This is a genomic window from Polynucleobacter sp. AP-Reno-20A-A9 (assembly GCF_018882085.1).
In the GTDB taxonomy this organism is placed as follows: Bacteria; Pseudomonadota; Gammaproteobacteria; order Burkholderiales; family Burkholderiaceae; genus Polynucleobacter.
Genome location: NZ_JACVPB010000002.1, coordinates 1 through 57,671, shown reverse-complemented (window position 1 = coordinate 57,671; position 57,671 = coordinate 1). Strand labels below are relative to the sequence as shown.

Below are 57,671 nucleotides of genomic sequence, written 5' to 3'. Positions count from 1 at the left end.
GTGCGTGGTGCAGCCTCTAATGAAAATGCAGTTACACCTTGCGCAGCCATCGCTGCAATCATGTCGTTATCAAATGGATCGAGCATGCCCAAAAGCACGGTACCGGATTTAATTTGTTTGAGTTCGGCTGCTTCAGGCGCGCGTACTTTGAGAACAATCTCTGCGCCGAACGCATCTGCAGCGCTACCAATGCTGGCGCCCACAGCTTCGTAAGCGGAGTCAGGTTGACTGGCTTTTACTCCGGCGTCTTTTTGAATAACGACGGTATGACCTTGACCAATTAATTTTTTAACGGTTTCTGGTGTGGCGGCTACTCGAGTTTCCCCGGGCCTTGTTTCCAGTGGCACTCCTATGCGCATGGCATGTCTCCAAAAGCAAAATTTATAAAAAATCTATTTTAGTTAAATAGGGCTAATTGCACCCATTTACTTACTCCTCAGCCATTTTGTTTGGTTTTTGCCTGGAATTCTGTGAAATCAGGCTAAGACTTCTACAATATGGTCTGTAAGCTTATATTGAATTTTCGCATTTTTTGATGATCCCGCTCAATTCTTCCTCAATCCCGTCCTCTCAGCCCAAGAAAGTCGTTATTGGCATGTCTGGAGGGGTAGATTCGTCGGTTGCTGCCTGGATGCTCAAGGAGCAAGGCTTTGAAGTTATTGGCCTTTTTATGAAAAATTGGGAAGATGACGATAACGATGAGTACTGTTCTGCTCGTCAGGACTGGCTCGATGTGGTTTCAGTCGCCGATATGATCGGAATCGACGTCGAAGCAGTCAATTTTGCCGCCGAATATCGTGAGCGTGTATTTGCTGATTTCTTGCGTGAGTACGCTGCAGGGAGAACACCTAATCCCGATGTTTTATGTAACGCCGAAATTAAGTTCAAAGCTTTCCTAGATCACGCCATGTGTTTGGGTGCTGATGCAATTGCAACAGGCCACTATGCGCGTGTTCGTCATGAGGGTGGCAAAGTGCAATTGTTAAAAGCTGTCGATGCCAGTAAAGACCAAAGTTATTTCTTGCATCGCCTAACGCAGCAACAATTAGCAAACGTGATGTTCCCGCTTGGAGAGATTCCAAAAACGGAAGTCAGAAAAATTGCCGAGCAAATTGGTTTGCACAATGCCAAAAAGAAAGATTCCACCGGAATTTGCTTTATTGGCGAACGTCCTTTTAGAGAATTCTTAAATCGCTATTTACCGCGCGTACCTGGCCCGATTAAAACGCCAGAAGGTAAGACGGTTGGTGAGCATATGGGCTTGGCCTTCTTCACCTTAGGTCAACGCAAGGGCATTGGTTTAGGCGGTAGTCAGGACGGTAATGGTGATGCTTGGTATGTGGCTCGTAAGGACGTTCCTAACAACACCTTGTATGTAGCGCAAGGCCACGAACACCCGTGGCTATTGGCTAACAAGCTTTCTGCTATGGATGCCAGCTGGGTTTCTGGCGTGGCACCAACGCCTGGAAATTATTCTGCTAAGACGCGTTATCGACAAACAGACGCTGCTTGCGCTTTGAGTGCTGGTGATGATGCGCTAAGTTTTGACTTGAGTTTTCCAGAGGCACAGTGGGCTGTTACACCTGGACAATCCGCTGTCTTATATGACGGGGATATTTGTTTAGGTGGCGGAATTATTTCCTCATAATTTTTCAAACAGCAAATGCAAAAATGCCAATCAAAACTGATTGGCATTTTTAATTAAGCATCAAATTAATTAAGCAGCAGGTGGTTCGGTTTCAACAAAAGATGGTCGCTGCAATAATTTTTGATACAGACGATCTAAGTTTGGATATTGGGTTTGCCATTTCACTTCTGGAAAGCGAAATAATAAATATCCGATTGCGCAACCTACGGCGATATCTGCCAAGGTGATTTGATTGCCGTGACACCAAGCATTTCCACCAAGTTGTTCAGACATTTGACGTAGGGCTGCATTAATCTTGCCCATTTGACGGTCATACCAAGTTTGGCTTTGTTGCTCTGCTGGACGCAAAGTACGTTCCAAACGGGCCAAAATTCCAGCATCCATCACTCCGTCTGCTAGCGCTTCCCAGGTTTTCACGGCAGCACGCTCGCGGTTATCAGTCGGAATAAGCTTGCTGACTGGGCTCAGGCCATCAGCGTATTCAGCAATGACGCGGGAGTCATAGATAGCCTCTCCATCGTCAGCCATAAGGCAGGGAACCTTCCCCAGGGGGTTGGTAAGGGCAATTTTGGTGTCTGCAGCCCAAACATTCTCTAATTCGAGGTCAACATCGACCTTTTTCTCGTTAAAAACAATGCGTACTTTACGTACATAGGGGCTGGTGAGGGATCCGATAAGTTTCATGGCCTCAAGTATAGCTATCCTATTTGGGCTTTGCTGTACTCCAGAACGCATTAAAATCAGCTTTTATTGACATATTCAATGCAAAGGCAATATTCGTGAGTCAGCCGCTTTCAACCCTCAATGCCCTTTCACCCCTAGATGGCCGTTATGCCGGAAAACTGGATGCCTTGCGTCCATGGCTTTCCGAAGCCGCTTTTATGCGCCAACGTGTTTTTGTAGAGATTCATTGGCTCTTGGCGTTGGCTTCTGCCGGCTTGCCTGATGTCCCAAAAATTAATGCTGCTGACGAAGCTTTTTTACTTTCACTTCCAGAAAACTTTTCTGATGCGGATGCCCAGCGTATTAAAGATATCGAAGCGGTAACTAACCATGATGTAAAAGCAGTGGAGTACTTCTTAAAAGAAAAAGTTGCTGGACGACCAGATTTATTAAAAGCAAGTGAGTTCATTCACTTCGCCTGTACCTCAGAAGACATTAACAATACTTCTCACGGTTTAATGTTGCGCGGTGCCCGCGATGAGGTGCTCTTGCCGCAACTCAGAAAAGTACTTTCAGTATTGACTGATCTCGCGATTGAGAACGCTAAAGTTCCTTTGCTTTCCCGCACTCACGGTCAGCCAGCTTCACCAAGTACTTTGGGCAAGGAGATCGCCAATATTGCCAAGCGTTTAGAGCGCGCGATTGACTCTATCGCCGCAGCTCCTTTGCTCGGCAAGATGAATGGCGCAGTGGGTAACTACAACGCTCATATGTCAGCGTATCCTGATTTTGATTGGGAAAATTTTTCCAAGAACGTAGTTGAGAAACGTCTGGGTTTAACGTTCAATCCCTACACTATTCAAATTGAACCGCACGATGGCATGGCCCAGCTCTTTGATGCGATCGCTCGTGCTAACACGATTCTTTTGGATATGGATCGCGACTTTTGGGCTTATATCTCGGTTGGCTATTTTAAGCAGCGCACTAAAGCGGGTGAGATCGGTTCATCTACTATGCCGCATAAAGTGAACCCGATTGACTTTGAGAACTCTGAAGGTAACTTGGGTGTTGCCAATGCGTTACTGCGTCACCTTGCTGAAAAATTACCAATCTCTCGTTGGCAGCGTGACTTGACTGACTCTACTGTCTTGCGCAATCTAGGCCCTGCATTTGGCCATAGCGTATTGGCTTATGACAGCGCCTTGCGCGGGCTTGGAAAGCTAGAAGTAAACCATGCTGCCATAGCTGCTGATTTAGATGCATGCTGGGAAGTATTGGCTGAGCCAGTGCAAACGGTGATGCGTCGTTACGGTATTGAGAATCCCTATGAGCAGTTAAAAGAATTGACTCGTGGCAAAGGTATTAATCAAGCAGACCTGCAAACCTTTATTCGTGGTTTGAAGATTCCTGAGGATGCAAAAGCACGTTTGTTGGAGATGACGCCATCTTCTTACTTAGGTAAGGCGGTCGAATTGACCGAACGTCTCAAAAAGTGAGTTTGACTACCAATTCAGAATACGGGGCGCGTCCCCGGATCTGGTTTGCTGCTTACCAATTGCTATGGCATCTTTTATTGCCGTTGGCCTTTATTCGTCTAGCTTGGCGTGCATGTCATGCCTTCTCCTACCTTCATCACATTCCTGAGCGATTGGGCTTTGGCTACAGCAAGCCCATTGCTCAAGGATCTATTTGGATTCATGCAGTATCAGTGGGGGAGACACGTGCGGCTCAACCATTGATTGAAGCCTACTTGGCCAAGGGCGAAGCCGTTTTGCTCACCCATATGACCTTGAATGGCCGCCGCACCGGTAAGCAATTATTTGCTAAAGAGATTGCTTCTGGGCAAATTCGACAAGTCTATTTACCTTACGACCTTTGCTGGTCTGTAGAGCATTTCTTAAAGACATTTAAACCAAAGTTTGGCCTCTTCATGGAGACTGAAGCTTGGCCAACAGTGGTCTTTCGTTGCAAAGAAATTGACTTGCCCCTATTTTTAGTCAATGCCCGTTTATCTGAGCGAAGTGCCCGTCGCATCAATCGATTCGGTAAAGCAGGGCGCGCATTATTTCAAGCCTTTGCGGGGATTCTGGCGCAGACTGAGTTTGATGCAGGACGTTATCGTAGTCTAGGTGTTAAAAATGTTGTCATTACCGGCAATCTGAAATTTGATGTTCCTCTTGATGCTCAATTGCTTGCTAAGGGCAAAGAATGGCAGCGGGAACTGCATGCCGGGAATCGCCTGATGGTGTGTGCAGCAAGTACACGTGATGGGGAAGAGGCCATTATTCTGAAAGCCTGGAAAGATTTACTCTTGAGCAATGCATTTTCGACCCCCCCTTTGCTCTGTTTAGTGCCGCGTCATCCGGAGCGTTTCGCAGAAGTGGCAGACCACATCAATAATGCCGGCTTCAAGTTTCGCCGTCGTAGTGAGTGGACCGGTATTCCGAGTGAGTGCGCTGGATTGGATGTTGTTCTGGGTGACTCCATGGGTGAGATGCCGATGTATTACAGCGCCTCTGACTTAGTGCTGATGGGCGGAAGCTTACTGCCTTTTGGAGGTCAAAACCTGATTGAGGCTTGCGCAGCAGGCTGCCCTGTTCTTTTGGGTGAGCACACCTATAACTTCCAACAGGCTGCCTTAGATGCGATTGATAGTGGCGCAGCTAAACGCATTCATGGCGAATTACTTTTAACGGAGCCAATAGCCTTAATGGAGGCTTTGAAAGAATTGCTATTAAATGCTACCGAGTTGGCAAAGATGAGCGTAGCTGCTAAGTCTTATGCAACAGAGCATCAAGGTGCAACTAACAGAATCTTAGCTGCCCTTGATCAACAAAACTTACGCTGAACTAAAAGATTGGGTTAGACCCGCGCTCCGTAGTTGGGGTCATCTTTTCGAGCATCATCATCCGGCTTTTTATCACCCTTCACTAAATCTTCACGTGTAACACCAAGCCACATGGCCAATGCTGCAGCCACGAAGACTGAAGAGTAGATACCAAACAAAATACCAATGGTCAGCGCTAAGGCGAAATAGAAGAGTGTGGGGCCACCAAAGACCAGCATTGCTAGAACCATCATCTCAGTACTACCGTGGGTAATAACGGTACGACTGATGGTGCTAGTAATCGCGTTATCAATGATTTCACGGGTATTCATCTTGCGGTATTTGCGGAAGTTCTCACGAATACGGTCAAAGATCACCACAGATTCGTTGACTGAGTAACCTAACACTGCGAGAACGGCCGCCAGGACTGAGAGTGAGAACTCCCACTGGAAGAAGGCAAAGAAGCCCAAAATAATGACAACGTCATGTAAGTTCGCAATGATGCCAGCGAGCGCAAACTTCCACTCAAAACGGAAGGATAGATACACCACGATGCCAATGATCACAAAGATGAGTGCTTTTAAGCCATCAATAGCCAGTTCTTGACCTACCTGTGGACCAACAAACTCAACTCGTTGCAACTTCACGCCAGTAATCGCTGGTTCCAGTGCCTGCATAACTGCAGTGCTTTGGTCGGCAGAGGAGATCAACTTACCTTCCGCATCTTTTTGTAAAGGCAGGCGAATCATTACATCACGTGAGCTACCAAAGTTCTGAATCTGAGTATCGGCATAGCCAAGCTTCTCGACTTTGGAGCGAATAGAGTCCAGTGGCGCAGTCTGTGGGTAGCTGACTTCCATCACCGTACCGCCAGTAAATTCGATGGATAGGTGTAGGCCGTTATGCCAGAGGAAAAAGACTGCAGCTAAAAAAGTGATTAAAGAAATCGCATTGAGCACCAATGCATGGCGCATAAAGGGAATATCTTTTTTGATTCGGAAAAATTCCATGGCTTATTTCTCCTGTGGGCGCCAAACTTGGCCGATAGCGAGTTTTTGAATCTTCTTATGTCTGCCGTACCAGAGGTTAACAAGGCCACGCGAGAAGAAGACAGCCGAGAACATTGAAGTCAGAATACCTAAGCAGTGAACCACTGCGAAGCCTTTGATGGGACCTGATCCGAACGCTAATAAGGCTAGACCGGCAATCAAAGTTGTTACGTTGGAGTCCAGAATCGTTGCCCAAGCTTTATCGAAGCCTACGGAAATCGCCGTTTGTGGTGAGGCTCCGTTACGTAACTCTTCGCGAATGCGCTCGTTAATCAACACGTTGGAGTCAATCGCCATACCGAGAGCCAAAGCCATCGCAGCGATACCAGGCAAGGTGAGGGTTGCTTGCAACATTGATAACACCGAGATGAGCAAGAGCAAGTTCACTGCTAATGCAACAACAGAGAAAGTACCAAACAGTAAGTAGTAGGCCATCATAAAAATTGCGATAGCAGTAAAGCCAATTAAGAGCGACTTAAAGCCCTTCTCAATATTTTCTGCGCCTAGGCTTGGTCCGATAGTGCGTTCTTCAATGATTTCCATTGGCGCTGCTAATGAGCCAGCGCGCAAGAGGAGGGCTAAGTCATTGGCGCTCGCGGTGGTAGGTTGACCGGTGATCTGGAACTTAGAGCCAAACTCACTTTGAATAGTAGCAATGGTGAGAACTTCGCCTTTACCCTTTTCGAACAAGATCATGCCCATTGGCTTGCCGATATTTTCGCGAGTCACTTCTTGCATCACTCGACCACCAGCAGCATCCAGGGAGATGTTTACGGCAGGACGTTGGTTTTGATCAAAGCCAGCGCTTGCATCAGTAATGCGATCTCCACTGAAGATGACTGATTTTTTAAATACACCCAAGCGGTTTTCACCAAATCGGAAAGTGTCCATGCCTGGAGGAGGAGTTTCGCCTAAGCCAATGGTGGAAACCAAGGGGTCAGCCAAGCGAGACTCTAGTGTTGCTGTACGACCAATAATGTCTTTGGCACGAGCCGTATCTTGTACGCCAGGTAACTGCACCACAATACGCTCAGCACCTTGTTGTTGAATCACTGGCTCTTTAACTGCCAACTCATTTACACGCTTATTCAGAGTAATGATGTTTTGTTTAACGGCATTATCTTGAATTTCCTTTAAAGCGGTCGGCTTAAATTCACCTACTAATTTAGGTAAAGAGCCATTGGATTTGATTAGCCAAATCAGTTCAGGCTGTGCCGTTGTTAGTACTGTGCGCGCTTGATTGGCATCTTCGACATTAGCCAGGTTAATGGAGATAAAGTCCGCACCACGCTCAATCCCTTGGTGACGAATGCTCTTGTCACGCAATTGACTGCGAATATCGCCTGCTAAGGAAGTTACTTTTTTCTGAACTGCACCCTTCATATCCACTTGCAGGAGGAAGTAAACACCGCCACGTAAATCCAGACCCAGTGGCATTGGTAAGGCGTTGATAGCACTTAGCCAGCTCGGCGTATTGGACAGTAAATTTAAGGCTACGGTGTAGTTGGGATCATTTTGATCTACATTCAATTTTTGCTGCAATAGATCGCGTGCACGCAACTGAATGTCAGTATTGTTGAAGCGAACTTTGATAGAGCCTACATTGCCAGCGACTTCAAAGAAGATGCCGGTATTACCAATGTTTTCTTCTGCCAGAATTTTTTCGACACGAGACTGGGTTGCCAAATCAACCTTGATGGTTGGTTTGGCAGACGAGACTTGAACCGCTGGAGCCTCACCATAGAAATTGGGTAATGAATATAGTCCGCCGATCAGTAATGCAACAGCGATGACTAGATATTTCCAGAGAGGGTAGCGATTCATATAGAGATACTTTTAATCAAACAAATTAAGCGGATGCATTAAGCAGACTTCAGTGTGCCTTTTGGCAATACTGTAGTGATAGCACCTTTTTGCATTTGCACTTCAGTGCCAGCAGAAATCTCAACGGTAACCACTTGGTCTTTTAACGCCGTTACTTTGCCCATGATGCCGCCAACAGTAACAACCTCATCACCAACACCTAATGACTCAAGCATTGCTTTGGTTTCTTTTTGACGCTTCATTTGTGGGCGAATCATGATGAAGTACAAAACTGCAAACATCAAAATTAAAGGGAGAAAGCTCATCAAGCCATTGGAATCTGCGCCCGCTGCAGGAGCTTGGGCAAAAGCGTTACTAATCCACATACAAAACCTCCGTTAATTACCAATTGAAAACTGCGATATTTTTCGACCTTGAAACCAATGGCCGTAACCCGCAATTCTAAACTGTGTGGGGCTTTGGAGGTGATTTGCAGGGGGGGTTTTGCCCCCTGTAGGGCTATTAGTCCTGTCCGGGCTCAACGCCGCGCTGGCGATTACTATGAAATTCTTCCCGATAAGCGCTAAAACGGTCTTTGCTGAGAGCCTCACGGACCTCATTCATGAGCTGGAGGTAATAGGACAGGTTGTGGATGGTGTTCAGCTGGGATCCGAGGATCTCATTCGCCTTTTGGAGGTGATTTAAGTAGGATCTGGTGAAGTTTTGGCAGGTATAGCACGCACAGGTGGGGTCTACCGGGCGATCATCGTCCTTATACCCAGAATTGCGGAGCTTGAGGTCGCCAAAGCGGGTAAAAAGCCAGCCATTGCGGGCATTGCGGGTTGGCATCACGCAATCAAACATATCAATGCCTAAGCTAACGCCCAACATCAGATCTTCTGGAGTGCCAACGCCCATTAAATAATGAGGCATATGTTCTGGCAATTTTGGTGCTGTGAAATTGAGAATCCGCTCAAACTCGGGTTTTGGTTCTCCAACCGATAGGCCGCCAATTGCAATCCCATCAAAACCTTGTTGACTTACGGCGTCTAAAGAAAATTCACGCAGATTCTCAAACATGCCGCCCTGGACAATACCAAAGAGTCCGTTGCCAGTATTGAGTTCGCGGAAGCGCTTCAGGGAGCGATCACCCCAGCGCAAAGACATCTCTAGTGATGCACGAGCTGTTTTTTCGGAGGTTGGTTGACCTTTGATTTCGTAAGGAGTGCATTCATCAAACTGCATCGCAATATCGCTATTGAGTACCGCCTGAATTTCCATCGACACTTCTGGAGACATAAATAATTTGTCGCCATTAATTGGAGATGCAAAAGTCACGCCTTCTTCGGAGATCTTGCGCAATGCGCCCAAACTAAAAACCTGAAAGCCACCAGAGTCAGTGAGGATCGGCTTGTCCCAACCCATGAAGCGATGCAAGCCACCATGTTTTTTAATGACATCTAATCCCGGTCTTAACCAAAGATGAAAGGTATTGCCTAAAATAATTTGCGCTTTAGCTTCATTCAAATCACGTGGCGTCATTGCCTTTACGGTGCCGTACGTTCCAACAGGCATAAAGATCGGTGTCTGTACGCTACCGTGCGGCAGGTCAAGTTGACCAAGGCGCGCCGGGCTTTGCGAGTCGCGCGCCAGAATATTGAAGTGAACGGGTTTGGTCATAACTTTGGATTCTCGAGTCGACAAAGAAACATCGCATCTCCATAACTAAAGAAACGATACTTCTGATGAATGGCATGTTGATAAGCTGCACGGATGTTATCCATTCCGGCAAAAGCACTTACCAACATTAATAAAGTAGATTTTGGCAGATGAAAGTTGGTTAACAAACAATCTACCGTTTTAAATTGATAACCTGGGGTAATAAAGAGATTAGTCTCGCCGCTACTTTGTCCACTGGCTGCCTGGCTCTCCAGGGCGCGCAGACTGGTAGTGCCTACCGCAACAACTCTGCCACCATTTTTCTTGGTAGCCTCAATTGCTTGTAATGTCTCATTGGGAATAGAAAACCATTCGTAATGCATCTTATGTTTTGAAAGATCCTCTTCGCGTACGGGTGTGAATGTTCCAGCCCCCACATGCAAGGTGACGGCAGCTTGTTGAACACCTAATGCCTTGAGTTCTTGCAAGATGGACTCGTCAAAATGTAAACCTGCTGTCGGGGCAGCTACTGCCCCTGGATTTTTAGCGACTACCGTTTGATAGCGCTGCGCATCTTCACCATCGGGTTGATGCTCAATGTAGGGGGGTAATGGGAGTTCACCAAAACGCTCAAGCAAAGAAAAAACATTCTCCGGAAAGCGGACTTCGTAAAAACGTCCATCATAGCCAATCATCTCTACGGGGAATGTTTCGCCTACTTGGTTATGGATATGAACAATCATTCCAGTCTTAGGTACCTTAGATGCCCTAATTTGTACCCAAGCCTGCTTTTCTCCGCTAATGCGTTCGATGAGTAGCTCAACGTTCCCGCCAGTCTCCTTTTTACCGTGTAAGCGCGCAGGAATGACTTTGGTGTCGTTAAATACTAATAAGTCCCCGGGCTGAAGAAGGTTAAGAATGTCCTTAAACTGTCGATCTACCAATTCGACGTGATTTGGCCCATCAGCCTTGACCTCTAAGAGGCGGCTATCGGTTCTATTCGCCAAAGGATGCTGGGCGATTAGTTCGGGCGGGAGTTCGTAATTAAAGTCGGAGAGTTGCATAGCATTACCATCAGGTGTTAGATTTTAACGATGACTACTAAACAAGCGCCAAGCACACTCCAAAAGATGGGTTTAGACAGCCCTATGGCCCTTGCTTTGCACCTGCCATCCCGCTATGAGGATGAGACGGAGCTGCTGACTATTGAGGAGGCTATCCATCAGGGTAGGTTTAATTCGGCCCAGACCCAAGGTGTAGTCATTCGTAATCAGGTCCTATTTCGGCCCAGAAGGCAGATGATAGTGACTATTGAGGATGAAACTGAAACCTTAAACCTCCGTTTTCTCAATTTCTACCCTAGCCAACAGAAGCAAATGGCTGTCGGGGTCAATATTCGAGTTCGCGGTGAAGTGCGTGAAGGTTTTCAGGGTCCAGAGATGGTTCATCCTACCGTGCGAGCCGTAGCCCCAGATGCGCCTTTGCCAGCTAGTTTGACCCCGGTTTACCCGGCAAGCGTTGGGGTTTCGCAAACGATTATTCGTAAGGCCGTGACACAAGCCTTACGTGACTCAAGCCTGCAAGACAGTTTGGCTGAGTTCTTACCCAAAAAACTGATGGCGGAGTTATTGCCAAGTAATGACTGGCCAAGCCTTCAAGCAGCGATTACCTATTTGCATCAACCGCCTGCTGACGCTAATACCCAGGCATTGCTGGAGCGTACTCATCCCGCTTGGCGTCGAGTGCAGTTTGAAGAACTCCTTGCTCAGCAAATTTCTTTAAAGCGTGCGCATGCGATTCGTCAGGAGCGGCATGCGCCAAGTTTTGCAAAAAATAAAGAAGAGCGTAAAGACAAGAGAGGGCAGCAAAGCTTTGAAGAGGGTTTGCTAAAAGTGTTGCCTTTTAAATTAACCAATGCTCAAGATCGTGTTTGGTCTGAAATTAGCAATGATCTTTCCAAGTCATTCCCTATGAATCGCCTTCTGCAAGGAGACGTGGGTAGTGGCAAGACTGTTGTAGCTGCCTTAGCTGCCGCGCGAGTAATGGATCATGGCTATCAAGCCGCCATCATGGCGCCTACGGAGATCTTGGCTGAGCAGCACTATCTCAAAATGAAAGAATGGTTTGAACCTTTGGGGGTAAAAATCGCTTGGCTGTCAGGAAGTCTGAGGGCGAAAGAAAAAAGACTGGCACAAGAGATGATCGAGAATGGGCAAGCCCAACTCATTATCGGTACCCATGCCTTGATTCAGGAGAATGTCAGTTTTGCTAGATTGGGTTTAGCAGTAATTGATGAGCAACATCGCTTTGGAGTGAGGCAGCGTTTAGAGATTCAGCAACGGGTAGGTTCAGAATTGTTTTACTGCCATCAACTGATGATGTCTGCTACACCAATACCGCGTACCTTAGCGATGACCTACTATGCTGACTTAGATGTCTCCGTTATCGATGAGTTACCTCCTGGCCGAAAGACGATTGCCACTAAAGTGGTCAAAGCCAGTCGCCGTGATGAGGTGATCGGCGGTTTACAAAGTTGGGTATCCAAGGGGTTGCAAGCGTATTGGGTTTGCCCCCTGATTGAAGAATCTGAAGTGTTGCAATTGCAAACGGCAGTTGAGAGCTTCGAGCAATTGACGCTGGCTTTACCTGACTTTAAGGTTGGCTTGGTGCATGGCAGATTAAAAGCGGAAGAAAAAGCAGCAGTCATGGCCGCCTTCAAGGCAAATGAGATTGACCTCTTGGTTGCCACTACGGTAATTGAGGTTGGGGTAGATGTACCGAATGCGGCCTTAATGGTGATTGAGCATGCTGAGCGTTTTGGTTATGCCCAGATTCATCAGCTGCGCGGCCGCGTGGGGAGAGGATCTGCAGATTCCGTTTGTATTTTGATGTATGCCGAGCCGCTTTCAATGGCTGCTAAGGAGCGTCTACAAACTTTACGCGAGACCTCAGATGGATTTGTGATTGCTGAGCGGGATTTATCGCTGCGTGGTCCGGGTGAGTTACTAGGTGCGAAGCAATCAGGTGATGCTATGTTGCGCTTTGTCGATTTGCAACGCGACGCCTGGCTAATTGAGCTGGCCCAACAGGCGGCTGAGCGCTTGCTTGCTGAGCATGCAGATCTAGTGGAGCGTCATTTAGAGCGCTGGCTCGGATCTCGAGCGGAATTTTTAAAGGCCTGATAATTACCCTATGAATTTAAAAGAGCGCTTGATATCTTATGGATACTTAATCAGGCTAGATAAGCCGATTGGTACGCTATTGCTGTTGTGGCCTACGCTCTGGGCTCTTTGGTTGGCAAGCAGTGGCATGCCTGATTTGTCTATTTTGTTGATCTTTACGGCGGGCACATTTCTAATGCGCAGTGCTGGCTGTGCAATTAATGACTACGCTGACCGTGATTTTGATCGTCATGTTAAAAGGACGCAAGACCGCCCCGTAACGAGTGGAAAAATCTCTGGCAAAGAGGCTATAGCTGTAGCCGGGACTTTAGCCCTCATTGCGTTTTTACTCATTCAGCCTCTGAATACATTTACAAAACAACTATCAGTACTTGCTTTGCTGGTAGCCTTTATCTACCCCTTCACTAAACGCTTTTTTGCCATGCCCCAAGCCGTCTTAGGTATTGCCTTTGGGTTTGGTATCCCGATGGCTTATGCGGCTATTTTGGATTTCATTCCCCTTGAGGCTTGGTTCTTATTTATCGGAAACATCTTTTGGGCAATCGCCTATGACACTGCTTATGCCATGGTGGATCGAGATGATGACTTGCGCTTAGGGCTGAGAACATCCGCAATTACTTTTGGGCAGTACGATGTCGTCGCTATTGCAATCAGCTACGGCATGCTTTTTCTGAGCCAGTTATGGGTGGCTCAATTGGCTAACTTGAGTAATTATTTTTTATTGGGATGGTTCCCCGCGCTAGCTTGCGCAATCTATCACTTGAAGTTGGTGTCAACCCGCAATAGAGATAATTGCTTTAAAGCATTCCGCCATAACAATTGGTTAGGCGGATTTTTATTTCTGGGGATTTTGTTGGGTCTAGGTATTAATTAACTCTGGCCGAGTTCATCGCCCATCGCTTTACCACGCTGACTTGCAGCATCAATCGCTTTTTCTAAGATCTCGTGCCAACCTTGTTGCTTCATGACATCTAGAGCGGCAGCAGTAGTTCCACCCTTTGAAGTGACTCTCTCGCGAAGAACCCCAGCGTGTTCATCAGAGTTATGGGCCAGCTGCGTAGCGCCTTCAAGAGTGGCATAAGCCAGCTTGCGAGCTGTCTCTGAATCAAGGCCAAGCTTCTCTCCAGCAGATTGCATTGCCTCAAGAAACGCAAAGACATAAGCAGGGCCGCTGCCAGAAACAGCAGTTACTGCATCCATCAGCTTTTCTTCTTTTACCCAAACGGCTTGACCTACCGCATTACAAATAGTTTCAGCTAAGGCGCGGTCAGACTGATCAACAGCCGTATCTGCAAAAAGACCGGTAATACCTTTGCCAATTAAGGCTGGAGTATTAGGCATGGCGCGCACACAGCGCGTGTGGTCAAGCCAGCGACTCATATCTTTTAAGCGAATGCCGGCAGCGATACTCAGAATGAGTGGACCGGGAGCGCTGGCATGCTTTAACTTGGACGCCAAACCTTTAGCAACGACATTGAAGTCTTGTGGTTTGATCGCCATGACAAGCACATTATTTTTGGAGAAGTCAAAAGCGATGTTCTCCAGAGCACCAATACCTTGAACACCAAAATCTTCATATAACTTTAGGGCGGTTACAGCATTTGCCTCTACGACAGAGATTTGGTTGGGTTCGAATCCATTGGCAAGAAGGCCGCTGATGAGGGCGCGCCCCATATTGCCACCACCAATAAAGGTAATGTGCGCATTGCTATTATTTTGTACGATTTTGTTTGTGCTCATTTGCTAATCTTATCGCGCTTCCCAAAAATGGCTGTGCCAACACGAACTATAGTGCTGCCTTCAGCGATGGCAGCCTCTAAATCATCGGACATGCCAATCGAAAGGGTGTCAAAGAACTGGTAGCCGAGCTCAGTGAAGTGTGTGGCCTGTATCCGCTTGAAGCAATCTTGCACGGCTGCAAAAGCCTGACGCTGCAAAGTTGGATCTGGATTGGGGGCAGGAATGGCCATCAAGCCCCTCAAAACCAAGTTTGGCAAAGAGGCAATGGCATTACAGAGCTCTTCAACTTCAACCAGGGAAATACCACTTTTGCTTTCTTCCTCGCTGACATTGATTTGTACGCAAACCATCAATGGCGGTAAATCTGGAAACTCGCCACGTTGAGCGGATAGGCGTTCTGCAATTTTGAGACGGTCCACGCTATGAACCCAATCAAAGTGCTGCGCTACTTCTTTCGTTTTATTGCTCTGTAAGGGGCCTATAAAATGCCAGATTAACCATGGGCGTAATTTGGCTAGCTTCTCAATTTTTTCAACGGCCTCTTGCACGTAGTTTTCACCAAAGGCAGATTGTCCAGCGTGCATGGCTTCTTCAACTGCTGAGGCCGGAAAGGTTTTGCTAACCGCCAGAAGTTCAATTTCTTCGGGCTCACGTTTTGCGGCTAAGGCAGCCAGCTCAATCCGTGCTCTGACTTGCATCAGATTAACAACAATGGAATTCATGCGGCCTTAGAGGTTTTGCTCAGCAATTGATCTACGATTTCGATCCAATGGACCACTGGAGTGTCATCTTGTTGTAGATGAGTAATGCAACCAATATTCCCGGAAACAATCACTTCGGCACCAGACTCCTCACATGCTGCATTTAAGTGAGTTAACTTGTTTTTACGAAGTTGCTCAGATAGTTCTGGCTGAGTCACTGAATAAGTGCCGGCAGATCCGCAGCAAAGATGGCTATCGGCACATAAACGTACGCCAATACCGATGCTAGAAAGTAATCCCTCAACCTTGCCACGAATTTGTTGGCCGTGTTGCAAGGTGCAGGGTGGGTGATATACGACACCTGGTTTTGGGTCTGTACCCACCAGCTGAACTAGCTCATTTTGTAAGGAAGGTAGTATTTCGGAAATGTCTTTGGTTAGCTCGGAAATTTTCTTCGCTTTGGCCGCATAGGCAGAATCATTTGCAAACAAGTGGCCATAGTCTTTCACCATCACACCACAACCGGATGCTGTCATCACAATAGCTTCCACGCCACTTTCAACTAAAGGCCACCACGCATCAATATTTTGCTTGGCATTATCTAGGCCGCCAGCTTGATCATTGAGGTGATAACGTAGCGCTCCACAGCAGGTGGCATTGGGCGCGCTAATCATTTGAATTTTTAACGCATTAAGTACACGCGCTGTTGCTGAATTAATATTCGGGAGCATGCCAGGCTGTACGCAACCTTCGAGCAAAACCATTTTGCGCTGATGGGCTGCAGTAGGTCTTGCATAGGCATCGGTAGAATTGGCTAATGCTTTATTAACGGTCAGCGGAATCTTGCGTTTGATACCGCTTGGCATTAACGGACGTACTAAGCGACCTAGGCTCATAGCCGTATTAAATAAAGCCGGCTTAGTTAAACCTTCTTTTAGGGCCCAACGAGTCAGGCGTTGGCCGATTGGGCGCTCAGGCGTATTTTCTTCTGCCCATTTGCGACCAATGTCTATTAAATTGCCATATTGCACACCACTCGGGCAAGTACTCTCGCAATTGCGACAAGTTAAGCAACGATCTAAATGCAGGCGAGTCTTTTCAGTGGGCGTTTGACCCTCGGCGATCTGCTTAATCAGATAGATACGTCCGCGAGGACCATCTAACTCGTCACCAAGTATTTGATAGGTAGGGCAAGTGGCTGTACAGAAGCCGCAGTGAACACATTTGCCCAGAATGCGGGCTGCCTCGATACCTTCCGGCGTGTTGGCAAATTGAGGAGCGAGTTGAGTTTGCATAGAAAGACTTATGGAAGACGTTTAGTAGCGAATACACCTGCAGGATCAAAAGCTAATCTCAGGCGTTCTTGCACTGCCTCAAGGGCAAAGGAGTGAGCTTGCTCGGATAGCAAAGTAAAGCGCTGATTGCTAGGGTTTACATTTGCACCCTGTCTAAAGCGAGTTGTATGTCCGCCATGGGAGTTGGCAATGGCCTTGAAAGCTTTAAAGGTGGCCTCATCGCCAGGCGCCTTTATCCAGCGCTGTTGACCATGCCACTCCAAAATGATTTCATCGGCAGTGCCAGGGATAGTGATTGGTCCACAGGCCGCAGGTAGCGCTAAACGATAGAGCGTTTGATCTGCGCCAAGATTACTGAAGGCGGCAATTTTTTGCTCTCGCAAATCATTCCAGAAATGCTCAGCAATATCTTCTTTGACCTCAGCAGCCATTACCAAAGAACTCATGAGGGGGATGGCGGCTTTTACAGCAGCTGCCGCACCGGCGAGACGGAAAGTTAGCTCTCCATTTCCACCTTTGGCGGAACCAATCCAGCAACTTGCAGATAGAGGTAATGGCTGGCCAGCCCATTCATTCAATATCTTGAGGGCTTTCTCTTGAGAGATCTGACAACGTAAGATTGCGGTCGCAGCGGGTTTAGGCAAAACTTTGACTGAGGCCTCTAACAAAAGAGCAAGCGTTCCCAAAGAGCCAGGCAACAAACGAGAGACGTCATAACCCGCTACGTTCTTCATGACCTTACCGCCAAAGGAAAGATCTTGACCTTTGCCATCCAAAATTCGAGCGCCCAATACAAAGTCGCGGAAGTTGCCAACTGTAATGCGTCCTGGACCCGCTAGGCCAGCGGCAATTGCGCCACCAAAGGTTGCGTTCTCGCCAAAATGAGGTGGTTCAAAAGCAAGTACCTGATTTTTTTCTTTGAGAGCCGCTTCAATTTCTTTCAGCGGAGTGCCGGCACAAGCGGTGATGACTAATTCTTCTGGTTGGTATTCCAAAATGCCTGAGTAGGCACGTGTATCTAGTTTGGTATAGCTATTTGGATTGCCGTACCAAGACTTAGTGCCACCGCCTTGAATGGAGAGCGGGGTTTTGTTCTTTGCTGCATTCAGAATTTGCTCTTGGAATGCATTAATTTGTGGGTTGGAGTGACTCATCAGAAGCGCTCCAATTCTGGGTGAGGTAATTGACCACCGCTAATGCGCATACGACCATATTCTGCGCACCGACTCAAAGTCGGAATAGCTTTATCTGGGTTGAGTAATTTTTCTGGATCAAAAGCACTCTTCACACCCCAGAAGGATTCACGCTCACCTTCACCAAACTGCACGCACATCGAATTAATTTTTTCGATGCCAACACCATGCTCACCAGTGATCGTGCCACCGAGTTCTACACAGGCTTCTAGGATTTCGGTGCCGAATTCTTCTGCACGATGCCATTCTTCTTGGTCAGCACCGTTAAATAAAATCAGGGGATGCATATTGCCATCGCCTGCATGGAATACGTTTAAACATCCAAGGCCGTACTTTTCTTCCATACCCTGAATGCGCTTAAGTAGGGTGGCAATGTGGCGACGAGGAATAGTTCCATCCATGCAGTAGTAGTCTGGCGCTAGGCGCCCAGCTGCTGGGAAAGCATTTTTGCGCCCACTCCAAAACTTCAAGCGCTCACCTTCATCTTTAGAAATCTGAATACCGCTTGCGCCAGCTTCTTCAAGCACCTTGGTCATGCGTTCGATTTCTTCAGCAACTTCTTCTGGAGTGCCATCAGATTCGCAGAGCAAAATAGCTGCAGCGTCTAAGTCATAGCCTGCATGGACAAACTCCTCTACAGCGCGAGTGGTAGCTTTGTCCATCATCTCCAAACCAGCAGGAATAATGCCGGCTGCGATGATGGCAGCAACTGCATTACCACCTTTTTCGATGTCATCAAAACTTGCCATGATCACGCGAGCCAATTTTGGTTTCGCTACCAACTTAACTGTGACTTCAGTAACTACGGCAAGCATGCCTTCGCTACCCATCATGATGGCGAGTAAATCGAGTCCAGGTGCATCTGGTGCTAAGCCGCCAAATTCAACGATCTCACCGTTCATGAGTATTCCGCGCACACGCAGAACGTTGTGCAGAGTGAGGCCGTATTTAAGGCAGTGCACACCACCAGAGTTTTCATTGACGTTGCCGCCAATTGAACAAGCAATCTGAGAGGAGGGATCTGGAGCGTAATACAAACCGAGGTGGGCAACTGCTTCAGAAATAGCAAGATTGCGCACGCCAGGCTGAACAACTGCAGTGCGAGTAAACGGATCGATGCTGATAATTTTCTTGAGCTTGGCTAATGACAGCACCAACCCTTGAGAAAGGGGCATTGCGCCACCTGAGAGACCGGTTCCTGATCCGCGAGGTACTACTGGGATTTGCATCGCGTAGCAAATCTTCAGAATTTTGGCGACCTGCTCTTCTGTTTCTGGCAAAGCTACTGCCAAAGGCATCCGACGATAGGCGGCCAGACCATCACATTCGTATGGAATGGTGTCTTCTGGCTCCCATAGAAGGGCATATTCCGGCAGGATTGGGCGCAAGGCCGCAACCAATTTGGACTGAAGGGCGCTAATAGCGGCTAATTCGGGGGGTGGGGTCACCATATTCATAAGAATCATTTTAGCCATTTACCTATAATTAAGCTTATGGGAAATCGACTATCAAAAATCGCCACTAGAACCGGTGACGCAGGAATGACGGGCTTGGGTGACGGAAGTCGCGTGGAGAAGGATCACCTGCGGATCTGCGCCATGGGCGATATCGATGAGTTGAACTCAGAAATCGGGGTTTTAATGACCGAGGAGATCCCAGGAAGCATTTCTTCTGAATTACAGGAGCTTTTTCTGCAGGTGCAACATGATTTATTTGATTTGGGTGGTGAGCTCTGTATTCCCAATTACAAATTACTCAACCCTGAGCACGTAGCGCAGCTAGATGTTTGGCTAGAAAAATACAATTCACAACTACCTCCGTTAACGGAATTTATCCTACCCGGTGGTACACGTGCCGCAGCTCAAGCTCATGTATGTCGCACTGTGTGTCGAAGAGCGGAGCGTTCGATTGTGCGTTTAGGATGGGAAGAGCCTCTCTATGACTCTCCTCGTCAATATGTCAATCGCTTATCTGACTTACTCTTTGTGCTATCGCGTATTTTGAATCGTGCAGCTGGCGGTTCGGATGTATTGTGGAAGCATGAAAAAAAAGAGACCAAATAAATTAGTCTCTTTTAGTTTTATTCCTTAGCAATTAGAAATACAACTACATTATTTTTTCTTGCTTCTACGATTCTTAACGGCCGTAGCCAGACGCTCTAATACTTTCACAGAATCATCCCAGTTAATGCAGGCATCAGTAATACTCTTACCGTATTCCAAATTGCTTGGATCATCTTTTCCTGGCGTAAATTTCTGGGCGCCATCATTCAGATGGCTTTCCACCATCACACCAAAAATCTGATGTGAACCAGATTCAATTTGCTGCGCTACATCGTCAGCAACCACAATTTGACGCTCATGCTTCTTGCTTGAATTGGCATGTGACAAATCCACCATCAAACTGGCTGGAAGCTTGGCTGCTTCTAGCTCAGAGCAGGCTGCCTGCACAAACTGTGCTTCGTAGTTTGGCTCTTTACCGCCACGCAAAATCACGTGACAGTCTTTATTGCCTTTAGTTTCCACAACGGATACTTGACCATTTTTATGAACGGATAAGAAGTGATGTGGACGACCTGCTGCTTGAATGGCATCAGTTGCAATTTTGATGTTGCCATCAGTGCCGTTCTTAAATCCGATAGGTGCGGAAAGTCCGGAAGCAAGTTCACGGTGAACTTGGCTCTCGGTAGTGCGTGCACCAATTGCGCCCCAAGAAATGAGGTCAGCAATATATTGCGGTGAGATCACATCCAAAAACTCGCTACCAGCTGGCATTCCTAGGCGATTAATTTCCATCAATACTTGGCGCGCAAGGCGGAGACCTTCTTCGATGCGATAGCTTTCATCTAAGTAAGGGTCATTGATCAAACCTTTCCAGCCAACGGTAGTGCGTGGCTTCTCAAAATACACACGCATCACAATTTCTAATTCACCAGAAAAACGCTCACGCTCAGCTAAGAGGCGTTGGCAATATTCCAGTGCCGCTTTTGGATCATGAATAGAGCATGGTCCAATGATTACGAGTAAACGGTCATCTTTGCCATGAATAATGTCGCGGATCTTTTTGCGAGTGTTGCTGATCAACGCTTCAGTCGGAGTTCCAGAAATCGGAAAGAAGCGGATTAAATGCTCTGGCGGAGGCAGAACAGAAATGTTGTCAATGCGTTGATCGTCAGTATCTGAAGTCTTGTCGACAGCGGAGTACCAATTAGCGGGATTCGTATTTTGTTGGCTCATCCGGCTATTTTAAGCCGTAATTAGCCAATATTAGGCAGTCCCACCCACGGTCAGGCTGTCAATCCTTAGGGTAGGCTGTCCAACCCCGACTGGAACGCTTTGCCCTTCCTTCCCGCAAACCCCCACCCCACCGTCTAATTTCAGGTCATTTCCGATCATGGAAACCTGTTTTAGGGATTCTGGTCCGCTACCAATAATGGTGGCGCCTTTTACGGGGTATTGGATTTTGCCGTTTTCAACCCAGTAGGCCTCTGAAGCAGAGAAAACAAATTTGCCACTAGTGATATCAACCTGGCCACCACCAAAGTTCACTGCATATAAGCCGCGCTTGATACTAGCAACAATCTCTTGAGGATCATCTTTGCCGGCCAACATATAGGTATTGGTCATGCGCGGCATTGGCAGTGAAGCAAAGCTTTCACGGCGACCATTGCCGGTGAGGGGCATATTCATGAGTCGGGCATTCAGGCTATCTTGAATGTAACCTTTCAAGATGCCGTCCTCAATTAAGGTAGTGCATTGAGTCGGAGTGCCTTCGTCATCGATATTCAAAGAGCCTCTGCGCCCAGATAAGGTGCCATCATCCACAACGGTAACGCCCTTAGCCGCAACGCGCTGCCCAATGCGACCGGCAAAAGCAGAGGATCCTTTGCGATTAAAGTCTCCCTCGAGACCATGACCTACTGCCTCATGCAATAAAACGCCAGGCCAGCCCGGTCCCATGACCACTGTCATTGGGCCAGCAGGTGCTGGGCGAGATTCGAGGTTCACTAAGGCGCCATCAACTGCTTCATCGACATAGCGATTAATTAACTCCGTATCGAAGTAGAGATAGTCATGACGTGCGCCGCCGCCAGAGGAGCCTGATTCACGGCGACCATTCTGTTCTGCGATGACGTGTACCGAAACGCGCACCAGAGGGCGAACATCTGCGGCTAATAAGCCATCTGCTCGCACCACTAATACGACATCAAATTCTCCGGCCAGACTTGCCATTACCTGGATGATTCTTGGGTCACGTGCTTTAGCCCGACGCTCGATGCTTTCTAGTAATGCAATTTTTTCTTTGGGCTGAAGAGAATCTAAAGGATTGACATCGGAGTAGAGCTTATTGGATACGGGGTTAAATAGTTTGCTTGCAACCGCCTGCTTACCGCCCTCGGGTCCAATCACTCGAGTGGCTTTTGCCGCTTTATTTAAAGCCTCTAAATTAATTTCATCTGAATAAGCAAAAGCTGTTTTATCGCCATAAATAGCGCGCACACCGACGCCTTGATCAATATTAAAGCTGCCGGATTTAACGATACCTTCTTCAAGACTCCAGCTCTCGCTACGAGTGTGTTGGAAGTAGAGATCTGCATCATCAAGGCGATGGGCAAATAGATTTCCAAAGGTGCCGTGCAAATCTTGCTCAGATAAGCCTGTTGGTTCTAGCAAAATAGATTTGGCTAATTTGATGAGGTCTGCTTGCTTTTTGGCTTTGGTCCAATTAGCGGGAAATAGTGCTTCTGGTGCATTCATGTGATTCAGAAAATCTTTCTTTAAAGCTTGCGATGCGCAAGTGCGGGTAACTTAGAGCGTACCTCGTTTAATTTATCTTTGCACAAAACCCCAGAAATAAAGCCTTCCCCCTCGGGGAGGTTGGCCAAGATACTGCCCCAAGGATCAATCAACATACTGTTACCCCAAGTGCGACGTTGATTTTGATGGGTGCCGCCTTGGGCGGAGGCCAATACGTAGCATTGGTTTTCGATAGCGCGAGCACGCAAGAGGATTTCCCAGTGGTCCTTGCCGGTTGTGTAAGTAAAGGCGGCTGGTATGATATGGCAATCTACCTGTCCAAGAGCGCGATAGAGCTCTGGAAAGCGCAGGTCATAACAAATACTCAAGCCAAATGTCCATTCATTTCCATTGACTGCAATCTTTAGGATGCCCGGTTCATTACCTGCTTCAATCGTTTCAGATTCTTGATAGCGCTCGGTTGCTGTTTGAAAACCAAATAAATGAATTTTGTCGTAACGAGAAATTTGCTTGCCAGTAGGACCAAAAGCAAGCGTTGTGTTGAGTACTTTATTGGGATCTTTTGCTTCCAGCGGAATAGTGCCTGCCACTAGATAAATATTATTTTGTCGAGCAATATCTGAAAGTTGCTCTTGGATGGGTCCGCTTCCAAGGCTTTCGCGGACACGCACTTTATCAGTGTCTTTGAGGCCCATTAAGCAAAAATACTCGGGCAATACGGCTAGTTGTGCGCCGTCAGATGTAGCTGCCGCAATGAGTCTACTTGCGGTAGATAAGTTCTCCTGCAAATCAGGAGTAGAGACCATCTGTATAGAAGCAATCTTGAGATCTGCGCTGTTTGCTGATTGGCTCATGATGATTTAGTTGGAAGTTTTATTAGGGTTGCCTGAATTACTTGGATTGCTTTGTGGTCCAGAGCTATTGCTGCTTGGTTTGCTTTGCTCTTTTAACAAGTCCTTACTGCGAATGGTGTCTAAAGTTTTCGAGTCAATTGGCTGACCCTTTTGATCCAGGGGAATCACTTCTGGATCATCCCAAGAACCCTGGACTAAATAGTCTGATTGGAGATTGCGGTTAATTTGGCTGGTAATTAAATATTGCCCAACCAACGCGCCTAGCCCCACGATAGGATTAATGGCAAAGGCGGCCAATGAGCCTGCTGTTGCATCAATTGTTGGGAATATGGTGACACGCAAATCCTGCGTTTGTTTAGGGATATTAATTTGCCCATTCATGGCAACCCGCGCTTGATCTAAGCCCATTGTGAATTGTTTTGTCTGGGCAACCCCAGAGCTAATATCAAAAGAAGCATCAATGGAATTAAATGGTGTTCCCTTGGTCACAATGTTACCCAAGCTCCCCTTGAGGTCCAGGGTAGCAAATCTAAACAAACTTTGTAGGCTGAGAACATCGAGTAGCTTGGCGCCGCTGGTATTCACCTCTAACAGACGACCTTTTTCAAGATTTAAAGTTACCTTGCCGGCTAAGGTCTCGTATTGAGGCGTGAAAGGGGCCCCATCCCATTCGACCTTACTGGTCAGTTTGCCCTGACCACCTTCAACTGATTTTTGGCTGGTCCAATGTTCAATAATTTGACCGGCATCCTTAATATCTAAATCGACATTGACCGTTGTATGCTCCACTTGATTCTGAGTGGCGCCAACCCATTGACCAGTTAAGACAGAACTTCCCTGGGGATTATTAAATTGGATGGAATCTATATTAAGGATATTGTTATTTGTCCTGGTTTTAATTTTCACCTGACCAAGTTGAGCTTTACCCCAGTTGAAGTCATCAATAGCTAAGTCAACACTAGGAATAGAGTCGGGTTTAATCGTAGTTTTGACGGGAGGATTTTTTGAGGCTGGCTTTTTGGCCTCAATTGGAGCGCTGACTCTCTCGGAAAACTTGAGTCGCGCTAGTCGTCCACTAATCAAGCCACTCGGCTGTGACTTATTGGGCTCTATGTATTGCAGTTGACCAGCGATGGAGGGTGAATTAATACGCATTTGCCAGGCGGCATTTTTATTGCTTGCTGAAAAATTCAGATCCTGCCAATTGCGCTCAAACAAAGTTACTTTTTTTACTTGAGCAGCAATTTGAATATTGACTGGGTTAGTGTCTTCAGCTTTAGAGGGCCCAATTTTTTTCTTTTGACTGTTTAAAAAATCTTGCCATACATCAAGGTTGAGTTCCGCGCTTGCAAGATTTAACTGAAATCCTTGGGCCGGGGGCGCTGCGGAAGTACCGATTCCTACGGCATGACGCAGGGTGTCATCACTGCTAAGTTCGCCTTGAATAAAGTAGGCATCACCAATTCTCCCATCCCATGTAAAGCGAGTGGAAGAGGAAGATGATTTTGCAAACGTCTTCAGTGTCAATTGGCCTGACATAGGGGTCCCCATCTGCTTTTTCGCAGGAGCAGGTGCAGAGCTAGCCCAATCGCGCATGTCAATCTTGAGATTGGTTTCGCTATTGCCTTTATTGAAGTGAATTGCACCCTCATATCTTGCTACACCACTCATTGCTTGCAAAATGGGCGCCACCTCAACCGATGAATCTTTTGCGAAGTAGTCTTTAATAAAGCTGGCGCTAATATCACCCGAGATGTTGTAGCTCTGGCTACCTTGATTAGGCGTTGCGCTTGAAATCTTGATGGCGCCACCAAGGAAATTGGCAGTGATATCTTCGAATTCCGGATTGATCTCGGTAATTCGAATCTTTCCTTTGAGGTTATCCAGAGGCGGTAAGTTATCCCACTGGACCCTGTTGCCAGGAAAGTTTAATTTAATGTCGGTTTTGGTGTCTCCGCTGCCAGACAAGGGAATGTTAAGGTCCAAGCTGAGGTTGGTGGGCCCTGTAACCTTTAGGTTCCGCTCAAGCGCAACCTGTTTTTTACCGACAGGTGAGGCAAATAGATATTCAAGCAGTTGTGGCGCATCACCTTGTACCTCGCCATTTACTGTCAGCAGTAATTGCTTTGCGCTAACGCTAGGAATTTCCGCATGAAATTTGCTCAGCGCGACTTGTTTGTAGCTTGCTTGATCAATATCTACCGTGAAGTTGGCATTCTGCATACTGATCACGCCATTTACTTTATTGAAGGCGGGCCAAATACCTTGATCGGTAGTTGAGGCCGGTACTGGGCTGAAGGTAGCGCCATTAATCGGCAGTTTAAGAGTGAATTCTCCTGTACCCACTTTAGGGAAAGGTACTTCATTGGGGTCACCTTTAATATGCAAGCTACCATTTTTGATGATCCCCGTATCAAAGGCTTTACTTAAATAGGATTTGGCATCACTGCCCATGCCAACAGGTAAATAACGATAGGCGGTCTTAAGATCGGCCCGAGCAAAATCCATGTCTAGACTCATGAAGTCAGGATTTTTGCCTTCACCAATGATGTAATTTAGATTGAGTGTTGTTGAAATCTCAGGGTTGCTAAGCGCCAACTGCTTTGCATTAACGACCCAATTCCCTTTTTGTTTTGACCAAGAAATCTGACCATTAGCTTGATCAAGTCTTATTTTTGGGTCGACTAGTAAGTCCTTAACCTCAAGCTCTAGTTCGCTTGATTTAATCGAGATGCTTCCCTTGTTTTGGTCGGCAGAAAGAAAGCCAGACAGTTTGGATACTGAGGGCATGGCTTTATTGATGCCAACAAAGCTGAGGTCGATGAGTTTTCCGCTCACAGTAAAGTCTACTTTGTTCGACTTAAACCATCCGCCAGGAATATTGAGGGCAGATAAGGGTGATTTACTTTCAGACCAGTTGATATCGAGATCTTGTAACTCACCATCAGCTTGTGAGGCCTTAATCCACTGATGAACTTTTTTTGATAGTGGAAGATTGAGGGCAAATAAGGCCACATCATCAACAGAAATCTTTGGCGATGAAAAACCAAATTCTTTAATTTCTCCATCTCCAGCTGGCGGTCTCCAACGGAAAGTCATTGGGCTTAAATTTTCGAGAGGGGTGGATGCTGGGCTCTCAATATCTCGCCAGGCAAATGTCTTGGTGGTGACAGATATCAATCCATTATCAGTTTCTTGGGTGAGATTGGTTTCCAATCTCCCAAGGGCAATGGCATCTTCATCTTTTGATAGTTGAATTATTAAATGATCGGCAGCTAGATAAACTTCTCCGCCATCAGGCTGGCCGTTGTCAATTTTTAATTTACCGTTTGAGTTCAGTATCCCTTCAAGCGTATTCAGCGAGAGAGCAAATTCACTTGCTATTTGAGTGAGCTGGAGTTCGTTTACATTCCAGGAGATGGTTCCAATCCAATCGCGCCAATTACCCGCTTGGCCGCCAATATGGTGTACTAGATCGATATCAAGTGATGCAGGTCCTTTGGTCCAGGGCGTAATGATGCTCAGTGAGCCTTGATGACTGCGAATGCCATTGCTAAGCGAAAGGTTCTGAATATCTATTGAAGTAATTGATTTCTTTTTGAGTTGATCATCCCAAAATAATCTAACATTACTGACGCGAATCTCATTTTGAGCAAAGAGCCAATTCTCAGTGGAATAGTCATTGGGTTTGCCGTCGATAGAGATGCCGGCTACAGTAACGACGCCTTTGTTATTACGTTGCCCATAAATTTCAGCACCCTCAATATTGAGCTCATGAAAGAATGGGGCTAGGTGATAAAAAGTTGCCCAGCTGAGTTGCCCATTAATTTTCTGAATGAATAAGAATGGTTTCGCTTTATCGGGACCGTTGAAGCGTAAACCTTCGATTTCAAAGTTGGGTCTAATTCCCGTCCATGAAACTTGTAGAGAGTCCATGGAAACATCCGCGCCAATTCGAGCGCCAATGAGTCTTTCAACCGAGACTTTAGATTTCTCAATTTGCGGCCAAAGAACAAACCGCACCCCAACATGTACTAGCACGCTAAGAGCTAAAACAGCACCCGTCAAGATGAGGGCACGCTTTCGCCAAGCCCTGCTCGAACCTTGAGGACGTTTAGCAAGCACGCTCTTGAGGCGAGGTGGGATGAAGTTTTGCAGCATGACCCCTATTATCGTTCAGCCTTAGCCTGATCGACAAGCTTCTGGCTTGGGTCTCGGGGACGGATTAATATGGGGGAATGGATGATTTTTCCCGGCAAATCGATTTTTTAGAGCAACACTCGACTTATGCGCGACGTTGGCTAACTGCTCACCCTGAGTGGCTGGAGTGGCTCCGTATTCAGGGGCGGAAAAAAGTCGACATACAGGGCATCAAGACTCTACTAAAAGACTGTGGCGTCGAGGAGCGGGCCGATGAGCAAGACGAGGCCCTATGGATGGCCAATTTGCGCTTGGCAAGACAACGTTTGATGCTGTGGGTTGCATTTCGGGATTTAAATGGCATGGCTGATTTGCAAGAGGTTACACATGCGCTTAGCCATTTTGCTGAATTAGCTGTTTCTGTATCCATTGCTTTTATTCGGGAAGATCTCAAAGCCCGTTTCGGCTTACCTTGGAGTAACGCAACACAAGCAGAGATGCCCCTCATGGTGGTCGGTATGGGCAAATTGGGCGGCCTTGAACTCAATCTCTCTTCAGATATCGATTTGATTTTTTTATATGAGCACGAAGGTGAAACTTCTGGTGGGCCTAAGAGTTTATCCAACCAGGAATGGTTTACGCGAATGGGCAAGCGCTTAATCAAGCTGCTTGCTGAACATGATGCTAATGGGTTTGTATTTAGAGTGGATATGCGCCTTCGTCCCAATGGAGATTCAGGACCGCTGGTATGTAGTTTGGATATGTTGGAAGAATATCTATTGGTTCAGGGGCGAGAGTGGGAGCGCTATGCCTGGATTAAAGGTCGATTAATCGCGCCTCTACCAGGGTCTCCAGAATTTTCTCGCTGTCAAAAAGAGCTTGATCAGCTGATTCGCCCCTTTGTATATCGTCGGCATTTAGATTACGGTGTAATTGCCTCCATTCGAGATTTGCATGCGCAAATTCAGGCGGAAGCAGAAAAGCGATCCTTAGGTCATCAAGGGCGCTCGCGTGATATCAAATTAGGGCGCGGTGGTATACGAGAGATTGAGTTTTTAGCGCAAATGTTTCAACTCATGCGGGGTGGTACAGACCCTCGCTTTAGAGTCCGCCCAAGTTTGGAGGTCTTAGAGCTCATCAAGCAATGTGGCATCTTGCCCGTTGATGATGTAGACGCGTTGCAGGCAGCCTATGTGTACTTGAGGCGCTTAGAGCATCGTCTTCAGGTATGGGATGACCAGCAAACCCACTATCTGCCTGACGACGCTGAAGTGCGGTCACGCTTGGCAATTTCGATGCAAGGTCAAGAGGCACAGGTAAACGCTTTTATGACCGAACTAGAGCGGCATCAAAATAAGGTTGCCCAACTTTTTGGAAAAGCATTTTTACTGGATGATGGCTCACGTCTTGAGATTGCACCCTTAGCGCAGGACTGGGCGCCTGACCCAATATTTTTCCCTGATTCTTATGCTCGTTGGCAGACCTGGATTGATAGCCCAAAACAAAAATTATTACCGGAAAAAAGTCGTTTAATTTTCGATAACTTGATGTGCAAGGCAGCAGAGAGTTTGCAGATTGAAAGCTCCACCTCCGCACATGCAGACCAAACGCTGTTGCGCTTGTTTGATTTGCTGGAGGCAATCGCGAGGCGTAGTGCCTATCTTGCTATTTTGGCCGAGTATCCCAGGGCATTATCTAATGTGCTTGACTTACTCAAGGCATCACAATGGGGTGCGCAATATCTGACGCGTCATCCACATTTGTTGGATCACTTGTTGAACTCACAAACTGAGAGAGCTTTGATCGAGGATCCGGAGGGGTATTGGGCAGAGGTGCGCGCTAATCTCAATATGCGGCTCGATGATGTCATGGCTGATGGTGATGGCCCTGAGCAGGCGATGGATATCCTGCGAGTCACCCATCACAACGAAACCTTCATCACGCTATTGACTGATCTAGGTATTGGCGTCCAACAAGCGCTACCGGTAGAGCGGGTAAGCGACCATCTATCTGCTTTGGCAGATTTAATTCTGCAGACAACATTTGAGCGGGTTTGGCCTAGTGTGGCCCAAAAGTTTGATTTGTCTCTCGAGCCTAGCCCTCCATTTGCGATTATTTCTTATGGCAAGTTGGGTGGCAAAGAATTAGGCTATGCCTCCGATTTAGATATTATCTTTTTGTATCAAGCGGAAGACTCAGATTACGCTGCTCAAGAAATTTATGCCTTACTGGCAAAGCGCATGATCAATTGGTTAACTGCGTTTACCTCTACTGGTAGCTTATTTGAGATCGATACACGTCTTCGTCCCAATGGCTCTGCTGGATTTTTGGTGACGAATGCTGATGCTTTTAGAAAATACCAACTTCGTGAAGGTGATAATGCGGCTTGGGTCTGGGAGCATCAGGCTCTTACGCGAGCACGCTGCTCAGCTGGTAATCCAGGTGTCGGCCAATTTTTTGACTCAGTTCGTTCCGAGGTATTAAGTCAGAAACGAAATATTGAGCAGCTTAGGACGGAAATTTTAGAAATGCGCCGTAAGGTGCATGCGGGTCATCCAAATAGCAAAGTTGAGTTTGACTTAAAGCACGATGCTGGCGGTATGGTCGATATTGAATTTATGGTGCAGTTCTTGGTCTTAGCTTATGCCCATCAGCACACTCAACTCATTGGCAATCTAGGTAATATTGCCTTGTTACGAATCGCTGGTAATGTGGGTTTAATTACCCAAGAGGCTGCGCTATCCGTTGGCGATGCCTATCGATTATTGAGGGCCCGTCAACACCGCTTGCGTTTGGATGGTGCCGAGAAAACCCAGATCAATCTAGAAAATGAGCTTGAGCTCATTGCGGCAAGAGATGTAGTTCAAGCACTTTGGCTGGAGATATTCAAAGCACCTTCAAGTGTTAGCTAGAGCTAATACAGATTTAATTTTGCTCTAACAACTCACGGGCATGACGACGAGTGGTATCGGTAATAGTGGCGCCACCAAGCATGCGGGCCACTTCTTCAACCCGTTCAGCTCTACCCAAGATCTGCACTTGCGATACCGTCTTCTCGCTGTTTTGAGATTTACTCACTTTGAGATGATGATTGCCTTGAGCGGCCACCTGTGGCAAATGGGTTACACATAAGATTTGGTGAGATTGACCCAATTGGTGCAATAGTTTGCCAACCGTTTCAGCAACTGCCCCACCAATACCCGCATCCACTTCGTCAAAGATGAGTGTGGGGGTGAATGAGGCCTTGCTGGTTATCACGCTAATTGCTAGGCTAATGCGGGCCAACTCACCGCCAGAGGCCACCTTGGCAAGAGAGCGAGGAGTGCTACCAGCATGACCTGCAACTAGGAATTCAATTTGCTCAAGACCATGGGATCCGCCCTCGTTAAGGGGTGTCAAAGCAATCTCCAAGCGACCACCTGCCATGGATAAATCTTGCATGGCATTAGTCACTAAATCGCCGAGCTCCTTCGCTGCCTTGCTACGTTTTTGCGAGAGCTGTTTTGCCAGTTTTAAATAAAAAGCTTCCTCTTGTTTAACTTGCTCTCGGAGTGCTTCAATATTTTGGGATGCTGTTAAAGCATCCAGTCGCTCTGAAGTATCCAGCACGAGTTTTGGTAGCCCATCTACTTCTACGCGGTATTTGCGAGCCGTACTATGCAATGCTTGCATACGCTCCTCAACTTCAGAAAGTCGAGCTGGATCTAAATCAATCTTTTGTAAGTAACGATTAAGGCCATGAATGGCTTCATCCAACTGAATGCTGGCTGACTCTAGAGCTTGATTGATCTCGCCTAATGCTGGGTCATGCTCAGCTAGAGCGCCTACAGTAGTACATACCTTCGATAGCGAAGATTCCAGCGAATTATCGGCATCGCTCAATATATCAATTGCCTCTTGGCAGCCGCCAATCAGTTTTGCCCCATTTGCTAAGCGGGCGTGCTCGCTTTGAATGTTGGCCCATTCACCTTCTTGCGGTGAAAGCTCAGTCAGTTCTTCTAGTTGCCACTCAAGACGCTCGCGCTCGCGTTCAACATCTTGACCTGTATTTTCAGCTTGCTCAAGTCGGCGACGAGAGTCAGCCAGTGTTTTGAATATTTGGGCTACTTCTGCAGCAAGTGGTAGTAGGCCGGCATGACGATCGAGAAGTTCGCGTTGAGCGCCACCCTTTAATAAGAGTTGGTGCGCATGTTGCCCGTGAATGTCTACTAATTGATCACCAGCTTCGCGCAATTGCGCTAGCGTGGCAACACTGCCATTAATAAAGGCACGACTGCGCCCATTGCTTTCCACGGTTCTTTTGAGTAATAGGCTTTGCCCATCATCCTCTAGCGGGAACCCTTGACTATCAAGCCACTGACTAAACGATTTCACTAGCTCTAGCTCAATCCGAAAGAGTGCGGAAATTTCTGCGCGGTTACTGCCTTCACGTATTTGGCTGCTATCAGCGCGTTCACCCAGCACTAAACCGAGAGCATCCAGCAGAATCGATTTGCCCGCACCGGTCTCTCCGGTGAGTACGGTAAAGCCGCTAGAGAAATCTAACTCTAGCTGATCAACAATGACAAAGTCACGAAGTGAGATGGTTTGAAGCATGTATTAGCGTAGCAAAAAACTCGACATCAAAATGTCGATGGATACTCATTCCAGTGCAATTTCTCACGCAAAGTTTTGTAGTCGCTGTGATTGCTGGGGTGTAATAGGGCGATTGTTTTATTGGATTGACGTACCTCAACCTTGTCGCCGCTTTGTAGATTGGTTTGCGATTGCATGTCGAAATTGACAATGACTTCAAGTCCATTCACTACCTCAATCACAGTGACGCTATCTTGTGGCAAAACAATAGGTCGATTGGAGAGAGAGTGTGGCGCAATTGGGGCAAGTAATATACCCGCCACATGAGGATGCAAAATAGGCCCACCAGCTGAAAGTGCATAGGCGGTTGAGCCAGTGGGTGTTGATACGATCAGACCATCGGAGCGTTGGTTGTACATAAAAGAGCCATTGACATGTACTGCCAACTCCACCATTCCTGAAATTCCAGAGCGGTTCACAACAACATCATTGAGTGCTAACGCACGATTAATTTCTTTGCCATCACGAAGAATTACGGCATCGAGCAAAGTGCGTGTATCGGCTTCGTATTCCCCAGAAATAATTTTGGGTAGCGTGGTTTGAACCGACTGAATTGGGATATCAGTCATGTAACCAAGGCGACCCATATTGATTCCAACTAGCGGAACGTTGCTGCCTGCTAATTGGCGTGCAATGCCGAGCATGGTGCCATCACCACCCAAAACAACGACAAGGTCAATTGCTCCAGCAAAGTCTTGCGCAGTTTTTGTGGGGTAGCTGTTCAACCCAAGGTGATTGGCTGTCTCAGACTCAATAAAGACCTCACAACCCAACCCTGAGACCAATTTGGCCAGGTCTTTTAGGTGCTCCTCAATGCCATCAGCATGAAATTTGCCGACAAGCGCAATCCGGCTAAATGCCTTTTTGCTGGAATTTGGGGATGGGCTTAACATATAACGATTAAACCATAGGCATAAAATCCCTTCCACCATGGATGAACGTTCCCGCGCCTTACTAAAAACTCTCATCGAGCGCTATATCGAGGAGGGCCAGCCTATTGGCTCGCGCACGCTGTCTAGATTCTCGGGTTTAGACCTCTCTGCAGCCACTATTCGCAACGTGATGGCGGATTTGGAGGATATGGGGCTTGTTACTAGCCCCCATACTTCAGCTGGCCGTATTCCAACCCCCCGGGGCTACCGCCTCTTTGTAGACACTATGGTGACCGTTCGCCCCCTAGAGGCGATGGCTGCTCGAGAGGTTGAAAAGGGTCTTTTACCGGATTCCCCGCAAAGAGTTTTGAACTCAGCAGCGCAGATTTTGTCGAACTTGACCCATTTTGCTGGGGTGGTCATGACACCTAAGCGGGCTCAGGTTTTTAAACATATTGAATTCTTGCGCTTGGGCGAGGGCAAAATTTTGCTCATCATGGTTACACCAGAGGGTGATGTGCAAAATCGCATATTGCCAACGACTCAGGACTACACGCCAAGTCAACTCATTGAAGCAGGTAACTTTATCAACGCCCAGTTTGCTGGAAAAAGTTTTGATCAAGTGCGCATGCATCTGAAATCCGACTTAGATAATTTGCGTACAGATATTGCTGGGTTAATGGCTTTGGCCTTGCAAACTGGCGTTGCTGATTACGACATGGGTCGTAGCGAGATGGTTTTATCTGGTGAGCGTCGCTTGTTGAATGTCGGCGATTTAAGCTCCAATCTCGATAAGTTGCGCAAGATGTTTGATATGTTGGAGCAAAAATCGGTGCTCATGCAATTGCTCGATGTATCAAGTCATGCGGACGGTATTCAAATCTTTATTGGTGGTGAAAGTGATCTATTGCCTTATGAGGACCTCGCTGTGATCAGCGCCCCATATAGCGTAGACGGTCAAGTTGTGGGCACGCTGGGCGTGATTGGGCCAACACGAATGGCCTATGACCGAGTTATTCCAATTGTGGATATCACCTCAAAATTACTATCGGGCGCCTTAAGCTCCTAAGTGCAAATCTAAATTTTTATATTTAAAACTCATTACTAGAGACAACATATCTTGAATCAGAACCCGCATCTACGTGCATCCAAAACAGCAGTTTTACTATTGAACTTAGGGACGCCATCTGCTCCAACATCCAAAGCAGTGCGTGCCTATCTAAAAGAATTTCTTTCTGATCCACGCGTAGTAGAAATTCCGCGCATTATTTGGTGGTGCATTTTGAACGGTATTATTTTGCCAATTCGTAGTAGCGCGTCTGCGAAAAAATATGCCTCTATTTGGTTGCCAAAGTTGGGTTCTCCATTAATGCACTACTCGCGCTTGCAAGCAAAAGAGTTGGGTGAGAAATTTGCCAATGAGGGGCATACCGTCTTGGTGGACTTAGCAATGCGCTATGGTCAACCGTCGACACAGGCAGCCCTGGAGAGCCTAAAGGCGCAGGGTATGGAGCGCTTACTGTTGCTGCCTTTGTATCCCCAATACTCCGCCACAACAACGGCGTCCAGCTTTGATGAAGTCTTTCGTGTTCTCGGCACTTGGCGCGACCAGCCTGAGCTGCGTTTAGTGAAGCACTATCACGACAATCCCGCCTACATCTCTGCACTGCGTGATCAAGTATTGTCGAGCTGGGATAAAGATGGCCGTCCTGATTTTACAAAAGGCGATCGTTTGGTAATGTCGTTCCATGGCTTGCCAAAACGCAATCTCATGAAGGGTGACCCCTATCATTGTGAGTGCTTAAAAACAGGACGTTTGCTGGGCGAGTCCCTGGGTTTAGAGCCGGGTCAATATATTGTGACCTTCCAGTCGCGCTTTGGTAAGGCGGAATGGTTAAAGCCCTATACAGCCCCAACGATTGAAAAGTTAGCTAAAGAAGGCTGTCGGCGCATCGATATTTTTTGCCCTGGATTTCCTGCGGATTGTCTGGAAACGCTCGAAGAGATTGCGATGGAAGCCCGCGAAATTTTCTTAGAACACGGCGGTAAAGACTATCGCTATATTCCTTGCTTAAATAGCAATCCCAAGTGGATAGAGGCTCTGGGCGATATTGCCCATCACCACCTTCAGGGCTGGTCTTTAGGGGTCGAGTCTGAGGCTGAGTTAGCCAAGCGCAATGAAAGGGCTGAAATCGCCGAAAGAATGAAGGCTTGAAATTGCGGTAATCAGCCCCATATTGCAAAGTAATAGTGATCTTTATAGAAAAGTAAAATAGCGTCCATGACACAAGAAAACCAAAACCCATCCCCAGAGCGAGAGAATCCTGCAGCAGAGCCAGTTAACGAAACTGCAGCAGAAACTCCGGCTGTAAAAACGCCTGAACAGGAAATTGCCGAACTCAATCAAAAGATTGGCGAGTTGCAAGACAATTTCTTGCGCGCCAAGGCGGAAGGCGAGAATATTCGTCGCCGTGCTGTTGAGGATATTGCGAAGGCACATAAATTTGCGATTGAAAGTTTTGCAGAGCATTTAGTGCCCGTGACTGATAGTCTTTATGCCGCATTGAGCACGGATGCTGGTGATGCCAAAGCCTTCAAAGAAGGTTTGGAAATTACCCTTAAGCAGCTACTGTCTGCTTTTGAAAAAGGTCGTATGACAGAAATTAACCCTGCAGTTGGGGATAAGTTTGATCCACATCACCACCAGGCCATTGCTTCGGTACCCTCCGAACAAGAGTCCAATACGGTGGTTTCTGTGTTGCAGCGTGGCTATACCGTAGCCGATCGGGTACTGAGACCTGCTTTAGTGACAGTTAGCGCCCCAAAATAAGCGAAATTAGGGCTAAAACCCCCAAAAAAAGCATTAAAAGGTAGAAAAAGGCAGATTTCTGCCTTTTTTGCTCTTTATCCCCTTGAAATCCCCTTTTTAGACCCCATTTACTGGGTATCGAAATATTTATCAGTACAACAAACAATTTAATTTTTTGGAGCAATTATGGGAAAGATTATCGGAATCGACTTAGGAACCACGAATTCATGCGTTTCAGTCGTTGAAAACAATGCACCTAAAGTAGTTGAGAACGCTGAAGGCGGTCGTACAACTCCATCCATCATCGCTTACGTTGAAGATGGCGAAGTCTTGGTTGGTGCGCCAGCAAAACGTCAATCAGTGACGAATCCTAAAAACACCATCTACGCAGTGAAGCGTTTGATGGGTCGTAAATTTACTGATCCTGAAGTGCAAAAAGATATTGGCTTAATGCCTTATTCAATTATTGCTGCTGATAACGGCGATGCTTGGGTATCAGCACGTGACAAGAAAATGGCGCCACAACAAGTGTCCGCTGAAATTCTGCGCAAAATGAAAAAAACTGCCGAAGACTATCTCGGCGAAGAAGTGACAGAAGCGGTGATTACTGTTCCTGCTTACTTCAATGACAGCCAACGTCAAGCTACTAAAGATGCTGGCCGTATTGCTGGTTTAGATGTGAAGCGCATCATCAACGAGCCAACTGCTGCTGCATTGGCCTTTGGTCTGGACAAGCAAGACAAAGTGGATCGCAAGATCGCTGTATATGACTTGGGCGGCGGTACATTCGACGTCTCCATCATTGAGATTGCTAACGTTGACGGTGAGAAGCAGTTTGAAGTGCTTTCTACCAACGGCGACACATTCTTGGGCGGCGAAGACTTTGACCAACGCATCATTGACTGGATCATTGCTGAGTTCAAAAAAGAGCAAGGTGTTGACTTGAGCAAAGACGTATTGGCATTGCAACGTTTGAAAGACGCTGCTGAGAAAGCCAAGATCGAATTGTCATCTGCACAGCAAACTGAAATCAATTTGCCATACGTGACAGCTGACGCTAGCGGTCCTAAGCATTTGAACTTGAAGTTGACCCGTGCTAAGTTGGAGTCTTTGGTTGAAGAATTGATCAGCCGTACAGCTGGTCCTTGCTTAACCGCCATTAAAGACGCCGGCGTGAACGTGGCTGACATCGATGACGTAATTTTGGTCGGTGGTCAAACCCGTATGCCTGCAGTTCAAGACAAAGTAAAAGAAATCTTTGGCAAAGAGCCACGCAAAGACGTTAACCCAGATGAAGCCGTTGCCGTTGGTGCCGCAATTCAGGGTTCTGTATTGTCTGGCGATCGTAAAGACGTATTGCTCTTGGACGTTACCCCATTGTCATTGGGTATCGAAACTCTTGGTGGCGTCATGACCAAGATGATTCCTAAGAACACCACGATCCCTACCAAGCATTCACAGGTTTACTCCACTGCGGAAGACAACCAGCCTGCTGTAACCATTAAGTGCTTCCAAGGTGAGCGCGAGATGGCTGCTGCAAACAAGTTGCTCGGTGAATTTAACCTCGAAGGTATTGCTCCTGCGCAACGCGGTATGCCGCAAATTGAAGTGACTTTTGACATCGATGCCAACGGTATTTTGCATGTAACAGCAAAAGACAAAACCACTGGTAAAGAGAACAAGATCACCATCAAGGCAAACTCAGGCTTGACTGAGGAAGAAATTCAACGCATGGTGAAGGATGCTGAAGCCAATGCTGCTGAAGACAAGAAAGCGCTTGAGTTGGTAACTGCACGCAATACTGCAGACGCCTTAGCTCACTCAACCAAGAAGGCTTTGGAAGAGCATGGTGCTAGCTTAGAAGCTTCCGAAAAAGAAGCGATCGAGGCAGCCTTGAAAGACTTGGACGAAGCCATTAAAGGTAGCGACAAAGAAGCGATTGAAGCTAAAACAGAAGCTTTAGGTAAAGCAAGTCAGAAGCTGGGCGAAAAAGTCATGGCTGCTGAACAAGCTAAAGCTGGCGGTGCCGCACCTGGTGCAGCCCCTGGTGGCGCAGCTCCTGGCGCCGCCCCTGATGCGGATGTTGTGGATGCTGACTTTAAAGAGGTTGATGACAAGAAGTAATTCTGCAATCAGACATCCATTAACGTAGTTTTGATGTACTTAAATAACAAGTCGGCCTCGTGCCGACTTGTGTCATTCAGGTTGTTGAGAGGAATAGGCCGTGCCTAAAAGTAAACGCGATTTTTATGAAGTGCTTGGTGTAGCAAAAGGTGCCAGTGATGATGAGTTGAAAAAAGCTTATCGCAAGATGGCGATGAAACATCACCCTGATCGCAATCCCGATAGCAAAACGGCTGAAGCCCAATTTAAAGAAGTTAAAGAAGCTTATGAAACCTTAACCGACCCCAATAAGCGCGCGGCTTACGACCAATATGGTCATGCTGGTGTTGATCCATCTATGGGTGGCGGATTTGGCGGTGGCGGTTTCGGTGGCGGTGGATTTTCTGATGCGTTTGGGGATATCTTCGGTGATATCTTCGGTCAAGGTGGTGGCCGTCATTCTGGTCCTCAAGTCTATAAGGGCGCAGATTTACGCTACAACATGGACATTACTCTTGAGCAAGCTGCTGAAGGCTACACAACCCAAATTCGTGTACCGAGCTGGAGCAATTGCAAGCCATGTCATGGTACTGGCGCAGAACCCGGATCTAAGGCTGAGACATGCACCACTTGTAATGGTCATGGTCAGGTACGCGTTCAACAGGGTTTCTTTTCCATGCAACAAACTTGCCCTAAGTGCCGCGGCACTGGCGAGTACATTCCTAAGCCATGCAAGACTTGCCACGGTAGTGGAAAACACAAAGAACAGAAAACACTTGAGATCAAAATACCAGCGGGCATTGATGATGGTATGCGCGTCCGCTCAGTGGGTAACGGCGAACCAGGCATCAATGGTGGACCATCTGGTGATCTCTATGTAGAAGTGCGCGTTAAGCCGCATAAAGTATTTGAGCGCGATGGCAGTGATTTACACGTGCAAATGCCAATTTCTTTTGCAACTGCAACAATTGGTGGCGACATCGAAGTGCCAACCCTTGCTGGACGTGTTGAGTTTCCAATTCCCGAGGGGACGCAAACTGGCAAGACATTCCGCTTGCGTAACAAAGGTATTAAGGGTCTGCGCTCCACCTTGGTAGGCGATCTCTTTGTCCACGTTTTGGTGGAAACTCCGATTAAGCTGACGGAAGAGCAAAAGAAATTATTGCAACAGTTTGACGACAGCCTGAAATCTGCGGGCGATAAACACAGCCCTCAACAAAAGGGTTGGTTTGATGGTGTAAAGAGTTTCTTTAGTTAGTAACTAGTGGGTGGGCTAGCTGGCAATCAGCCAGCAAAGCCATGCTCAGGTCCGGGGAATTTACCGGACTTCACTTCGCGTACATATGCCTTGATGGCGGCTTCAATGGATTGGTGACCATCCATAAAGTTTTTAACAAACTTTGGTGGCTTGCCAGGGCTAATGCCCAACATATCTTGCAGCACTAGTACTTGACCAGAGCAGTCTGGACCAGCGCCAATACCAATTGTTGGAATATGAAGTTCAGCAGTAATTCTTTCGCCCAATGAAGATGGAATTGCTTCTAGCACTACCATTTGGGCTCCAGCTTCTTGACATGCAAGTGCTTGCTCAAGCATAACGCTTGCAGCGTCTTTAGATTTACCTTGTACCTTGTAACCGCCCAAGACATGAACGGATTGGGGTAGTAATCCTAGGTGGGCACAGACGGGAACACTGCGCTCAACCAAATGACTGATGACATCAATTTGCCAGTCGCCACCACCTTCAAGCTTGACCATATCTGCACCGGCACGCATCAATTGGGCGGATGACTCTAAGGCCTGTACTGGATCTCCGTAGCTTGCAAATGGCAAGTCAGCGATGAGAAATGCATGAGTATTGGCACGTGCAACACATTCGGTGTGATAAGCCATTTGTTCAATGGTCACTGGCGTAGTGCTCGAATGCCCTTGAATAACATTCCCAAGGGAGTCACCAATTAAGATCGTTTCCACAGCACAACGATTGAGAAGCGCTGACATAGTGGAGTCGTATGCCGTGAGCATGGCAATTTTTTCACCCTCAGCATGCATTGCGAGGAGTTTAGTAATTGTGATTGGCTTGTCGCCTTGTAAGTAACCCATGGCGAGAGTTTAATGAATTAATGCGCCGTTTGGCTATAAACGTTTTTTTCCCCACAATTGCAGTTCCTGCAGGGGAGTTTTTCAATTCTCTGGTGTGCCACATTCGGTAAGTAGGTCTTGAGCTCACCCCAGTTGGGCAAAAAGATATCAGGAGCAATCTCCAGAAGGGGAAGGAGTACAAATGAGCGCTCAATAATTCTGGGGTGCGGCAGCATCAAATCCGTTTCATTTTGAGTAACCCCCTCAAAAGAAAGGATATCTAGGTCAAGAGTCCGAGGGGCATTTGCATAGGGCCGCTCACGACCAAATTCTTGTTCAATAGTTTGGCAAACATGCAATAGGCCGTATGGGCTTAACTCGGTTTCGACTTCAATGACGGCATTAATGTAGTCGCCACCTGTAGCCTCAACCGGCGCGCTTTGATAGAAACAGCTTTTTGCCAAGATTTGAAGTTCGGAGCGCAATGCTAAACAAACAATCGCATCAGTAATAAGCTGACGCGTGTCGCCGATATTGCCACCAAATCCGATATATGCCCGTGCCATAGGTTTCCAAACTAGAGATGAAACTACTTTACTGAAATTTCTCTAAGTCTGCTTAGCTTGCTGCACTCTCTGGGGGCACTGCAGCTTTTGGCTTTCTACGGCGCCGTCTTTTGGCGGGGTTTGAACTGTTGCTAGATTCATTTTTGATGCTAGCCATGAGCTCATCTTGCCCTGTGGAGTCGGTTGCGATGAAGTCTGTCCACCATTGCCCGATCGCTGGGTTTAATTCCCCGGTGGCGCAGCGAAGCAACATAAAGTCATAACCCGCTCTAAAACGAGGGGATTCAATGAGGCGATAAGGATAGCGCCCCACGCGTCTCTCAAAGCGGGGCTGCATAGACCAAATCTCACGCATATCGCTTTCGAAGCGTCGCTGAATGGTCATACCACTGCTTTGGGTGGCAATCGTGTCATCCATCGCATCATGCAGAGCGGGAATATTGGCCATGCCCTTGGACGAATTGGCTTTCCAATTCTTTAGCAAGTCTGGCCACAGGAGGGTGGCAAATAAAAATCCAGCAGAAACACTTTTACCCGACTGAATACGGTCATCAGTATTGGCTAAGGCAAGCTTTACAAAATCATTAGCCCCCTTGGAGTCTGCGCCTGTATCCAGAATGTGATCTAGGAGCGGGAGTAAGCCATGATGTAATCCAGCATCTTTGAGGCCTTGGATAGCTGCCCAGGAGTAGCCAGACATCAAGAGCTTCAAAATTTCATCAAAGAGTCTCGCAGAGGGAACATCGTTTAATAGTTTGCCTAGCTTTGCAATGGGCGCGCGTGTAGCGCCATCTAACTCAAAGCCAGTCTTGGCGGCGAAGCGAACCGCTCTGAGCATGCGCACCGGATCTTCTCGATAGCGCTTTGCTGGATCGCCGATCATGCGTAAAGTTTTCTTTTGCATGTCTGCCATACCGCCGTGATAGTCGAGAACGGTTTCAGTCGAAGGGTCGTAATACATCGCATTGATTGTGAAATCGCGTCTTGCAGCATCTTCACCTTGTGAGCCCCAGACGTTATCCCTTAGGATCCGGCCACTTTCAGCAACATGGTCTCCAGCGTTATCCAATAGGGCTCTGAAGGTTGATACCTCAATGATTTCGGGATGGCCTTTCCCAAAAAAAGTCACGTGCACAATTTGAAAGCGGCGACCAATCAGGCGCGCCTTACGAAAGAGCCTTTGCACTTGATCCGGTGTTGCATTGGTGGCAACGTCAAAATCTTTGGGGCTGATGCCTAGGGCAAGATCTCTGACAGCACCTCCAACAATAAAGGCCTCATATCCTGCTTGCTGCAATGTGTGCGTTACCTTGACTGCATTCTTAGAAAGCAAGTGGGGATCAATGCGGTGCGCTTTTTTGGCAATGCGTTTTGGTGCGCCAGAGTGATTGGATTGGGTGTGCTTGACCATCGGGTCACGCCGCAAAATACGTTTAATAAATTTAGTGATCATGCAAACAATTCAAGAATAGGCCAGTTGCGCTGCTTAGCCTCGTTACGAAGGCGATCATCTGGATTAGTAGCAACGGGATGACTTACTTTTTCAAGTAAGGGAAGATCATTCATCGAGTCAGAATAAAAATAACTATAAGGTAATGCATCTAAAGATAGTTTTTGCGATGCTAACCAGTCATGCAGATTTTGAATCTTGCCTTCGCGAAAATTTGGAATACCTTTGACTTCGCCAGTGTAGTTGGCTAATGGATGATTATCTGCAGTGGCTGGCTCTGTAGCAATCAGATGCTCGATACCAAAGCTTTCAACAATGGGGCGCGTCACAAAGCTATTGGTGGCGGTGATTACGCAGCAAAGGTCGCCAGCATCTTGGTGGCGTTTTACTAGATCGATTGCCTGTTGTCGGAGTTGGCCATTAATAACTTCTTTCATAAAAGCGTCATGCCACTCTTTCAGTTGCGCGCGCGAATGCTCTGAAAGTGGTTTCAAGGCAAAGCGTAAAAACTCATGGATATCAAGCTTACCTTCTTTGTAGTCTTGATAAAAGCGTTCGTTTTGTCGTGCGTAGTATTTGCTATCTACAACACCAATGCGAGCCAAAAATTGGCCCCATTCGTAATCGCTATCGCAGGGCAAAAGAGTGTGGTCTAAATCGAAAAGGGCTAGCTGAGTCACGAATTGGATATTTAATTAATTATTTGGGCTGCAGGAGCTCACGAACAAGAGGTAAGGTTACAGCACGTTTTGTTTCTAAGGAGTAAGCGTCTAAAGCATCAATCAAGGCCATCAGACTAGGCATATCTCGATAAAAGCGACTCAATAACCAAGGCAACACATCGGGCGATAAAACGAGCCCTCGCGCTTTGGCTGCTTCCTCTAATGCCTGTATTTTCTCATCATCATCCAAAAGCTGCGTTTGGAAGATCAAGCCCCAACCCAGGCGGGTTCGCAGGTCTTCTCGGAGCTTCAGGTTGGCTGGTGCGGCATTTCCGGCCATAAAAATATGGATCGCTTTGCTCGCCTGTACTCCATTCAGAATGCGAAATAGAGAGCCAACAAGGCGATCATCTAGCTGGTCGACATCATCAACAGTAATGACTGAGGGGGTGTCGCTTTCAGTCATTGCGCTCATCTTTTCTTCTAGGCGAACCCAAGTGGTTGGCTCGAAAGGAGAGAGGGCAATATGTATTAGGCCAGCATGCTGGGCTGCATTCCCAATCGCATTGAGTAGGTGGGTGCGACCAGAACCTTCAGGTCCCCACCAGTAGATCCAACGTTGATTGAGTGGATTGCTGGCTTGCTGGGGATTTGCTTCCCCCCAAGATTGCTCAATGTCTTGCAGTGCAGAAATTAAGGCAAGATCTTTTCCGGGGAGGTAGTTTTCTAGGCTAGCAACGGGAGAGTGGCTGATGTCTAGCGCAAATTGTTTTGGAAGCGAGGGTGTATTCATTACTGCAAATTTATTTTTGATACCAAGAGCTTTGCGTATAGATAGACCACAAGTATTGGACTAAGACTAAGCTGACTGCGCTAATTGGCAAGGCGAGTAATACGCCAAAGAAGCCAAATAGCTTGCCAAAGAAAAGCAAGGCAAACAAGACGGCAACCGGATGCAGTCCAATGCGCTCGCCCACTAGGCGGGGCGTTAGGAAGAAGCCTTCTAAAAATTGCCCAATGCCAAATAAAATCAGCACACCAATAATTTCAGTGCCTGGACCAAATTGAAGAAGTGCTGATAAGGTTGCCAGTGTGAGGCCTATGGTGATGCCGATGTATGGAATCACAATCATCAGGGCAGTAAAGATGCCTAGTGCGGCGGCACCTTTAATGCCAATCAAGCTTAAGCCTGCGCTGTAATAAATTGCCATAATGGAGATGACGATCAACATACCGCGTAAGTATTGGGAAAGTAATCCATCGGTATGCATTGCTAAGTGGTGCACGGTTTCTTGAGCGCGCACTGGCACGATGTTTTTGACTAGATTAAAAAAATGATTCCAGTCCATTAGTAAATAAAACATCACGAAAATAATCAGTACTGCATTCACAAAACCAGCAATCACTGAACTGCCAGACATCAGAACGGTGTCAATAGTTGAGGACATCAACGTATCTGCGTTGTCATTAATGTGCTCAGTAATTTTTTGGGTGGCACTGGCTTTCAGGGTGCCCCAATCAAAATTAATGTGAAATTCACTGAGTTTTGGACCAAGCCAAGCCTGGGTATTGGCAATCCAGTCTGGTAGCTGAGCCTTAATGAGGGGTATTTCATACCTCAGGAGGCTAACGAGCAGGCTCAAGATGAGGAAAACGAGGCTTAGACCTATCAACATAGCCAAGGCGGCGGCGAGCGCGCGAGGCGCTCGATGCTTCTCAAGCCACAGGCAAAAAGGGCGTAGGGCATACGCCAGAATGAATGCGGTAAGAAAAGGGGTAAAAATTTCGGCCATCTTGCTTCAATCCTCTAGAATTCAATGATTCTACTGACGAAGTAGCATTTTTTACTAATATTCCGGCTCTGACATGACCTCATCTACTAATTCTTCCTCTAAAGGCCTTTCCTACCGTGACGCTGGCGTCGATATTGATGCTGGGGACGACTTGGTCGACCGTATTAAGCCGCTTGCCAAGAAAACCATGCGCGAGGGTGTTTTAGCTGGAATTGGTGGCTTTGGAGCCCTTTTTGAGGTGCCTAAGCGCTACAAAGAGCCAGTATTGGTGTCTGGTACCGACGGTGTGGGTACTAAGCTGAGACTGGCTTTTGAGTGGAATCGTCATGAAACCATTGGTCAAGACTTAGTAGCCATGAGTGTGAATGACATCCTAGTTCAGGGTGCAGAGCCTCTTTTCTTCCTGGATTACTTTGCGTGCGGCAAGTTGACTGTAGATACAGCGGCAACCGTTGTTGGCGGGATTGCCAAGGGTTGCGAATTATCTGGCTGTGCATTAATCGGTGGCGAAACTGCAGAAATGCCAGGCATGTATCCCCCAGGTGAATATGACTTAGCTGGATTTGCCGTGGGCGCAGTTGAAAAGTCAAAAATCATTACTGGCGCAACGATTGTTCCGGGTGATGCGGTGTTGGCAATCGGCTCAAGTGGTGCGCATTCAAATGGTTACTCATTAGTGCGTAAGATTATTGAGCGTGCTGGTGCAAAGCCTACTGATGATTTAGGCGGTCGCCCATTGGGTGATGTTGTGATGGCGCCAACAGAAATTTATGTGAAGCCACTTCTAAAATTGATTTCTGAAATCAATGTAAAAGGAATGGCGCATATCACCGGCGGTGGTTTGGTTGATAACGTGCCACGTGTACTTCCAGAAAATACTCAGGCAGTGTTGCATCGCGATAGCTGGCAAATGCCAGACCTGTTCCGTTGGTTGCAAATGAAGGGTGGCGTTGCTGATGCGGAAATGGTGCGCGTATTTAACTGCGGCATCGGCATGGTAGTGATTGTTGCGCCCGACCAAGTGGATGCAGTAATCAAATCATTGACTGCGCAAGGACTTAAGGCTTGGACAGTTGGCGAAGTGGTTGAGCGTCCAAAAGATGCGCCACAAACTATCGTCATCTAAACGAACTACCTTGATTTTTTGATTAGATTGCTTTTGCAGTAATCTAAAGCGGCCTTCAACTCTTCGGGGTTGAAGGGGTCAAATATATTTCTTCCATCTATTGCGCGTAGCCATGTGAGCTGACGCTTGCCAAGCTGACGCGTGGCCGCCAATGCTTTGTAGCGCATTTCCTCAGCATCAATTTCACCATTGAGAAATTCCCAGGCTTGGCGATAGCCTACAGAACGAATGGCTGGAAGATCTGCATGTAAGCCACCATTGGTTCGCAGGGCTTTGACTTCATCTATAAATCCGGCGGCAAGCATTTCATCAAAACGTTTTTCTAGATTGAGATGTAATCGCTTGCGATCACTTGGCTCTAGCGACACTAAATTAATCCATGATGGAATCGCTGAGCCTTCTCTGCCATCATCACTGGGTGAGTCAGCCAGCAGTACGGACATCGGTTTACCGGTGATTTCATAAACTTCTAAAGCACGCTGCACTCTTTGAGAATCGTTTGGCTTTAAGCGCGCTGCAGTTTCAGGATCAAGCTTTTTAAGTTTGTCGTGCATTGCTGGCCAGCCAATAGTTTTACCTTCTTCGTCTAAACGAGTACGAATTTCTGGATTTGCTGGAGGTAGTGAGGAGAGGCCATGTGCCCACGCACGCCAATACAGCATCGTTCCACCTACAACCACCGGAATATTTCCTCGTGCACGAATCTCGGTGCAAAGACGTTTCGCATCATTGGCAAAACGTGCTGCTGAATAGACTTCGGTGGGATCGATGATGTCAATCAGATGATGAATAACAGCAGCTTGTTCTGACTGAGTTGGTTTGGCGCTACCGATATCTAAACCGCGATAGACCAAAGCGGAATCCATGCTGATGAGTTCAATCGTTAGGCCAATGGATTTCGCATACTCGGCCAAAGACATGGCGAGATGGGTTTTTCCTGCGCCAGTCGGCCCCACAATACAGAGGGTTGGGACTTCATCTGAAGCAAGCTTGGGCTGAATGTAGGGTTCAGTTTGCATGCCTAATTATAAGAGCCTGTTAAGATCCGCAACAACCCATAAGTTAGAGAGCGAGTTGATGGATACCCTTTTGCAAATCAGTGATTTATTGCTACACATTGATAAACATCTAGATGTGGTGATTCAGCAATACGGCCCTTGGGCCTATGGCCTATTGTTTGCTATTGTTTTTGCAGAAACAGGCTTAGTGGTTGCGCCTTTCTTGCCTGGGGACTCTCTCTTATTTATTGCGGGCGCCTATTGCGCTACCGAGCATTTCAATATTTGGACTTTGTGTATTGGTTTGTTAATTGCCGCAGTCGCAGGCAACACCGTGAATTACTTTATTGGCCGCTGGATTGGCAAGCGAGTCTTCAGCAGTCAATCACGCTGGATTGATCAAGGCGCCTTATTGAAGACCCACGCTTTTTATGAAAAGCATGGTGGCAAAACGATTATCTTGGCACGCTTCTTACCTATCATCCGCACCTTTGCACCTTTTATTGCCGGCGTATCCGAGATGAACTTCTCACGCTTTCAGTTATTCAACATCACTGGCGCGGCGTTGTGGGTCTTTGGTTTGGTCGTGGCGGGATATTTCTTTGGCAACATCCCCCTCATTCGTCAGAACCTCAATGTGATAGTGCTTGTTGGTGTTGGCGCAGCTGCGGTGCCCGTTTTATTTGCGGCTATCTACAAAATTTTTCAGAGCAAGAAAAACTAAAGGAAGTTTAAAAATTAAAGCGCCAACACTAAAGCCAATGCGGCTTTAGTGCAGCTTGGTTTGACTTTCGAGGGTGGCGATATGCTCACGGATATCGCTGGCATCTTCAGCTTCTGGAACTTCGCTGAGATAGCGATGCATATCCGCCAATGCTGGACGTAAATACTCTAGCTGTGCAAATATCAAGCCCCTATCCCGAATTTCTTCAATAGAGTCTGGCAGCAGAATGACGAGACGTTCTTGAATGCCTAGTAAACGCTCCCAGCGCTCATGTTCTGAGTAAATCATTTTGAGATTTCTCAGAAAGCGGGACAGAATCTCTCTCGAGCTAGAGGCGCGCAGGAAGATATTAAGCGGCAGGCTCAACTCACCTCTATAGCCTTTAGCGTCCAAGTAGGGGTCAAGCATTTCTTGTAACTGAGCCTTTGATAACGATTCACCAGTCAAGGGATCCATAATCACTTCACCTTGTTGCAAAGAGATGCGCATCATGAAGTGATTCGGAAATGAAACACCGCGAATCTTCAAGCCGATCTGGTTTCCCAACTCCATCATCAAAATAGCTAATGAGATTGGAATCCCTCTGCGATTTTCGAGTATGTAATGCAAGTATGAATTTTCAGGGGCATAAAAATCATTTGGGTTCGGACCAAAACCCAACTCGGTATAAAAGAAATGCTTCAGAATTTGTAAGCGCTGAACGGGTGATGTATCCGGCGTGATGCGAGTTTTGAGTTTGTTGCCCATCTCATCAATTTGATCGAGTGCGCCTTGAACATCAAGATCGGGATAAGCGTGCTGTGCAACAGCGATTGCTGCCTCGGTTAGCGGGAGGTGTTCGTCTTCAGCAACTAGGGAGGTGAAATAGTCGAGTTGTTGTGTTGGCATACCAGCTATTTTGCATGACGCAAGAATTTTTGCCAGCGAATTCCAACTAAACCCAAGGATGCGAAGTAAACAATGGCAGCAAGACCAAGCCATACTCCTACCAAGCCAATACGCAACCATGGTTCAGTTTGGAGGGCAATCCAATTGTGCGTACCAGCAGCATAAAAAAGCACTGCTGCGAACGGGATGAGCGCGAATAATAGCTGACCTAGGTACTTGATCCAGCCAGAATGAGGGAGGGCTCCACGTCGATGCAAGCCAACCCAAAGCAAGGCGGCATTCAGGCAAGCACCAGTACCTACTGAAAGGGCAAGTCCAGCATGACCGAGCCAAGGTACGAATACTAGGTTTGCTAACTGGGTAGCTACTAAAACGAGTAATCCAATCTTGACGGGGGTGCGAATATCTTGGCGAGAGTAAAAACCAGGCGCCAAAATTTTTACGAGAATCAAGCCAATGAGGCCAACTCCATAGGCTGCCAATGCGCGTTGGGTCATCAGGACATCGAGTGCAGTGAATTTGCCATAGTGGTACAAGACCGCTGCCAAAGGCTCGCCGAAGATAAAGAGTGCAATTGCGCAAGGCGCTGCTAGCAAGAAAGTAAGTTGCAACCCCCAGATGAGTAATTCACCGGCATGCACTAAATCGTTTTTGGCATTGGCCTTACTGAGGCTTGGCAAGAGAACGGTTCCCAGGGCAACACCCAGTAATGCGGTTGGAAATTCCATCAAGCGATCTGCGTAGGATAACCACGACACACTTCCTGCCTGCAGACGTGAAGCTATGTTGGTATTGATGATGAGGGAAATTTGTGCAACAGAAACCGCAAATACTGCGGGCCCCATTAATTTCATGACGCGTCTAGCTTCAGGATTGGTGATTGCTGATTTGATAGCGCCAGGCAATAAACCAATGCGAGGTAATAGCCCAAGGCGAGCAAGCGTTGGAACTTGAAGGACAAGCTGGAGTATTCCACCAAGTAAGACACCAATACTTAAGGCATAAATCGGTTGCTCTAAGTGGGGCGCTAAAAAGATGGCGCTACCAATTAAGGCGAGATTGAGCAAGACAGGGGTAAAAGCTGGAATTGCAAAGCGGTGATAGGTGTTTAGGATCCCTGCTGAGAGTGAGACCATAGAAATCAGCCCGATATAAGGGAACATGATTCGGGTCATTACGACGCTGGCGTCATAGGCGGATCCACCTTTAAACCCTGTGGCAATGACCAGAATGAGTACTGGGGCGCCAATGACTCCTAGCAATACTGTGAGCAGCAAAGCCCAAAATAAGAGCGTGGCGACCGCATTTATGAGGATTTTGGCCTTAGTTTGATCTTCTTTTGTGGCAATTTCGCCCAAAATCGGCACAAAAGCTTGAGAAAAAGCCCCTTCCGCAAACAGCCGACGCAGCAAGTTGGGTAGCCTAAAAGCAACATTAAAGGCGTCCGTCCACTCGGAAGCCCCGAAACTACGGGCAATCAGGGTCTCCCGGAGTAGACCCGTAATACGGGACAGCATGGTTAGGGAGCTGACCTTGGCGGCGGCGGAAAGTAGATTCATGAGGCGATTTTCACCTATTTATCTGTCGGCTGGGCTTTTTTGCCCCTTTAAGGTAAAATCTTGGGTTTTGGCGAGCTTGCTTATGAATCTGGCAAGTCCGCAGGATTTTTAACTAATCGCATTTTGCAATTTATAGAGGCAAGGTTTAAAGATGGCCAATACAGCACAAGCGCGCAAGCGTGCACGCCAAGCAGTAAAACAAAACGAGCACAACTCCAGTTTGCGTTCAAAGCTCCGCACTTCCATTAAGGCAGTTCGTAAAGCAATTGAAACTGGTGACAAAGCTTCTGCAGCGAAAGTTTTCGCGGCAACTCAAGCAACAATCGACAAGATTGCTGACAAAAAGATTGCTCACAAAAATACTGCGGCACGTCAGAAGTCACGTTTGTCTGCAGCTATCAAGGCGATGGCAGCGTAATACAGTTTTAGTTTTAGGCTGGTCGAAGAAGTTTCGACCTAAGCCCGCTCCTCATCAGAGCGGGTTTTTGTTTTTAAGGCTGGGGTGGGGCTGTTGGGTTGAACTCACACGCCTCTTCGATTGGTAGGCTGTTGTCTTTGGCAAAGTTCATGACAAAGTCTAGCGCTCGAGGATCTAGGTCCCTCAGTCGAGTATCGATAACAACGCATTTCACTTTTGCAATAAGCACTGGTCTGACATAGGGCGAATAAGTGAAGCGAGGGTCCCCGGAGTCACCGGGAGGGCGAAAAGTAGCCATCACCCCGCACAGACGCTCCGCCCAATCACTGGGCCGAAATGGTTTGCCAGAAGTGGTAATGCCTTGAATGAAAAGCTTTTTGTGGTTCAAGTTCGCGTAATGATGGTAGTAGAAATAGTGTTCTAAGTCCTCTAGCTTAACAGCCCAAGTTGGCCGTAAGATGGCTTTAGGGTCTATTTTCGTGCAACCGAATGTTTGAAGAAAAAAATGCAAGCCAAAACTTTAGTAGAAAGCTCAACTATGACATCTCTGGCGAAGCCGCAAGTGCCCGGTCAGGTAAAGCACTACCTGCAGTTTTCTGACCTCACACGTGAAGAGTACGACTATTTGCTCAAGCGTTCGGCGTGGCTCAAGGCCAAGTTTAAGAGCTATGAAACTTGGCACCCACTGCATGACCGCACCTTGGCAATGATTTTTGAGAAGCATTCCACCCGTACCCGCCTGTCCTTTGAGGCAGGCATCCATCAGCTTGGTGGTCATGCGGTATATCTAAATACACGAGATACTCAGTTGGGTCGTGGTGAGCCTGTAGAAGATGCTGCTCAGGTAATTTCGCGGATGACTGACATCATCATGATTCGTACCTTTGGCCAAGACATTATTGAGCGTTTTGCATCGAATTCACGGGTGCCGGTCATCAACGGCCTCACAAATGAATTTCATCCTTGCCAAGTATTGGCCGATATCTTCACCTTTGTAGAGGCGCGTGGCCCAATCCAAGGTAAAACAGTGGCTTGGGTAGGGGATGCCAATAATATGGCCTATACCTGGTTGCAGGCTGCTGAATGTCTCGATTTTCAGTTGCGCTTCTCCGCGCCAGAGGGTTATCAGTTGGACGAGACGCGTTTATCGCCACAATCTGCAAGGCATTTAACAATTTGCGCTGATCCAAAAGAAGCTTGCAAAGGTGCTGACCTAGTTAGTACCGACGTCTGGACCAGCATGGGTTATGAGGCTGAAAATACTTCACGTATGAATGCTTTCCAGGATTGGATGGTTGATGAAGAGTTGATGTCCTTGGCTAAGCCTGACGCACTATTTATGCACTGCTTGCCAGCGCACCGTGGTGAAGAAGTTTCAGCAGGAGTGATTGATGGGCCGCAAAGTATTGTTTGGGAAGAGGCGGAAAATCGTTTGCACGTCCAAAAAGCCCTGATGGAGTATTTACTCTGCGGTCGTTTGGATTAACCAACACAACTTCAGCAATAAAATAATCAGTAAATAATCAGCAATTCGTTTTCATTAATTTTGATTGAATAAGAAAAATATGTCCGACATTAAAAAAGTAGTCTTAGCGTATTCCGGCGGTCTAGATACAAGCGTGATCTTGAAATGGCTTCAAGATACCTATGGCTGTGAGATCGTAACCTTTACCGCTGACTTAGGTCAGGGTGAAGAGTTGGAGCCGGCACGCGCTAAGGCTTTGCAATTTGGCATCAAGCCTGAAAACATTTTTATTGATGACTTGCGCGAAGAGTTTGTACGTGACTTTGTATTCCCAATGTTCCGCGCGAATACGATTTACGAGGGTGAATATTTATTGGGTACATCTATTGCGCGTCCATTAATCGCTAAGCGTCAAATTGAAATTGCTCGCTTAACTGGCGCCGACTCTGTATCGCACGGCGCTACTGGCAAAGGAAATGACCAGGTTCGCTTTGAATTGGGTTACTACGCTCTTGAACCAGGAATCAAGGTAATCGCTCCTTGGCGTGAATGGGATCTTCTCTCGCGTGAGAAGTTGATGGCTTACGCAGAAAAGCATGGCATTCCGGTTGAGATGAAGCATAAGCAAGGCGGTTCACCGTACTCAATGGATGCCAACCTTTTGCACATCAGTTATGAAGGCCGTCACCTCGAGAATCCAAATGCAGAAGCAGAAGAGTCTATGTGGCGTTGGACCGTTTCTCCTGAAAAGGCTCCAGATGCTCCAGAAATTATTGAAATCGAATTTAAAGCTGGTGACCCAGTAGCAATTGATGGCAAAGCCTATAAGCCGCACGAGTTGTTGGCTGAACTAAATCGTTTTGGCGGCAAACATGGCATTGGCCGTCTTGATTTAGTAGAAAACCGCTTTGTTGGCATGAAGAGCCGTGGCTGTTACGAAACTCCTGGCGGCACAATTCTTCTAAAGGCTCACCGTGGTATTGAAAGTATTACCTTGGATCGTGAAGTGGCGCACTTGAAGGATGACTTGACGCCACGTTACGCCAGCCTGATCTATAACGGCTTGTGGTGGGCACCAGAACGTCTCGCCCTACAAACCTTGATTGATCACACGCAACAGGCTGTTAACGGCGTTGTGCGCTTAAAGCTCTACAAAGGTTCCGTCTCTGTGATTTCACGTGACTCAGTCAATACTTTATTTGATCAAAACATCGCAACCTTTGACGATGATGGCGGCGCATACAACCAAGCAGATGCTGGTGGTTTTATTAAGCTCAATGCCTTGCGTATGCGAATTGCCGAAACAGCTAGACGTAAGCGCGCTCAGAAATAACTAAAAGTAAACGATTAGAACCAAACAGATAAGAAAGAATTAGCATGCAATTTGATCAAGTTTCCGTAGGCAAAAAAGCCAATGTATTTTTTGATGGCAAGTGTGTTTCCCATACCGTGACATTGCCTAATGGCATTCGCAAGTCGGTTGGCGTGGTGTTACCAAGCACTTTACGCTTTGACTTAAGCACCAGCGAGATTATGGAAGTAGTTGATGGCAATGCTTTTGTCAGCATCAATGGCGCCCCTGAGCAAGAGTTCAAGGCCGGTCAAAGCTGGGAGGTGGAGAAGGGTGGCTACTTCATCATTCGTGCTGAGCAACCAGTGCACTATGTTTGCCACTTTGAATAAATCAAAGATGCTCTAAAACAAAACGCAGACCTCGGTCTGCGTTTTTTATTGGCTCAAGATGAATTATTTCGAACTAGCCCAGATTATTTTTTTGGTAAACCCGTAACCACCGTACCTGGGACAATCACGCGCTCAGAGAACCATTGCTTATTCATCTCCAGTGCATAACGCACTGCCGCCTTAGGGCAGTGATTATTGGTAGTTTCAGCCTGCATCTCTTCAATATTCACAATTCTCCCATCATCTGCAATGAATGCAATTGAGAGTGGGATCTTAGTGTTGTTCATCCAGAAGCAGTGACCTGCCTTTTGTTCAAAAATAAATAACATTCCAGAATTCGTTGGCATGCTTGTGCGGTTCATGAGGCCAACCTCTCTAGCCTTCGGTGTATCGGCAAGCTCAGCCTGTATGCGATAGATGCCCGTCTTTAATTCAATAGTGGGTAGTCCGACGTTAACCTGAGCAAGCGTTAGGGTGGAGCAAAGAATGAGCGCAGTAGAAAATACTTGGCGCAAGAAGGTTGGGGTACTAAGGATTGTTATAGACATGCCTTGTATTTTAAGCGAGGGAAATTGCAGACGAAAAAAAACCCAGGAACAAGTCCTGGGTTTTTAATAATGATCTAAGGACTATTAAGCCGCTTGGATATTGGTAGCTTGCTTGCCTTTAGGACCTTGGGTAATGTCAAACGTTACCTTTTGGTTTTCCTTGAGGGTTTTGAACCCAGGCATAGTAATTGCGCTGAAATGCGCGAACAACTCTTCTTCACCATCATCAGGTTTGATAAAGCCAAAACCTTTTGCATCATTGAACCACTTAACAATTCCGGTCGCCATGCGAACTCCATTACATAAACTTAAAACAACCGTGATGAGGGTAAATACTTTTTAATCAGTCTCAATCCACAACACGCCTAAATAGAACCTCTTTTGAAGCCTACCCCCCGATTGTTTGCCCTTTTTCGAGGGGTGTCAAGGAGTTATATGCCCCTACCCCCTAGTAATTACCCCTTTTTTTATAGAAAAATGCCCCAATATGGGTTTAAGAGGGGGTTTTTGCGTGTTTTTCGCAACATGACCCCTGTAAATTAAAGTTTGGATATCTGTGTTTAGAATGTTTCTCATGAGTCGCGCGCCAAAAAATCCCACTACTGGTAATCCCAGTAATCCGTATATTGAAGACACCCTTCTGCTCGAAAAGCAAATCGAGCAAGTAAAGGCGCCTTCGATGTATAAAGTTTTATTAATGAATGACGATTACACGCCAATGGAATTTGTGGTGATGGTGATTCAGGAGTATTTTAATAAGGATCACGAAACAGCTACACGCATCATGTTGCAAGTACATTTAGTTGGCAAAGGTGTTTGCGGAGTATTTACCCGCGATGTTGCCGCTACGAAAGTGCATCAAGTTATCGAACTCTCCCGTGAAGCGGGTCACCCACTACAGTGCACTATGGAGGAAGCATGATTGCCCAAGAATTAGAAGTGAGTTTGCACATGGCGTTTGTTGACGCAAGGGCATCCCGACATGAGTTCATCACAGTTGAGCATTTGCTCGCGGCCTTACTGGATAACGCTACTGCGGTAGAGGTCTTAAAGGCTTGCGCAGTCAATATCGCAGAGCTACGCGCTCAACTCAAAAACTTTATTAACGACAACACACCTGTGGTGCCAGGCAATGATGAGGTTGATACACAACCCACGCTAGGATTTCAGCGTGTGATTCAGCGCGCCATCATGCATGTGCAGTCAACATCGAATGGTAAGAAAGAAGTGACTGGTGCAAATGTGCTGGTCGCCATCTTCGGCGAAAAAGATTCGCATGCGGTTTATTTCTTGCAACAGCAGGGCGTTACCCGCTTAGATGTTGTGAACTTCATTAGTCATGGTGTGCGTAAAGATCAATCGGAGCATGTGAAGCCCGTTGAGCCCTCCCAGGAGGCTGAGGAGTCTAGTGCTTCCGGTAAAGAAAGTCCCCTTGAGCAATACACGCAAAACCTCAATGTCATGGCTCGTCAAGGCAAGATTGATCCATTGATTGGGCGCGAGAGCGAGGTAGAGCGCGTTATTCAAGTGCTGTGCCGTCGTCGCAAAAACAACCCGTTATTGGTGGGTGAGGCTGGGGTAGGTAAGACAGCAATTGCTGAGGGCTTGGCCTGGAGAATCGTGAAAGGTGATGTGCCTGATATTTTGGCCAACGCCACTGTTTACTCTTTAGATATGGGCGCTCTTTTAGCGGGTACTAAATACCGTGGTGATTTTGAGCAGCGCTTGAAGAGCGTTCTCAAGTCACTCAAAGATCATACTCATGGTGTTTTGTTTATTGATGAGATTCATACGCTGATTGGAGCGGGCGCAGCTTCTGGCGGTACATTAGATGCGAGCAATTTATTGAAACCCGCTTTGTCTAATGGCCAGCTGAAATGTATCGGTGCAACTACCTTTACAGAATATCGCGGCATCTTTGAAAAGGATGCGGCTTTATCACGTCGTTTTCAGAAGGTGGATGTTGTAGAGCCAACCGTAGATCAAACAGTGCAAATTCTGCGTGGCTTGAAATCACGCTTCGAAGAACATCACAGTGTGAAGTATGCGGCTGCTGCTTTGGTGGCTGCCGCAGAACTTTCCGCTCGCTATATTAATGATCGTCATTTGCCTGATAAGGCAATTGACGTCATCGATGAAGCTGGTGCTGCTCAGCGTATTTTGCCGAAGTCTAAGCAGAAGAAAACTATTGGGCGCCCTGAGATTGAAGAGATCGTAGCGAAGATTGCACGCATACCGCCGCAATCAGTCACTGTAGACGATCGTAGCAAGTTGCAAACTTTGGATCGCGATATTAAGAGTGTGGTCTTTGGACAAGATCCTGCGATCGAAGCCTTGGCTAGTGCTATCAAAATGACTCGTGCTGGTCTGGGCAAGATTGATAGACCGATCGGATCATTCTTGTTCTCTGGACCAACAGGCGTTGGCAAGACTGAAGTTGCTAAACAGCTTGCCTACATTCTAGGTATTGAGTTACTCCGTTTTGATATGTCCGAGTACATGGAGCGTCATGCAGTGAGTCGCTTGATTGGCGCACCTCCAGGTTATGTAGGATTTGATCAGGGCGGATTGTTAACTGAGGCCGTGAATAAGAAACCGCATTGTGTGCTCTTATTAGATGAAATTGAAAAAGCCCACCCAGATATTTTCAATATTCTGTTGCAGGTAATGGATCATGGTACTTTGACGGATAACAATGGTCGTAAGACTGATTTCCGTAACGTGATCATCATCATGACTACCAATGCTGGCGCTGAGGCGATGCAGAAATCGACCATTGGCTTTACCAATGCGCGTGAGTCTGGCGATGAGATGGCCGATATCAAGAAGTTCTTTACGCCAGAGTTTCGCAATCGCTTGGATGCTATTGTTTCCTTCAAAGCTCTTGATGAGTCCATCATCATGCGTGTAGTTGATAAGTTCTTGATGCAGCTAGAAGAGCAACTCCACGAGAAGAAGGTGGATGCCACCTTTAGTCCCGCTTTGCGTGCTCATCTAGCAAAACACGGCTTCGATCCTCTAATGGGTGCGCGTCCGATGCAACGCATTATTCAGGATACTGTGCGTAAAGCCCTTGCTGACGAGCTACTGTTTGGTAAGTTAGCTCAAGGTGGTCACGTGGATGTCGATATTGCTGCTGATGGCAAGGTTCTATTGAACTTCGAAACTCCAGTATTGCCAGGTAAGCGTGCTAAGGCTGATATAGCGCCTGCTGAAGAAATTTAATTAACAAACATTTTTAAATAAAAACAACCCAAAAAAGGAATATATGTCTCATCACGATAAATTACTAGAAGCTTTTGAAAACTACAAAGCTGAGAACGAAAAGTTTCAAGGCAAAGGCATTAAAGCTTCTGCAGCGCGCGCACGTAAGGCTTTGCAGGAGATTGCTGGTTCTTGCAAAGAGCGCCGTAAAGAAATTACTGCTGAAAAAGAGTCTCGTGAAGGCGCTGGTGCTGGCATGTCGCAAGATGCTGCTCGCAAAGCGCATATCCGCAAGTAAGCAATCTGCACTTATAAGAAAAGCCACCTACTGAACTGACCCCCAAAAGTTGGACATTATGTCCAACCAAGGGGGTTTTGTTTTATGAGCAAGTACAGCAAGCAGTTCAAGCTAAAGGTAGTTAAAGAGTTTTTAAAGTCAGGCGGTCTTAGGCGGGTAGGTCACTTATTTAAGATTAGCCATTCAGATGTCCGTAAATGGACCTTGGCTTATCAAGCCCATGGTCATAGTGGCCTTAACCCCAGCTTCCAACGCTACTCCCCAGAGTTTAAAGTCC

At 47.0% G+C, this 57,671-nt stretch carries 51 protein-coding genes and 1 pseudogene (1 of these 52 running past the window's edge); 22 read left to right on the top strand and 30 right to left on the bottom strand.

The genetic code is table 11. The features are described from left to right. On the bottom strand, window positions 1–359 hold the 5' portion of the coding sequence (locus ICN39_RS01945; protein WP_216232457.1) for a Re/Si-specific NAD(P)(+) transhydrogenase subunit alpha. It extends 772 nt beyond the left edge of the window; only the first 359 of its 1,131 coding nucleotides appear in the window; the start codon lies at window positions 357–359; the stop codon falls past the left edge of the window. Window positions 360–535: 176 nt separating this feature from the next. Between ICN39_RS01945 and mnmA the strand changes: the two genes are divergently transcribed. After that, window positions 536–1,648 carry a tRNA 2-thiouridine(34) synthase MnmA gene (mnmA, locus tag ICN39_RS01940; RefSeq protein ID WP_216232456.1) on the top strand — a complete coding sequence of 371 codons (1,113 nt, stop codon included), beginning with the start codon at window positions 536–538 and terminating at the stop codon, window positions 1,646–1,648. 69 nt (window positions 1,649–1,717) lie between these two features. Here mnmA and ICN39_RS01935 read toward each other — a convergent pair whose 3' ends face one another. Then, window positions 1,718–2,332 (bottom strand): glutathione S-transferase, encoded by a 615-nt coding sequence (locus ICN39_RS01935; protein ID WP_216232455.1) that lies wholly within the window; start codon window positions 2,330–2,332, stop codon window positions 1,718–1,720. A gap of 95 nt (window positions 2,333–2,427) precedes the next feature. Here ICN39_RS01935 and purB point away from each other — a divergent pair, with 95 nt between their 5' ends. Together purB and ICN39_RS01925 are read left to right on the top strand one after the other, a co-directional pair. Then, complete coding sequence (purB, locus tag ICN39_RS01930) at window positions 2,428–3,807, top strand: adenylosuccinate lyase (RefSeq protein WP_216232454.1); 1,380 nt, start codon at window positions 2,428–2,430, stop codon at window positions 3,805–3,807. Continuing rightward, complete coding sequence (locus ICN39_RS01925; protein ID WP_216232453.1) at window positions 3,804–5,159, top strand: 3-deoxy-D-manno-octulosonic acid transferase; 1,356 nt, start codon at window positions 3,804–3,806, stop codon at window positions 5,157–5,159. Before purB ends, ICN39_RS01925 begins: the two co-directional genes overlap by 4 nt. Before the next feature lie 14 nt (window positions 5,160–5,173). Here the strand turns inward: ICN39_RS01925 and secF are convergent, their stop codons facing one another. The 5 genes from secF to queA all read right to left on the bottom strand — a co-directional run bounded on the left by secF (window position 5,174) and on the right by queA (window position 10,713). Beyond that, complete coding sequence (gene secF, locus ICN39_RS01920; protein WP_216232452.1) at window positions 5,174–6,148, bottom strand: protein translocase subunit SecF; 975 nt, start codon at window positions 6,146–6,148, stop codon at window positions 5,174–5,176. Window positions 6,149–6,151: 3 nt separating this feature from the next. Next, complete coding sequence (secD, locus tag ICN39_RS01915; RefSeq protein WP_216232451.1) at window positions 6,152–8,011, bottom strand: protein translocase subunit SecD; 1,860 nt, start codon at window positions 8,009–8,011, stop codon at window positions 6,152–6,154. 38 nt (window positions 8,012–8,049) lie between these two features. Then, window positions 8,050–8,376: a preprotein translocase subunit YajC gene (gene yajC / locus ICN39_RS01910; protein WP_216232450.1), complete on the bottom strand. Its 327-nt coding sequence runs from the start codon at window positions 8,374–8,376 to the stop codon at window positions 8,050–8,052. 136 nt (window positions 8,377–8,512) lie between these two features. Next, window positions 8,513–9,670, bottom strand: a complete 1,158-nt coding sequence (gene tgt / locus ICN39_RS01905; RefSeq protein WP_216232449.1) for a tRNA guanosine(34) transglycosylase Tgt — start codon at window positions 9,668–9,670, stop codon at window positions 8,513–8,515. After that, window positions 9,667–10,713, bottom strand: coding sequence for a tRNA preQ1(34) S-adenosylmethionine ribosyltransferase-isomerase QueA (queA, locus tag ICN39_RS01900; protein ID WP_216232448.1), 1,047 nt, complete (start codon window positions 10,711–10,713; stop codon window positions 9,667–9,669). Before queA ends, tgt begins: the two co-directional genes overlap by 4 nt. 30 nt (window positions 10,714–10,743) lie before the next feature. On the opposite strand from queA, the gene recG reads away from it, so the two are divergent. Then, window positions 10,744–12,831 (top strand): ATP-dependent DNA helicase RecG, encoded by a 2,088-nt coding sequence (recG, locus tag ICN39_RS01895; RefSeq protein WP_216232447.1) that lies wholly within the window; start codon window positions 10,744–10,746, stop codon window positions 12,829–12,831. Window positions 12,832–12,841: 10 nt separating this feature from the next. Further along, window positions 12,842–13,705, top strand: a complete 864-nt coding sequence (gene ubiA, locus ICN39_RS01890) for a 4-hydroxybenzoate octaprenyltransferase (protein WP_216232446.1) — start codon at window positions 12,842–12,844, stop codon at window positions 13,703–13,705. On the opposite strand, the gene proC is transcribed toward ubiA, so the two are convergent. From proC to ICN39_RS01865, 5 genes are read right to left on the bottom strand one after another with little or no spacing between them, the layout of a single operon-like run. Beyond that, complete coding sequence (gene proC / locus ICN39_RS01885; protein ID WP_216232445.1) at window positions 13,702–14,571, bottom strand: pyrroline-5-carboxylate reductase; 870 nt, start codon at window positions 14,569–14,571, stop codon at window positions 13,702–13,704. The genes ubiA and proC overlap by 4 nt on opposite strands. Then, complete coding sequence (locus tag ICN39_RS01880) at window positions 14,568–15,293, bottom strand: YggS family pyridoxal phosphate-dependent enzyme (protein ID WP_216232444.1); 726 nt, start codon at window positions 15,291–15,293, stop codon at window positions 14,568–14,570. The genes proC and ICN39_RS01880 overlap by 4 nt, the downstream gene beginning before the upstream one ends. Beyond that, window positions 15,290–16,567 (bottom strand): glycolate oxidase subunit GlcF, encoded by a 1,278-nt coding sequence (glcF, locus tag ICN39_RS01875; protein ID WP_216232443.1) that lies wholly within the window; start codon window positions 16,565–16,567, stop codon window positions 15,290–15,292. The genes ICN39_RS01880 and glcF overlap by 4 nt, the downstream gene beginning before the upstream one ends. 8 nt (window positions 16,568–16,575) lie before the next feature. Continuing rightward, window positions 16,576–17,721 carry a glycolate oxidase subunit GlcE gene (gene glcE, locus ICN39_RS01870; protein WP_216232442.1) on the bottom strand — a complete coding sequence of 382 codons (1,146 nt, stop codon included), beginning with the start codon at window positions 17,719–17,721 and terminating at the stop codon, window positions 16,576–16,578. Beyond that, complete coding sequence (locus tag ICN39_RS01865) at window positions 17,721–19,211, bottom strand: FAD-linked oxidase C-terminal domain-containing protein (protein WP_216232671.1); 1,491 nt, start codon at window positions 19,209–19,211, stop codon at window positions 17,721–17,723. Before ICN39_RS01865 ends, glcE begins: the two co-directional genes overlap by 1 nt. A gap of 42 nt (window positions 19,212–19,253) precedes the next feature. Between ICN39_RS01865 and ICN39_RS01860 the strand changes: the two genes are divergently transcribed. Further along, window positions 19,254–19,823: a cob(I)yrinic acid a,c-diamide adenosyltransferase gene (locus tag ICN39_RS01860; protein ID WP_216232441.1), complete on the top strand. Its 570-nt coding sequence runs from the start codon at window positions 19,254–19,256 to the stop codon at window positions 19,821–19,823. A 48-nt stretch (window positions 19,824–19,871) separates the two neighbouring features. Here ICN39_RS01860 and ICN39_RS01855 read toward each other — a convergent pair whose 3' ends face one another. Genes ICN39_RS01855 through ICN39_RS01840 form a run of 4 tightly spaced genes read right to left on the bottom strand, consistent with a single transcriptional unit; the run spans window position 19,872 to window position 27,532 of the window. After that, window positions 19,872–20,996, bottom strand: a complete 1,125-nt coding sequence (locus ICN39_RS01855; protein ID WP_216232440.1) for a 3-deoxy-7-phosphoheptulonate synthase — start codon at window positions 20,994–20,996, stop codon at window positions 19,872–19,874. 30 nt (window positions 20,997–21,026) lie between these two features. Continuing rightward, the gene (gene tldD / locus ICN39_RS01850; protein WP_255532249.1) at window positions 21,027–22,517 is read right to left on the bottom strand and encodes a metalloprotease TldD; all 1,491 of its coding nucleotides are present in this window, start codon (window positions 22,515–22,517) and stop codon (window positions 21,027–21,029) included. Window positions 22,518–22,537: 20 nt separating this feature from the next. Continuing rightward, entirely contained in the window at window positions 22,538–23,371 is an 834-nt protein-coding gene (locus tag ICN39_RS01845; protein WP_216232439.1) for a carbon-nitrogen hydrolase family protein, read from the bottom strand. Window positions 23,372–23,377: 6 nt separating this feature from the next. Further along, window positions 23,378–27,532 carry a YhdP family protein gene (locus tag ICN39_RS01840; protein ID WP_216232438.1) on the bottom strand — a complete coding sequence of 1,385 codons (4,155 nt, stop codon included), beginning with the start codon at window positions 27,530–27,532 and terminating at the stop codon, window positions 23,378–23,380. A gap of 77 nt (window positions 27,533–27,609) precedes the next feature. Here ICN39_RS01840 and glnE point away from each other — a divergent pair, with 77 nt between their 5' ends. Then, entirely contained in the window at window positions 27,610–30,423 is a 2,814-nt protein-coding gene (glnE, locus tag ICN39_RS01835) for a bifunctional [glutamate--ammonia ligase]-adenylyl-L-tyrosine phosphorylase/[glutamate--ammonia-ligase] adenylyltransferase (protein WP_216232437.1), read from the top strand. A gap of 13 nt (window positions 30,424–30,436) precedes the next feature. Here glnE and recN read toward each other — a convergent pair whose 3' ends face one another. Both recN and ICN39_RS01825 read right to left on the bottom strand, forming a co-directional pair. Next, entirely contained in the window at window positions 30,437–32,107 is a 1,671-nt protein-coding gene (gene recN, locus ICN39_RS01830; RefSeq protein WP_216232436.1) for a DNA repair protein RecN, read from the bottom strand. A gap of 26 nt (window positions 32,108–32,133) precedes the next feature. Continuing rightward, on the bottom strand, window positions 32,134–33,039 hold the full coding sequence (locus ICN39_RS01825; RefSeq protein ID WP_216232435.1) for an NAD kinase: 906 nt from the start codon (window positions 33,037–33,039) through the stop codon (window positions 32,134–32,136). A 37-nt stretch (window positions 33,040–33,076) separates the two neighbouring features. Between ICN39_RS01825 and hrcA the strand changes: the two genes are divergently transcribed. The 5 genes from hrcA (at window position 33,077) to dnaJ (ending at window position 39,188) form a co-directional block, all read left to right on the top strand. After that, window positions 33,077–34,087 carry a heat-inducible transcriptional repressor HrcA gene (hrcA, locus tag ICN39_RS01820; RefSeq protein WP_216232434.1) on the top strand — a complete coding sequence of 337 codons (1,011 nt, stop codon included), beginning with the start codon at window positions 33,077–33,079 and terminating at the stop codon, window positions 34,085–34,087. Between the two features lie 51 nt (window positions 34,088–34,138). Continuing rightward, the gene (gene hemH, locus ICN39_RS01815; protein WP_216232433.1) at window positions 34,139–35,233 is read left to right on the top strand and encodes a ferrochelatase; all 1,095 of its coding nucleotides are present in this window, start codon (window positions 34,139–34,141) and stop codon (window positions 35,231–35,233) included. Window positions 35,234–35,299: 66 nt separating this feature from the next. Continuing rightward, window positions 35,300–35,848 (top strand): nucleotide exchange factor GrpE, encoded by a 549-nt coding sequence (grpE, locus tag ICN39_RS01810; protein WP_216232432.1) that lies wholly within the window; start codon window positions 35,300–35,302, stop codon window positions 35,846–35,848. Window positions 35,849–36,013: 165 nt separating this feature from the next. Next, window positions 36,014–37,951, top strand: a complete 1,938-nt coding sequence (dnaK, locus tag ICN39_RS01805) for a molecular chaperone DnaK (protein ID WP_216232431.1) — start codon at window positions 36,014–36,016, stop codon at window positions 37,949–37,951. 100 nt (window positions 37,952–38,051) lie between these two features. Then, a complete protein-coding gene (gene dnaJ / locus ICN39_RS01800) occupies window positions 38,052–39,188 on the top strand; it encodes a molecular chaperone DnaJ (protein WP_216232430.1) in 1,137 nt (378 codons plus the stop codon). A 26-nt stretch (window positions 39,189–39,214) separates the two neighbouring features. On the opposite strand, the gene panB is transcribed toward dnaJ, so the two are convergent. The 6 genes from panB to ICN39_RS01770 are packed head-to-tail and all read right to left on the bottom strand — an operon-like array spanning window position 39,215 to window position 44,483. Continuing rightward, the gene (gene panB, locus ICN39_RS01795) at window positions 39,215–40,033 is read right to left on the bottom strand and encodes a 3-methyl-2-oxobutanoate hydroxymethyltransferase (RefSeq protein WP_216232429.1); all 819 of its coding nucleotides are present in this window, start codon (window positions 40,031–40,033) and stop codon (window positions 39,215–39,217) included. Between the two features lie 17 nt (window positions 40,034–40,050). Further along, on the bottom strand, window positions 40,051–40,578 hold the full coding sequence (gene folK / locus ICN39_RS01790) for a 2-amino-4-hydroxy-6-hydroxymethyldihydropteridine diphosphokinase (protein ID WP_216232428.1): 528 nt from the start codon (window positions 40,576–40,578) through the stop codon (window positions 40,051–40,053). Window positions 40,579–40,630: 52 nt separating this feature from the next. Beyond that, on the bottom strand, window positions 40,631–42,031 hold the full coding sequence (gene pcnB, locus ICN39_RS01785; protein WP_216232427.1) for a polynucleotide adenylyltransferase PcnB: 1,401 nt from the start codon (window positions 42,029–42,031) through the stop codon (window positions 40,631–40,633). Beyond that, on the bottom strand, window positions 42,028–42,708 hold the full coding sequence (locus ICN39_RS01780; protein ID WP_216232426.1) for an HAD-IB family hydrolase: 681 nt from the start codon (window positions 42,706–42,708) through the stop codon (window positions 42,028–42,030). Before ICN39_RS01780 ends, pcnB begins: the two co-directional genes overlap by 4 nt. 19 nt (window positions 42,709–42,727) lie before the next feature. Continuing rightward, on the bottom strand, window positions 42,728–43,483 hold the full coding sequence (hda, locus tag ICN39_RS01775; protein WP_216232425.1) for a DnaA regulatory inactivator Hda: 756 nt from the start codon (window positions 43,481–43,483) through the stop codon (window positions 42,728–42,730). Window positions 43,484–43,493: 10 nt separating this feature from the next. Then, on the bottom strand, window positions 43,494–44,483 hold the full coding sequence (locus ICN39_RS01770) for an AI-2E family transporter (protein WP_216232424.1): 990 nt from the start codon (window positions 44,481–44,483) through the stop codon (window positions 43,494–43,496). A gap of 73 nt (window positions 44,484–44,556) precedes the next feature. Here ICN39_RS01770 and purM point away from each other — a divergent pair, with 73 nt between their 5' ends. Beyond that, window positions 44,557–45,609, top strand: a complete 1,053-nt coding sequence (purM, locus tag ICN39_RS01765; protein ID WP_216232423.1) for a phosphoribosylformylglycinamidine cyclo-ligase — start codon at window positions 44,557–44,559, stop codon at window positions 45,607–45,609. Between the two features lie 5 nt (window positions 45,610–45,614). Here purM and miaA read toward each other — a convergent pair whose 3' ends face one another. After that, on the bottom strand, window positions 45,615–46,628 hold the full coding sequence (gene miaA, locus ICN39_RS01760) for a tRNA (adenosine(37)-N6)-dimethylallyltransferase MiaA (RefSeq protein ID WP_216232422.1): 1,014 nt from the start codon (window positions 46,626–46,628) through the stop codon (window positions 45,615–45,617). A 58-nt stretch (window positions 46,629–46,686) separates the two neighbouring features. Here miaA and ICN39_RS01755 point away from each other — a divergent pair, with 58 nt between their 5' ends. Then, window positions 46,687–47,331, top strand: coding sequence for a VTT domain-containing protein (locus ICN39_RS01755; protein WP_216232669.1), 645 nt, complete (start codon window positions 46,687–46,689; stop codon window positions 47,329–47,331). Window positions 47,332–47,376: 45 nt separating this feature from the next. On the opposite strand, the gene ICN39_RS01750 is transcribed toward ICN39_RS01755, so the two are convergent. Next, window positions 47,377–48,219 (bottom strand): SirB1 family protein, encoded by an 843-nt coding sequence (locus ICN39_RS01750; RefSeq protein ID WP_216232421.1) that lies wholly within the window; start codon window positions 48,217–48,219, stop codon window positions 47,377–47,379. A 5-nt stretch (window positions 48,220–48,224) separates the two neighbouring features. After that, complete coding sequence (gene murJ / locus ICN39_RS01745; protein WP_216232420.1) at window positions 48,225–49,778, bottom strand: murein biosynthesis integral membrane protein MurJ; 1,554 nt, start codon at window positions 49,776–49,778, stop codon at window positions 48,225–48,227. Window positions 49,779–49,929: 151 nt separating this feature from the next. Between murJ and rpsT the strand changes: the two genes are divergently transcribed. After that, a complete protein-coding gene (gene rpsT / locus ICN39_RS01740) occupies window positions 49,930–50,196 on the top strand; it encodes a 30S ribosomal protein S20 (protein WP_071466054.1) in 267 nt (88 codons plus the stop codon). Window positions 50,197–50,269: 73 nt separating this feature from the next. Here the strand turns inward: rpsT and ICN39_RS01735 are convergent, their stop codons facing one another. After that, on the bottom strand, window positions 50,270–50,584 hold the full coding sequence (locus ICN39_RS01735; protein WP_216232419.1) for a DUF3579 domain-containing protein: 315 nt from the start codon (window positions 50,582–50,584) through the stop codon (window positions 50,270–50,272). Between the two features lie 150 nt (window positions 50,585–50,734). Between ICN39_RS01735 and argF the strand changes: the two genes are divergently transcribed. The 3 genes from argF to ICN39_RS01720 all read left to right on the top strand — a co-directional run bounded on the left by argF (window position 50,735) and on the right by ICN39_RS01720 (window position 53,344). Next, complete coding sequence (gene argF / locus ICN39_RS01730; RefSeq protein WP_216232668.1) at window positions 50,735–51,682, top strand: ornithine carbamoyltransferase; 948 nt, start codon at window positions 50,735–50,737, stop codon at window positions 51,680–51,682. Between the two features lie 79 nt (window positions 51,683–51,761). Then, window positions 51,762–52,994: an argininosuccinate synthase gene (locus ICN39_RS01725; protein WP_216232418.1), complete on the top strand. Its 1,233-nt coding sequence runs from the start codon at window positions 51,762–51,764 to the stop codon at window positions 52,992–52,994. Between the two features lie 44 nt (window positions 52,995–53,038). After that, window positions 53,039–53,344 carry a pyrimidine/purine nucleoside phosphorylase gene (locus ICN39_RS01720; protein ID WP_216232417.1) on the top strand — a complete coding sequence of 102 codons (306 nt, stop codon included), beginning with the start codon at window positions 53,039–53,041 and terminating at the stop codon, window positions 53,342–53,344. A gap of 83 nt (window positions 53,345–53,427) precedes the next feature. On the opposite strand, the gene ICN39_RS01715 is transcribed toward ICN39_RS01720, so the two are convergent. Both ICN39_RS01715 and ICN39_RS01710 read right to left on the bottom strand, forming a co-directional pair. Beyond that, a complete protein-coding gene (locus ICN39_RS01715; RefSeq protein WP_255532247.1) occupies window positions 53,428–53,892 on the bottom strand; it encodes a DUF192 domain-containing protein in 465 nt (154 codons plus the stop codon). A gap of 84 nt (window positions 53,893–53,976) precedes the next feature. Continuing rightward, window positions 53,977–54,180 carry a cold-shock protein gene (locus ICN39_RS01710; RefSeq protein WP_011903586.1) on the bottom strand — a complete coding sequence of 68 codons (204 nt, stop codon included), beginning with the start codon at window positions 54,178–54,180 and terminating at the stop codon, window positions 53,977–53,979. 277 nt (window positions 54,181–54,457) lie between these two features. On the opposite strand from ICN39_RS01710, the gene clpS reads away from it, so the two are divergent. The 4 genes and pseudogenes from clpS to ICN39_RS01690 form a co-directional block, all read left to right on the top strand. After that, entirely contained in the window at window positions 54,458–54,814 is a 357-nt protein-coding gene (gene clpS, locus ICN39_RS01705; protein WP_370623664.1) for an ATP-dependent Clp protease adapter ClpS, read from the top strand. Further along, window positions 54,811–57,117, top strand: a complete 2,307-nt coding sequence (clpA, locus tag ICN39_RS01700; RefSeq protein ID WP_216232416.1) for an ATP-dependent Clp protease ATP-binding subunit ClpA — start codon at window positions 54,811–54,813, stop codon at window positions 57,115–57,117. The genes clpS and clpA overlap by 4 nt, the downstream gene beginning before the upstream one ends. Before the next feature lie 43 nt (window positions 57,118–57,160). After that, entirely contained in the window at window positions 57,161–57,394 is a 234-nt protein-coding gene (locus ICN39_RS01695) for a hypothetical protein (RefSeq protein WP_072582836.1), read from the top strand. A gap of 84 nt (window positions 57,395–57,478) precedes the next feature. Next, window positions 57,479–57,671, top strand: a pseudogene (locus ICN39_RS01690) (IS3 family transposase); the annotation flags it as partial.

Bases quoted from the DNA above. Each gene is read 5' to 3' on its own strand.
- mnmA (WP_216232456.1), top strand. From the start codon at position 536: ATGATCCCGCTCAATTCTTCCTCAATCCCGTCCTCTCAGCCCAAGAAA.
- ICN39_RS01935 (WP_216232455.1), bottom strand. From the start codon at position 2,332: ATGAAACTTATCGGATCCCTCACCAGCCCCTATGTACGTAAAGTACGC.
- secF (WP_216232452.1), bottom strand. From the start codon at position 6,148: ATGGAATTTTTCCGAATCAAAAAAGATATTCCCTTTATGCGCCATGCA.
- secD (WP_216232451.1), bottom strand. From the start codon at position 8,011: ATGAATCGCTACCCTCTCTGGAAATATCTAGTCATCGCTGTTGCATTA.
- yajC (WP_216232450.1), bottom strand. From the start codon at position 8,376: ATGTGGATTAGTAACGCTTTTGCCCAAGCTCCTGCAGCGGGCGCAGAT.
- tgt (WP_216232449.1), bottom strand. From the start codon at position 9,670: ATGACCAAACCCGTTCACTTCAATATTCTGGCGCGCGACTCGCAAAGC.
- queA (WP_216232448.1), bottom strand. From the start codon at position 10,713: ATGCAACTCTCCGACTTTAATTACGAACTCCCGCCCGAACTAATCGCC.
- recG (WP_216232447.1), top strand. From the start codon at position 10,744: ATGACTACTAAACAAGCGCCAAGCACACTCCAAAAGATGGGTTTAGAC.
- ubiA (WP_216232446.1), top strand. From the start codon at position 12,842: ATGAATTTAAAAGAGCGCTTGATATCTTATGGATACTTAATCAGGCTA.
- proC (WP_216232445.1), bottom strand. From the start codon at position 14,571: ATGAGCACAAACAAAATCGTACAAAATAATAGCAATGCGCACATTACC.
- ICN39_RS01880 (WP_216232444.1), bottom strand. From the start codon at position 15,293: ATGAATTCCATTGTTGTTAATCTGATGCAAGTCAGAGCACGGATTGAG.
- glcF (WP_216232443.1), bottom strand. From the start codon at position 16,567: ATGCAAACTCAACTCGCTCCTCAATTTGCCAACACGCCGGAAGGTATC.
- glcE (WP_216232442.1), bottom strand. From the start codon at position 17,721: ATGAGTCACTCCAACCCACAAATTAATGCATTCCAAGAGCAAATTCTG.
- ICN39_RS01865 (WP_216232671.1), bottom strand. From the start codon at position 19,211: ATGGTGACCCCACCCCCCGAATTAGCCGCTATTAGCGCCCTTCAGTCC.
- ICN39_RS01860 (WP_216232441.1), top strand. From the start codon at position 19,254: ATGGGAAATCGACTATCAAAAATCGCCACTAGAACCGGTGACGCAGGA.
- ICN39_RS01855 (WP_216232440.1), bottom strand. From the start codon at position 20,996: ATGAGCCAACAAAATACGAATCCCGCTAATTGGTACTCCGCTGTCGAC.
- tldD (WP_255532249.1), bottom strand. From the start codon at position 22,517: ATGAATGCACCAGAAGCACTATTTCCCGCTAATTGGACCAAAGCCAAA.
- ICN39_RS01845 (WP_216232439.1), bottom strand. From the start codon at position 23,371: ATGAGCCAATCAGCAAACAGCGCAGATCTCAAGATTGCTTCTATACAG.
- ICN39_RS01840 (WP_216232438.1), bottom strand. From the start codon at position 27,532: ATGCTGCAAAACTTCATCCCACCTCGCCTCAAGAGCGTGCTTGCTAAA.
- glnE (WP_216232437.1), top strand. From the start codon at position 27,610: ATGGATGATTTTTCCCGGCAAATCGATTTTTTAGAGCAACACTCGACT.
- recN (WP_216232436.1), bottom strand. From the start codon at position 32,107: ATGCTTCAAACCATCTCACTTCGTGACTTTGTCATTGTTGATCAGCTA.
- ICN39_RS01825 (WP_216232435.1), bottom strand. From the start codon at position 33,039: ATGTTAAGCCCATCCCCAAATTCCAGCAAAAAGGCATTTAGCCGGATT.
- hrcA (WP_216232434.1), top strand. From the start codon at position 33,077: ATGGATGAACGTTCCCGCGCCTTACTAAAAACTCTCATCGAGCGCTAT.
- grpE (WP_216232432.1), top strand. From the start codon at position 35,300: ATGACACAAGAAAACCAAAACCCATCCCCAGAGCGAGAGAATCCTGCA.
- dnaK (WP_216232431.1), top strand. From the start codon at position 36,014: ATGGGAAAGATTATCGGAATCGACTTAGGAACCACGAATTCATGCGTT.
- panB (WP_216232429.1), bottom strand. From the start codon at position 40,033: ATGGGTTACTTACAAGGCGACAAGCCAATCACAATTACTAAACTCCTC.
- folK (WP_216232428.1), bottom strand. From the start codon at position 40,578: ATGGCACGGGCATATATCGGATTTGGTGGCAATATCGGCGACACGCGT.
- pcnB (WP_216232427.1), bottom strand. From the start codon at position 42,031: ATGATCACTAAATTTATTAAACGTATTTTGCGGCGTGACCCGATGGTC.
- hda (WP_216232425.1), bottom strand. From the start codon at position 43,483: ATGAATACACCCTCGCTTCCAAAACAATTTGCGCTAGACATCAGCCAC.
- ICN39_RS01770 (WP_216232424.1), bottom strand. From the start codon at position 44,483: ATGGCCGAAATTTTTACCCCTTTTCTTACCGCATTCATTCTGGCGTAT.
- purM (WP_216232423.1), top strand. From the start codon at position 44,557: ATGACCTCATCTACTAATTCTTCCTCTAAAGGCCTTTCCTACCGTGAC.
- miaA (WP_216232422.1), bottom strand. From the start codon at position 46,628: ATGCAAACTGAACCCTACATTCAGCCCAAGCTTGCTTCAGATGAAGTC.
- ICN39_RS01755 (WP_216232669.1), top strand. From the start codon at position 46,687: ATGGATACCCTTTTGCAAATCAGTGATTTATTGCTACACATTGATAAA.
- ICN39_RS01750 (WP_216232421.1), bottom strand. From the start codon at position 48,219: ATGCCAACACAACAACTCGACTATTTCACCTCCCTAGTTGCTGAAGAC.
- murJ (WP_216232420.1), bottom strand. From the start codon at position 49,778: ATGAATCTACTTTCCGCCGCCGCCAAGGTCAGCTCCCTAACCATGCTG.
- rpsT (WP_071466054.1), top strand. From the start codon at position 49,930: ATGGCCAATACAGCACAAGCGCGCAAGCGTGCACGCCAAGCAGTAAAA.
- argF (WP_216232668.1), top strand. From the start codon at position 50,735: ATGACATCTCTGGCGAAGCCGCAAGTGCCCGGTCAGGTAAAGCACTAC.
- ICN39_RS01725 (WP_216232418.1), top strand. From the start codon at position 51,762: ATGTCCGACATTAAAAAAGTAGTCTTAGCGTATTCCGGCGGTCTAGAT.
- ICN39_RS01720 (WP_216232417.1), top strand. From the start codon at position 53,039: ATGCAATTTGATCAAGTTTCCGTAGGCAAAAAAGCCAATGTATTTTTT.
- ICN39_RS01715 (WP_255532247.1), bottom strand. From the start codon at position 53,892: ATGTCTATAACAATCCTTAGTACCCCAACCTTCTTGCGCCAAGTATTT.
- ICN39_RS01710 (WP_011903586.1), bottom strand. From the start codon at position 54,180: ATGGCGACCGGAATTGTTAAGTGGTTCAATGATGCAAAAGGTTTTGGC.
- clpS (WP_370623664.1), top strand. From the start codon at position 54,458: ATGTTTCTCATGAGTCGCGCGCCAAAAAATCCCACTACTGGTAATCCC.
- clpA (WP_216232416.1), top strand. From the start codon at position 54,811: ATGATTGCCCAAGAATTAGAAGTGAGTTTGCACATGGCGTTTGTTGAC.
- ICN39_RS01695 (WP_072582836.1), top strand. From the start codon at position 57,161: ATGTCTCATCACGATAAATTACTAGAAGCTTTTGAAAACTACAAAGCT.